Annotated in this window: 57 protein-coding genes (2 of these 57 running past the window's edge); 20 read left to right on the forward strand and 37 right to left on the reverse strand. The window is 54.8% G+C overall.

Translation table 11 applies throughout. The features are described 5' to 3' along the window. The 5 genes from thiL to nrdR form a co-directional block, all read right to left on the reverse strand. Positions 1-35: the beginning of a thiamine-phosphate kinase gene (gene thiL, locus ACMYSK_RS13660; RefSeq protein ID WP_434636048.1), read on the reverse strand. It extends 940 nt beyond the left edge of the window; the window shows 35 of its 975 coding nt (coding positions 1-35); its start codon is at positions 33-35; its stop codon lies off the left edge, out of view. Positions 36-111: 76 nt separating this feature from the next. Then, positions 112-531, reverse strand: a complete 420-nt coding sequence (gene nusB, locus ACMYSK_RS13665) for a transcription antitermination factor NusB (protein WP_434636049.1) — start codon at positions 529-531, stop codon at positions 112-114. 21 nt (positions 532-552) lie between these two features. Continuing rightward, entirely contained in the window at positions 553-1,023 is a 471-nt protein-coding gene (gene ribH, locus ACMYSK_RS13670) for a 6,7-dimethyl-8-ribityllumazine synthase (protein WP_004858618.1), read from the reverse strand. A 213-nt stretch (positions 1,024-1,236) separates the two neighbouring features. Beyond that, entirely contained in the window at positions 1,237-2,340 is a 1,104-nt protein-coding gene (ribD, locus tag ACMYSK_RS13675) for a bifunctional diaminohydroxyphosphoribosylaminopyrimidine deaminase/5-amino-6-(5-phosphoribosylamino)uracil reductase RibD (protein WP_434636050.1), read from the reverse strand. 3 nt (positions 2,341-2,343) lie between these two features. After that, positions 2,344-2,793 (reverse strand): transcriptional regulator NrdR, encoded by a 450-nt coding sequence (nrdR, locus tag ACMYSK_RS13680; RefSeq protein ID WP_004858609.1) that lies wholly within the window; start codon positions 2,791-2,793, stop codon positions 2,344-2,346. Positions 2,794-2,941: 148 nt separating this feature from the next. Between nrdR and ACMYSK_RS13685 the strand changes: the two genes are divergently transcribed. Both ACMYSK_RS13685 and ACMYSK_RS13690 read left to right on the forward strand, forming a co-directional pair. Beyond that, entirely contained in the window at positions 2,942-3,484 is a 543-nt protein-coding gene (locus ACMYSK_RS13685; RefSeq protein ID WP_434636051.1) for a DUF3251 domain-containing protein, read from the forward strand. A gap of 293 nt (positions 3,485-3,777) precedes the next feature. Next, complete coding sequence (locus tag ACMYSK_RS13690; RefSeq protein WP_434636052.1) at positions 3,778-4,662, forward strand: nucleoside-specific channel-forming protein Tsx; 885 nt, start codon at positions 3,778-3,780, stop codon at positions 4,660-4,662. A 45-nt stretch (positions 4,663-4,707) separates the two neighbouring features. Here the strand turns inward: ACMYSK_RS13690 and ACMYSK_RS13695 are convergent, their stop codons facing one another. The 8 genes from ACMYSK_RS13695 to queA all read right to left on the reverse strand — a co-directional run bounded on the left by ACMYSK_RS13695 (position 4,708) and on the right by queA (position 12,880). Beyond that, positions 4,708-5,397 carry a helix-turn-helix transcriptional regulator gene (locus tag ACMYSK_RS13695; RefSeq protein WP_434636053.1) on the reverse strand — a complete coding sequence of 230 codons (690 nt, stop codon included), beginning with the start codon at positions 5,395-5,397 and terminating at the stop codon, positions 4,708-4,710. Between the two features lie 56 nt (positions 5,398-5,453). Next, positions 5,454-5,831: a VOC family protein gene (locus ACMYSK_RS13700; RefSeq protein ID WP_434636055.1), complete on the reverse strand. Its 378-nt coding sequence runs from the start codon at positions 5,829-5,831 to the stop codon at positions 5,454-5,456. Between the two features lie 84 nt (positions 5,832-5,915). Next, positions 5,916-7,304: a M24 family metallopeptidase gene (locus tag ACMYSK_RS13705; RefSeq protein ID WP_434636057.1), complete on the reverse strand. Its 1,389-nt coding sequence runs from the start codon at positions 7,302-7,304 to the stop codon at positions 5,916-5,918. A 114-nt stretch (positions 7,305-7,418) separates the two neighbouring features. Then, positions 7,419-8,390: a protein translocase subunit SecF gene (secF, locus tag ACMYSK_RS13710; protein ID WP_434636058.1), complete on the reverse strand. Its 972-nt coding sequence runs from the start codon at positions 8,388-8,390 to the stop codon at positions 7,419-7,421. A 10-nt stretch (positions 8,391-8,400) separates the two neighbouring features. Beyond that, the gene (gene secD, locus ACMYSK_RS13715) at positions 8,401-10,248 is read right to left on the reverse strand and encodes a protein translocase subunit SecD (protein WP_434636060.1); all 1,848 of its coding nucleotides are present in this window, start codon (positions 10,246-10,248) and stop codon (positions 8,401-8,403) included. A gap of 25 nt (positions 10,249-10,273) precedes the next feature. After that, a complete protein-coding gene (gene yajC, locus ACMYSK_RS13720; RefSeq protein ID WP_434636061.1) occupies positions 10,274-10,606 on the reverse strand; it encodes a preprotein translocase subunit YajC in 333 nt (110 codons plus the stop codon). Between the two features lie 22 nt (positions 10,607-10,628). Then, on the reverse strand, positions 10,629-11,756 hold the full coding sequence (gene tgt / locus ACMYSK_RS13725; protein WP_434636062.1) for a tRNA guanosine(34) transglycosylase Tgt: 1,128 nt from the start codon (positions 11,754-11,756) through the stop codon (positions 10,629-10,631). Between the two features lie 53 nt (positions 11,757-11,809). Further along, positions 11,810-12,880, reverse strand: coding sequence for a tRNA preQ1(34) S-adenosylmethionine ribosyltransferase-isomerase QueA (gene queA / locus ACMYSK_RS13730; RefSeq protein WP_434636064.1), 1,071 nt, complete (start codon positions 12,878-12,880; stop codon positions 11,810-11,812). 211 nt (positions 12,881-13,091) lie between these two features. Between queA and acpH the strand changes: the two genes are divergently transcribed. The 7 genes from acpH (at position 13,092) to fba (ending at position 19,072) form a co-directional block, all read left to right on the forward strand. After that, a complete protein-coding gene (gene acpH / locus ACMYSK_RS13735; RefSeq protein WP_434636065.1) occupies positions 13,092-13,673 on the forward strand; it encodes an ACP phosphodiesterase in 582 nt (193 codons plus the stop codon). Positions 13,674-13,843: 170 nt separating this feature from the next. Further along, positions 13,844-14,446: a peroxiredoxin gene (locus tag ACMYSK_RS13740; protein WP_004858569.1), complete on the forward strand. Its 603-nt coding sequence runs from the start codon at positions 13,844-13,846 to the stop codon at positions 14,444-14,446. Between the two features lie 426 nt (positions 14,447-14,872). After that, on the forward strand, positions 14,873-15,328 hold the full coding sequence (locus ACMYSK_RS13745) for a PTS sugar transporter subunit IIA (RefSeq protein WP_434636066.1): 456 nt from the start codon (positions 14,873-14,875) through the stop codon (positions 15,326-15,328). Further along, positions 15,322-15,609: a PTS sugar transporter subunit IIB gene (locus tag ACMYSK_RS13750; RefSeq protein WP_434636067.1), complete on the forward strand. Its 288-nt coding sequence runs from the start codon at positions 15,322-15,324 to the stop codon at positions 15,607-15,609. The genes ACMYSK_RS13745 and ACMYSK_RS13750 overlap by 7 nt, the downstream gene beginning before the upstream one ends. 168 nt (positions 15,610-15,777) lie before the next feature. Continuing rightward, complete coding sequence (locus ACMYSK_RS13755; protein WP_434636068.1) at positions 15,778-17,169, forward strand: PTS ascorbate transporter subunit IIC; 1,392 nt, start codon at positions 15,778-15,780, stop codon at positions 17,167-17,169. A gap of 62 nt (positions 17,170-17,231) precedes the next feature. Next, positions 17,232-18,194 (forward strand): carbohydrate kinase family protein, encoded by a 963-nt coding sequence (locus tag ACMYSK_RS13760; RefSeq protein ID WP_434636069.1) that lies wholly within the window; start codon positions 17,232-17,234, stop codon positions 18,192-18,194. A 17-nt stretch (positions 18,195-18,211) separates the two neighbouring features. Continuing rightward, positions 18,212-19,072, forward strand: a complete 861-nt coding sequence (gene fba / locus ACMYSK_RS13765; protein ID WP_434636070.1) for a class II fructose-1,6-bisphosphate aldolase — start codon at positions 18,212-18,214, stop codon at positions 19,070-19,072. Positions 19,073-19,159: 87 nt separating this feature from the next. Here the strand turns inward: fba and ACMYSK_RS13770 are convergent, their stop codons facing one another. The 3 genes from ACMYSK_RS13770 to ACMYSK_RS13780 form a co-directional block, all read right to left on the reverse strand. Beyond that, positions 19,160-21,028 carry an amidohydrolase gene (locus ACMYSK_RS13770; RefSeq protein WP_434636072.1) on the reverse strand — a complete coding sequence of 623 codons (1,869 nt, stop codon included), beginning with the start codon at positions 21,026-21,028 and terminating at the stop codon, positions 19,160-19,162. A gap of 24 nt (positions 21,029-21,052) precedes the next feature. After that, positions 21,053-21,598 carry an antibiotic biosynthesis monooxygenase gene (locus ACMYSK_RS13775; RefSeq protein ID WP_434636073.1) on the reverse strand — a complete coding sequence of 182 codons (546 nt, stop codon included), beginning with the start codon at positions 21,596-21,598 and terminating at the stop codon, positions 21,053-21,055. A gap of 184 nt (positions 21,599-21,782) precedes the next feature. Next, on the reverse strand, positions 21,783-22,424 hold the full coding sequence (locus ACMYSK_RS13780) for a hydrolase (RefSeq protein WP_032689277.1): 642 nt from the start codon (positions 22,422-22,424) through the stop codon (positions 21,783-21,785). A gap of 337 nt (positions 22,425-22,761) precedes the next feature. Between ACMYSK_RS13780 and ACMYSK_RS13785 the strand changes: the two genes are divergently transcribed. Further along, positions 22,762-23,664, forward strand: coding sequence for a LysR substrate-binding domain-containing protein (locus tag ACMYSK_RS13785; protein WP_434636074.1), 903 nt, complete (start codon positions 22,762-22,764; stop codon positions 23,662-23,664). On the opposite strand, the gene malZ is transcribed toward ACMYSK_RS13785, so the two are convergent. The 5 genes from malZ to phoB form a co-directional block, all read right to left on the reverse strand. After that, positions 23,655-25,478, reverse strand: a complete 1,824-nt coding sequence (malZ, locus tag ACMYSK_RS13790) for a maltodextrin glucosidase (RefSeq protein WP_434636075.1) — start codon at positions 25,476-25,478, stop codon at positions 23,655-23,657. The two genes, ACMYSK_RS13785 and malZ, sit on opposite strands and share 10 nt — an antisense overlap. Positions 25,479-25,613: 135 nt before the next feature. Further along, positions 25,614-26,987 (reverse strand): proline-specific permease ProY, encoded by a 1,374-nt coding sequence (gene proY, locus ACMYSK_RS13795; RefSeq protein ID WP_434636076.1) that lies wholly within the window; start codon positions 26,985-26,987, stop codon positions 25,614-25,616. Between the two features lie 124 nt (positions 26,988-27,111). Beyond that, positions 27,112-28,431: a branched-chain amino acid transporter carrier protein BrnQ gene (gene brnQ, locus ACMYSK_RS13800; protein WP_434636077.1), complete on the reverse strand. Its 1,320-nt coding sequence runs from the start codon at positions 28,429-28,431 to the stop codon at positions 27,112-27,114. A gap of 583 nt (positions 28,432-29,014) precedes the next feature. After that, entirely contained in the window at positions 29,015-30,310 is a 1,296-nt protein-coding gene (gene phoR, locus ACMYSK_RS13805) for a phosphate regulon sensor histidine kinase PhoR (RefSeq protein WP_434636078.1), read from the reverse strand. A 21-nt stretch (positions 30,311-30,331) separates the two neighbouring features. Beyond that, on the reverse strand, positions 30,332-31,021 hold the full coding sequence (gene phoB / locus ACMYSK_RS13810; protein ID WP_004204861.1) for a phosphate response regulator transcription factor PhoB: 690 nt from the start codon (positions 31,019-31,021) through the stop codon (positions 30,332-30,334). A 209-nt stretch (positions 31,022-31,230) separates the two neighbouring features. Here phoB and sbcD point away from each other — a divergent pair, with 209 nt between their 5' ends. Next, entirely contained in the window at positions 31,231-32,433 is a 1,203-nt protein-coding gene (gene sbcD, locus ACMYSK_RS13815; protein ID WP_434636079.1) for an exonuclease subunit SbcD, read from the forward strand. Further along, complete coding sequence (sbcC, locus tag ACMYSK_RS13820) at positions 32,430-35,564, forward strand: exonuclease subunit SbcC (protein ID WP_434636080.1); 3,135 nt, start codon at positions 32,430-32,432, stop codon at positions 35,562-35,564. Before sbcD ends, sbcC begins: the two co-directional genes overlap by 4 nt. Positions 35,565-35,654: 90 nt before the next feature. Here the strand turns inward: sbcC and mak are convergent, their stop codons facing one another. Beyond that, a complete protein-coding gene (gene mak, locus ACMYSK_RS13825; RefSeq protein ID WP_434636081.1) occupies positions 35,655-36,560 on the reverse strand; it encodes a fructokinase in 906 nt (301 codons plus the stop codon). A 91-nt stretch (positions 36,561-36,651) separates the two neighbouring features. On the opposite strand from mak, the gene rdgC reads away from it, so the two are divergent. Continuing rightward, positions 36,652-37,563, forward strand: a complete 912-nt coding sequence (rdgC, locus tag ACMYSK_RS13830) for a recombination-associated protein RdgC (protein WP_434636082.1) — start codon at positions 36,652-36,654, stop codon at positions 37,561-37,563. Positions 37,564-37,628: 65 nt separating this feature from the next. Here the strand turns inward: rdgC and ppnP are convergent, their stop codons facing one another. From ppnP to aroL, 3 genes are all read right to left on the reverse strand, one after another. Continuing rightward, positions 37,629-37,913 carry a pyrimidine/purine nucleoside phosphorylase gene (ppnP, locus tag ACMYSK_RS13835; RefSeq protein WP_004099395.1) on the reverse strand — a complete coding sequence of 95 codons (285 nt, stop codon included), beginning with the start codon at positions 37,911-37,913 and terminating at the stop codon, positions 37,629-37,631. Positions 37,914-38,000: 87 nt separating this feature from the next. Continuing rightward, on the reverse strand, positions 38,001-38,678 hold the full coding sequence (locus tag ACMYSK_RS13840) for an AroM family protein (RefSeq protein WP_434636083.1): 678 nt from the start codon (positions 38,676-38,678) through the stop codon (positions 38,001-38,003). A 363-nt stretch (positions 38,679-39,041) separates the two neighbouring features. Further along, positions 39,042-39,599: a shikimate kinase AroL gene (gene aroL / locus ACMYSK_RS13845; RefSeq protein WP_434636084.1), complete on the reverse strand. Its 558-nt coding sequence runs from the start codon at positions 39,597-39,599 to the stop codon at positions 39,042-39,044. Between the two features lie 335 nt (positions 39,600-39,934). Between aroL and ACMYSK_RS13850 the strand changes: the two genes are divergently transcribed. Next, positions 39,935-40,636: a DUF2076 domain-containing protein gene (locus ACMYSK_RS13850; protein WP_434636085.1), complete on the forward strand. Its 702-nt coding sequence runs from the start codon at positions 39,935-39,937 to the stop codon at positions 40,634-40,636. Here the strand turns inward: ACMYSK_RS13850 and ACMYSK_RS13855 are convergent. Further along, positions 40,633-41,091: a YaiI/YqxD family protein gene (locus tag ACMYSK_RS13855; protein WP_434636086.1), complete on the reverse strand. Its 459-nt coding sequence runs from the start codon at positions 41,089-41,091 to the stop codon at positions 40,633-40,635. The two genes, ACMYSK_RS13850 and ACMYSK_RS13855, sit on opposite strands and share 4 nt — an antisense overlap. Positions 41,092-41,207: 116 nt before the next feature. Here ACMYSK_RS13855 and proC point away from each other — a divergent pair, with 116 nt between their 5' ends. Further along, complete coding sequence (proC, locus tag ACMYSK_RS13860; RefSeq protein ID WP_434636087.1) at positions 41,208-42,017, forward strand: pyrroline-5-carboxylate reductase; 810 nt, start codon at positions 41,208-41,210, stop codon at positions 42,015-42,017. Positions 42,018-42,094: 77 nt separating this feature from the next. Here the strand turns inward: proC and psiF are convergent, their stop codons facing one another. The 7 genes from psiF to ACMYSK_RS13895 form a co-directional block, all read right to left on the reverse strand. Beyond that, positions 42,095-42,415: a phosphate starvation-inducible protein PsiF gene (gene psiF, locus ACMYSK_RS13865; protein ID WP_434636088.1), complete on the reverse strand. Its 321-nt coding sequence runs from the start codon at positions 42,413-42,415 to the stop codon at positions 42,095-42,097. A gap of 91 nt (positions 42,416-42,506) precedes the next feature. Continuing rightward, a complete protein-coding gene (gene phoA / locus ACMYSK_RS13870) occupies positions 42,507-43,937 on the reverse strand; it encodes an alkaline phosphatase (RefSeq protein WP_434636089.1) in 1,431 nt (476 codons plus the stop codon). Positions 43,938-44,024: 87 nt separating this feature from the next. After that, positions 44,025-44,285 (reverse strand): anti-adapter protein IraP, encoded by a 261-nt coding sequence (iraP, locus tag ACMYSK_RS13875; RefSeq protein ID WP_434636090.1) that lies wholly within the window; start codon positions 44,283-44,285, stop codon positions 44,025-44,027. Positions 44,286-44,514: 229 nt separating this feature from the next. Beyond that, positions 44,515-45,507, reverse strand: coding sequence for a DNA-binding transcriptional regulator IdnR (idnR, locus tag ACMYSK_RS13880; protein ID WP_434636092.1), 993 nt, complete (start codon positions 45,505-45,507; stop codon positions 44,515-44,517). A gap of 65 nt (positions 45,508-45,572) precedes the next feature. Then, the gene (locus tag ACMYSK_RS13885; protein WP_434636093.1) at positions 45,573-46,862 is read right to left on the reverse strand and encodes an MFS transporter; all 1,290 of its coding nucleotides are present in this window, start codon (positions 46,860-46,862) and stop codon (positions 45,573-45,575) included. 95 nt (positions 46,863-46,957) lie between these two features. Then, positions 46,958-47,722 carry a gluconate 5-dehydrogenase gene (gene idnO, locus ACMYSK_RS13890; RefSeq protein WP_434636094.1) on the reverse strand — a complete coding sequence of 255 codons (765 nt, stop codon included), beginning with the start codon at positions 47,720-47,722 and terminating at the stop codon, positions 46,958-46,960. Positions 47,723-47,892: 170 nt separating this feature from the next. Continuing rightward, positions 47,893-49,092 (reverse strand): multidrug efflux MFS transporter, encoded by a 1,200-nt coding sequence (locus ACMYSK_RS13895; protein WP_434636095.1) that lies wholly within the window; start codon positions 49,090-49,092, stop codon positions 47,893-47,895. 313 nt (positions 49,093-49,405) lie between these two features. Here ACMYSK_RS13895 and ddlA point away from each other — a divergent pair, with 313 nt between their 5' ends. Then, positions 49,406-50,503, forward strand: a complete 1,098-nt coding sequence (ddlA, locus tag ACMYSK_RS13900; RefSeq protein ID WP_434636096.1) for a D-alanine--D-alanine ligase — start codon at positions 49,406-49,408, stop codon at positions 50,501-50,503. Positions 50,504-50,587: 84 nt separating this feature from the next. On the opposite strand, the gene ACMYSK_RS13905 is transcribed toward ddlA, so the two are convergent. Then, positions 50,588-50,797, reverse strand: coding sequence for a DUF2754 family protein (locus ACMYSK_RS13905; RefSeq protein ID WP_434636097.1), 210 nt, complete (start codon positions 50,795-50,797; stop codon positions 50,588-50,590). Positions 50,798-51,050: 253 nt separating this feature from the next. On the opposite strand from ACMYSK_RS13905, the gene ACMYSK_RS13910 reads away from it, so the two are divergent. After that, positions 51,051-51,353 (forward strand): DUF2755 family protein, encoded by a 303-nt coding sequence (locus ACMYSK_RS13910; RefSeq protein WP_434636098.1) that lies wholly within the window; start codon positions 51,051-51,053, stop codon positions 51,351-51,353. Here ACMYSK_RS13910 and ACMYSK_RS13915 read toward each other — a convergent pair. The 3 genes from ACMYSK_RS13915 to ACMYSK_RS13925 form a co-directional block, all read right to left on the reverse strand. Then, positions 51,350-52,477 (reverse strand): DUF1615 domain-containing protein, encoded by a 1,128-nt coding sequence (locus ACMYSK_RS13915; protein WP_434644106.1) that lies wholly within the window; start codon positions 52,475-52,477, stop codon positions 51,350-51,352. The genes ACMYSK_RS13910 and ACMYSK_RS13915 overlap by 4 nt on opposite strands. A 31-nt stretch (positions 52,478-52,508) precedes the next feature. Further along, positions 52,509-53,729, reverse strand: coding sequence for a peptide antibiotic transporter SbmA (gene sbmA, locus ACMYSK_RS13920; RefSeq protein ID WP_434644109.1), 1,221 nt, complete (start codon positions 53,727-53,729; stop codon positions 52,509-52,511). A 119-nt stretch (positions 53,730-53,848) separates the two neighbouring features. Further along, complete coding sequence (locus ACMYSK_RS13925) at positions 53,849-54,361, reverse strand: isochorismatase family protein (RefSeq protein WP_434644112.1); 513 nt, start codon at positions 54,359-54,361, stop codon at positions 53,849-53,851. Positions 54,362-54,581: 220 nt separating this feature from the next. Here ACMYSK_RS13925 and ampH point away from each other — a divergent pair, with 220 nt between their 5' ends. The 3 genes from ampH to ACMYSK_RS13940 all read left to right on the forward strand — a co-directional run. Further along, the gene (gene ampH, locus ACMYSK_RS13930; protein ID WP_434636099.1) at positions 54,582-55,739 is read left to right on the forward strand and encodes a D-alanyl-D-alanine-carboxypeptidase/endopeptidase AmpH; all 1,158 of its coding nucleotides are present in this window, start codon (positions 54,582-54,584) and stop codon (positions 55,737-55,739) included. Positions 55,740-55,855: 116 nt separating this feature from the next. After that, positions 55,856-56,830 (forward strand): porphobilinogen synthase, encoded by a 975-nt coding sequence (hemB, locus tag ACMYSK_RS13935; protein ID WP_434636100.1) that lies wholly within the window; start codon positions 55,856-55,858, stop codon positions 56,828-56,830. 453 nt (positions 56,831-57,283) lie between these two features. Beyond that, positions 57,284-57,531, forward strand: the 5' end (the start) of a protein-coding gene (locus tag ACMYSK_RS13940) for a lysophospholipid acyltransferase family protein (RefSeq protein ID WP_434636101.1). 1,471 nt of this gene lie beyond the right edge of the window; only the first 248 of its 1,719 coding nucleotides appear in the window; the start codon lies at positions 57,284-57,286; its stop codon lies beyond the right edge, outside the window.

Consider the following 57,531-nt stretch of genomic DNA (forward strand, 5'->3'; position numbering starts at 1 on the left):
TAACGGGCAATCAGGGAGAATTCGCCGCATGCCATACGTTATGCCTCAGCAAAAGAAAAGAATAAGGCCAGACCTTGCGGAGATGATATTCCGCGAGACCCGGCCTGGAGTTTACTTTTTGTTGGGACGAATTGCCGGGGCTGCTTTGTCCAGCACGCCGTTAACAAACTTATGGCTATCTTCAGCGCCGAAAGTTTTCGCCAGTTCGATAGCTTCGTTAATCGCAACTTTGTACGGTACATCGTCACGTTTTGACAGCTCGAACAGAGCAATGCGCAGTACCGCTTTTTCCACCTGGCCCAGCTCTTCAAGCAGGCGGGACAGATACGGCTTCATCAGGCCGTCGAGGTATGCGCTGTTAGTCGCCACTCCGGTCAGCAGTTCGCGGAAATACACAACGTCGACATCTTTGACATCCTGTTCCGCCAGGAACTGGTATTCAACATCGGCGATGTCGTTCTTGGACAACTGCCAGGAGTAAAGCGCCTGGACAGCACACTCACGGGCGCGGCGACGAGCAGCAGGTTTCACGGAATTCCCCTTACAAAAAAATCAGGCCTTGATGGCTTTCAATACGTTAATCATTTCCAGCGCGGTCAGCGCAGCTTCTGCGCCTTTGTTACCGGCTTTTGTACCAGCGCGTTCGATGGCTTGTTCAATGCTTTCAGTCGTCAGAACACCAAAGGCTACCGGAATTTCGCTGTCCTGCGCGACATGTGCGAGGCCATTGCTTGCTCCGCCAGCCACGTATTCAAAGTGCGCGGTACCACCACGAATCACCGTACCCAGAGCAATCACTGCGTCATATTTACCGGTTTTAGCCAGTACGCCAGCCGCCAGCGGCAGCTCATACGCGCCTGGAACCCAAACAACGGTGATATTTTCATCTTTTACCTGACCGATGCGCTTGAGTGCGTCAATAGCACCTTCCAGCAGGCTGTCATTGATAAAGTTGTTGAAACGCGCAATGGTGATGGCGACGCGAGCGTCCGGGGTAGCAACGTTAGCTTCAATAATGTTCATACTCTTCCTTCGGGTTCATATGGCCCCGCAAGGGGGGCGGATTCTATCATAATAATTTATATACTTCATCCTTCAAACTGCCTCCGTGTTGGCGACCCTTGTTCCCCCTCGCCACTTGCTAATGTCAGCGTCTGGGGATTCTCTCGTTGGCCGCCTCGACGCATCCTGAAAGATGTCGCGTAGCTATGCTGCTTTCCCTGTCGTTCAGGGAGATCATGCGCCCACTAAATGCAGGCAAATATCAGGGCCGACCTGGCGTATCTCATTGAATTTGAAATGGGGGGCATCGGCCAGTTTCTCAAGCCCCGGCAGCACACATAGCCCACGCGCATCGCTGCCTAACAGTTTAGGCGCAATATAGACGATAAGCTCGTCCACCAGCCCCGCCTGCAATAGCGCGCCGGCGAGCGTCGGGCCCGCTTCTACCCAAATACTGTTAACCTGCTGCTTGCCAAGCTGCATCATCAATAACACCAGATCGAGATGGCCGTTGTGTTCCGGCACCTGTAGCGTGCGCACGTTTTCCGGCCACTCGCGGCTATCGGCCTGCGTCCGGGCAAACAGCGTCTCTCCCGCCTGCTGCACAATGCGGTGCTGAGGAGTGACGCGATTATGGCTGTCGATCACAATTCGCAGCGGCTGACGCAGATTTTCTTGCGGATAACGCGCGCGGATATCGGGGGCGAGCTCATCCCAGCGTACGGTTAATGCCGGATCGTCCGCCAGAACGGTAGCGCTGCTGGTCAGGATTGCATGGCTCTGCGCGCGCAGACGCTGCACATCGCGCCGGGCCTGCGGTGACGTAATCCACTGACTCTCACCGCTGGCCATCGCCGTTCGACCGTCCAGTGAAGCGCCCATTTTTAGCTGTATGTAGGGGAAGCCGGTGCGCATCCGTTTGAGGAAGCCTTTGTTCAGCGCTTCGGCTTCGCTCATCATCAGACCATGGCTGACTTCGATACCGGCCTGCTGTAGCCGATACAGACCGCGCCCCGCCACCTGCGGGTTGGGGTCCTGCATGGCGGCCACCACGCGAGTCACGCCGGCGGTAATCAGTGCTTCGCAGCACGGCGGCGTGCGGCCGTGATGGCTACAGGGTTCCAGCGTCACATAGGCGGTAGCGCCCCGGGCTTTTTCGCCGGCCATACGCAGCGCATGCACTTCCGCATGCGGTTCGCCCGCGCGATAGTGAAAACCTTCGCCGACGATCTCCCCGTCTTTGACGATGACACAGCCGACATTGGGATTGGGATGAGTCGTAAAACGCCCGCGCTGCGCCAGCTTAAGTGCTCGCGCCATGTACATTTCATCATGCATGGCTTAATCCTGTAAGCGGGCGATCTCTTCGCCGAATTCTTTGATATCTTCAAAGCTGCGATAGACAGAGGCAAAGCGGATATAGGCAACTTTATCGAGCTTTTTCAGCTGCTCCATCACCAGGTTGCCAATCATCTTGCTCGGGACTTCACGCTCGCCGGTGCCACGCAAATGCGTTTTGATATGGTTAAGCGCCATTTCCACATCGTCAGCGCTGACCGGGCGTTTTTCCAGCGCTTTCAGCATCCCGCTGCGCAGCTTATCTTCATTGAAGGGTTCACGCACGTCGTTGCTCTTAACCACACGCGGCATCACCAGCTCTGCCACCTCAAACGTCGTAAAACGTTCGTTACAAACCAGGCACTGCCGACGACGACGCACAGAAGAGCCCTCACCCACCAGACGAGAGTCGATCACTTTGGTATCTACGGCGAAACAGAAAGGGCAATGCATAGCGCGTCCTGACATAGAGTTAAACTGACGGGTAGTTTACCGCGAAGTGACCCGACAACAAAGAAAGAGCTTTTGAGACAAAGGATCTATGGCTCATTAACCTGGACGATCTACCATGAGTTATCCCCTGTTAACGGAATCATCAGTCATGACAAGACGTTATTTGCAGCTGGCCGTGCTGACCAGCCTCTTTACACTCAGCGCCTGCGCTCAGCAAAGTGAAGTCCGTCAGATGCATCAAAGCGTGAGTACGCTGAGCAAAGAGATGACTCAGCTTAATCAGCAGACAGTGAAGATTACGCAACAAAATGCCCTGAATGTGAAATCCAGCAGCGGCGTCTACCTCTTGCCTGGCGCCAATACCCCGGCGCGTCTGGAGAGCCAGATCGGTACGTTGCGTATGTCGCTGCGTGATATCGCCGCTGATGCCGACGGCACCCGCCTGACGTTACGCATTCAGGGAGAGTCAAACGATCCGCTGCCGGCATTTAGCGCCACCGTCGCCTACGGGCAAATCACCGGTACCACGCAGAATTATCAGGAGGTCAACGTGCACGATCGGCTGATCAGCGCGCCCGCCAGCATTCTGGCGCCCAGCGACGTGGATATTCCGTTACGTCTGAACGGCATCACGCCGGATAAGCTTGGCTTCCTGCGCATTCACGATATCCAGCCTGCAACCCCGCAATAATTCCCTGCGCCGGGTGTCGCTGACACCCGCGTTCTCTCCCTAAAAATCCATTTACAATTTTTCCAAACAGTTCAGTAAAAATTGACGGTATGGATGAATTTCAGTGGCATTCTGTCAGGAAATGCATAGAATCGTGAACGCAATCGATTACGTATGTTTACGTTATGTGAAACAACACGTATTTTTGTGAGCAATGATTTCTATAATAGACCCCCACAGAAATACGAAATATTTAGAAACGCTTCGGCAACTTTCTTAACGCCTTTTGGCTTAATTTAAACAGTGGCATCATTATGAAAAAAACATTACTGGCAGCAGGCGCCGTACTGGCGCTGTCCACATCGTTCACTGCTGGCGCGGCAGAAAACGACAAACCGCAGTACCTGTCTGATTGGTGGCACCAGAGTGTAAACGTGGTGGGCAGCTACCACACACGTTTTGGACCGCAAATCCGTAACGATACCTACCTGGAATATGAAGCGTTTGCTAAAAAAGACTGGTTTGATTTCTATGGCTACATCGATGCACCGGTATTCTTTGGCGGCAACAGCACGGCAAAAGGTATCTGGAACAACGGCTCCCCGCTATTTATGGAAATCGAACCGCGTTTCTCTATCGATAAGCTGACCAACACCGATCTCAGCTTCGGCCCGTTCAAAGAGTGGTATTTCGCGAACAACTATATCTACGATATGGGTCGTAACGATTCTCAGGAGCAGAGCACCTGGTATATGGGTCTGGGTACCGATATTGATACCGGCCTGCCGATGAGCCTGTCCCTGAACGTCTATGCGAAATATCAGTGGCAGAACTATGGCGCTTCCAACGAAAACGAATGGGATGGCTACCGTTTCAAAGTGAAATACTTTGTCCCGCTGACCGACCTGTGGGGCGGCTCCCTGAGCTACATCGGCTTCACCAACTTTGACTGGGGTTCCGATCTGGGCGATGACAACTTCTACGACATGAACGGTAAGCATGCGCGTACCAGCAACTCCATCGCCTCCAGCCACATCCTGGCGCTGAACTATGCGCACTGGCATTACTCCGTGGTTGCCCGTTACTGGCACAACGGCGGTCAGTGGGCCGATGACGCGAAGCTGAACTTCGGCGACGGCGACTTCAGCGTACGCTCCACCGGCTGGGGTGGTTACTTTGTTGTCGGCTACAATTTCTAATTGCAGCTGATTTTCCCCGGCGGCAACGCCGGGGATTGCATAGCCTTAGCGCTCCTCGCACTTCACCTTACGCAAGAAATCGCTCAATGAACGGTCTGCCCGTTCGCTAAAATGGCGCCCGGTGGCAGCCACCTCCAGACAGCGATCGAGACGAAAACAGCGGTAATCGCCACGGAGCTCGCACCAGCTCACCAGTAGCCAGCGCTCGCCCCAGAAAAAAAGCCCCAGCGGCAGCACTTCACGCTGCGACACATTCCCCGATTCATCGCGATAGTGCAGCGCCAGCACCTGCTGACCAGACACGGCCCGATGCACCAAATCAAATTGCGCTTTGCTGTAACCCTGAACGCCAAAATCCGGTGCAAACAGCCGCGATTGCTCGGCCTTACGCCGGCTCTCTTCAGGTAAAATCGCCAACATCTTTTCCTGCGCCGATTCCAGGGCCTGGGACAACGACTCGCCTCCCCAGGTTTGCAGCAGCCGGATAGCGGCCACCAGCGCTTCCGACTCCTGGGTCGTCAGCATAAGAGGCGGCAAGGTGTAGCCCGCCAGCAGGCGATATCCGCTTCCGGCCTCGCCTTCCACCGGCACGTCGGAAAGCGACAGGTCGCGGATATCCCGGTAGATGGTGCGCTCCGATACGCCGAGCCGCTCCGCCAGCAGCGCGGCTGTCGTCAGCCGCCTGCCGCGCAGGATCTGCACAATTTGAAATAAGCGGTCGGCGCGTCGGCTCATGGTCTTCCTCTGTTATTTAGCACCGGCCCCGGTTCAGAACGGCTGGCAACGAGACATTAACGGGACGGGGTCTTCGGTTGATGCAGACCGATCCGGTTGCCTTCGCTATCGATAAACAGGGCAATAGTCCCGATATCATCTGCCAGCTCAAGCGGACCAAAAACGCAACGTCCCCCCGCGCTACTGACGCGATCGAGTGTGGCTGCCAGATTGTCAGTATGCAGATAGATAATGCATCCCTGATCGGAGGGTTTTACGCCGTCAAACTTTGCCAGCGCACCGCCGGGAGCCGGATCCTGATAAGGGAATACGGCCATTTCGGCACAGTCCATATTTTCCCGTTTCAGCATCACCTGCATCACTGGCTCGTAAAACGCCACGGCACGATCCATATCCGCGACCGGGATCTCAAACCAGTTAATTACGTTGTTCATACATCCTCCTGTCCATTGTTTGGGTTCAGGAGGAGTGTATGGCAGGGCTCCTGACAGCATACTGTCAGGAGTGTTCCTGGTGGGCTACATCGTGCAAACCAGCGCGCGTTGGTTATCAAGCAGCCAGGGGCGTAAATAGCCCACGGTATTTGACAATGGCAGGACCTCCTGCGGCAAAGCAATCCCCAGCTGTTCACGAATGTAGGCCCGCCGGGTGACGATGCGCTGCCAGAGCGCCGGCCAGTTCTCCGCCAGCGCTTGACGCAGGGCTTCGTCCGCCACCGCTACGGTATCTTCGATACTGGCCCCGGCATACCCCGCCCGTGAGGGAATAATATCGATTTGCAGCAGCATGCCGCTGCGGATGCAGGCGCGGGAATCAGGCCCGATAGGCGAACACAGCCACTCTTCGTCGGCAACCAGATGGCCGGGGTTCAGGTGCCAGTGATATTCCGCTTTCGGTAATACTCGCTCGATTAGCGCGTACATCTCACCGCCGCTCATACCGATACGCAGATTTTCCAGCCAGCTGACCACCGCCCGGAAATAGGGCTTCGCGACCACATCAAGATAGTCCGCCACCTCCGGCGCCAGCTCCGTTTCATCGCTGACCACATACGCAGCGCGGCTGCTCAGCCCACCTTTAAACCCGGTAGTCAGCGAAAATTTATCACCGCGGCGAATAGTCTTATCGCCAGGATAGAGGCTGGCATTGGCAAAGCGATCGCCGGTAGCGGCAATCATCACTACGCTGTTGGGCTGGCCTTCTGCGGCCAGCAGCGCGCCAATCTGCTTCTCCGTTTTACCCGGCGCAATCGCGTTGAGCGCAGAGAGGATCGCCGTCGACGCCAGGTTGGCACCGTATTCATAATGGGCCAGCTCATTGGCGGAGTTTACCGTTCGTACTCCGCCGTCCGGGGCGATAAACAGCCCCGTGGCATTAGCCAGTACCGCCTGCTGTCCCGCGGCCTGGCGGATCGCGTCAACGATAAAGGCAGGCAGGTCAAACATCTGCGACCTATCGTCAGCGCTGCCGGTAAACAGCTTCCAGCCCACCAGCCCCAGCGTTTTCCCGCTGGTGATACCCGCGTCATGCAGCAGCTGCGGCAGGCTCTTTTTATTGGTCATTGGCTGATTCGGCAGCGAGAACCACGGCGCATGGATCACCCGATTTTCCAGCCGAGAAAAGGCTGCCAGCTTGAGATTTTCATTCCCCAGCACCAGCACCGCCTCCCCTTCGCGATGCAATACCAGCAGCGCTTCTTCAAAGCGGGGGATAAATCCGGTGAGATACTCGAAGTTTCCGCCGTGCTCTTTATCGGCATAAACGATCAGCGTGTCGTATCCCTGCTGGCGCATTTGCGCAAGCACTGCTGCTTTGCGCTGGCGTAGCGTTTCATCACTGAGCGTAACGGAAGGCACATCGTGCCAGACGGTCGGTTGGGCAACGGTGGAAAGGGCTATGGCGGACATGGGGTATCTCCATCTCATTAAACGCTAAGAGTGGAGAGTAGCGAAATTTGGCAGCGCTGTAATAAAAAAATCCCGGCCTTGCGACCGGGATTGCTTTATCTGAACGCGCCGGACTTACGGCAGAATTGACGGCTGATCCGCCCCTTCTTTTTCTACTTTCTGCTGCAGCATATGCTCGCGCTTCATGCCCAGCTTCAGCGCCAGTGCGGACGCCACGTAGATAGAAGAAGCCGTACCGATGGAGACACCGATCAGCATGGTCAGCGAGAAGCCTTCCAGAACCGGGCCACCAAAGAGATACAGCATCAGGATCACCACCAACGTGGTCCCGGAGGTGATCAAGGTACGATGCAGCGTCTGCGTCAACGACACGTTGAAGATCTCGTACGGCGTACCGCGGCGGATCTTACGGAAGTTTTCACGGATACGGTCAGATACCACGATGCTGTCGTTCAGCGAGTAGCCGATAACCGACATCAGCGAGGCAACGATGGTCAAATCAATCTCGATATGGAACAGCGAGAGGATTCCCATCGTAATGATCACATCGTGCGCCAGTGAGATGACCACCCCGGCGGCAAGACGCCACTCGAAGCGGAAACCAACGTACACCAGGATACAGATCAACGCTGCCAGCAGCGCCATCGCACCGCTTTGAGCAAGGTCTGCCCCGACGCTCGGCCCCACGAACTCGATACGCTTAACCGTCGCATCCTGGCTGGTCGATTCGTTAATCACGCTAACGACCTTGCTGCCCAGCTCCTGGCTGACGTTGGTATCGTGTACCGGCGGCATACGCACCATGATGTCGCGGCTGCTACCGAAGTTCTGCACCTGCGGCTCAGCAAAGCCCGCCTTCTGCAGCGCTTCACGCATCTGGTCCAGTTCGGCTGGTTTTTCGAGGGTAATCTCAATCACCGTACCGCCGGTGAAATCCAGACCCCAGTTAAACCCACGCACGCCCATCACGATAATGGCGGCAATCAGCAGAAAACCGGAAATGCCGAAAGCCCAGTAGTCCCAGCGCATAAAGTCATAGACTTTACGGCCGTGGTTCAATTGTTCAACAGTATATTCCTGTGCCACAACGCACTCCTCAGATAGACAGCTTTTTAACGCGCTTGCCGCCGTACAGCAGGTTCACGATGGCACGGGTGCCGACGATAGCGGTAAACATCGAGGTTGCCACACCGATACCGGTGGTAATAGCAAACCCTTTAATTGCACCGGTACCGACCGCGTACAGGATGATAACTTTGATCAAGGTCGTAATGTTCGCATCGAAGATAGAGCTGAATGCGCCCCTGTAACCTTCGTCAATCGCCTGCTGAACGGAACGCCCGTTGCTCAACTCTTCTTTAATACGTTCGTTGATCAGTACGTTAGCATCGACTGCCACCGCAAGGGTTAACACGATACCCGCAATCCCCGGCATACTCAGCGTGGCCCCAGGAAGCAGAGACATGATACCGACGATCAGGACCAGGTTAGCCACCAGCGCAGAGGTCGCGATCAGGCCGAATTTCTTGTAGAAGAAAATCATGAACAGGATAGAGACCACCAGACCGGCCAGACATGCTTCCAGACCCTGTTTGATGTTCTGCATACCCAGAGTCGGGCCGATAGTACGTTCTTCAACGATTTGAATCGGCGCGATCAGCGCACCCGCACGCAGCAGCAGAGAGAGCTGACGCGCTTCATTCGGGTTACTGATACCAGTAATACGGAAGCTGTTGCCCAGGCGAGACTGGATATTGGCGATGTTAATCACCTCTTCCTGTTTCACCAGAATCGCACGACCGTTGGCATCTTTCTTCCCGCTGTCTTTGTACTCCACAAACAGGGTCGCCATCGGTTTACCGATGTTGTCCTTGGTGAAGTTAGACATGATGTTACCACCCGCGCTGTCCAGCGAGATGTTAACCTGCGGCTGGTTGAACTCGTCCATGCTGGAAGTGGAGTCGGTGATATGGTCACCGGTCAGAATCACGCGCTTGTACAGCACAACCGGCCGACCTTCACGGGTATCTTTCACTTCAGAGTCGCCAGGAACGCGGCCAGAAGCGGCTGCGGCGCTGTCAACGTTGCTGTTAACCAGACGGAATTCCAGAGTCGCCGTGGCGCCAAGAATTTCTTTCGCACGCGCGGTATCCTGAATACCCGGCAGTTCAACCACGATACGGTCAGCGCCCTGACGCTGTACCAGCGGCTCGGCAACACCCAGTTGGTTAACACGGTTACGCAGAATGTTGATGTTCTGCTGCACGGCGTATTCGCGGGCTTCTTTCAGGCGGTCATCGGTCATCACCGCTTTCAGGCCGGTAGCGCCCTGCGTGGAGATAACCAGATCGCGGTGACGCGGGCTCAGCCAGGAGATGGCCTGATCGCGTGCTGCGCTATCGCGAAAAGCAATGCTCAGACCATAATTGTCTTCCTTACGCACGGTAGAGTAAGGGATGCCTTTTTCACGCAGCTCGCTGCGCAGGCTGTCGATATTTTGTTCCTGCAGTTTACCCAGCGCAGTGTCCATATCCACTTCCATCAGGAAGTGTACGCCGCCGCGCAGGTCAAGACCCAGCTTCATCGGCTCGGCATGGATAGCCGCTAACCAACGCGGGGTCGCCGGGGCCAGGTTCAGCGCCACGACGTATTTATCACCCAACACGTCCACCAGCACTTCACGTGCGCGTAGCTGGACATCGGTGGTGTCGAAGCGCGCAAGAATTGCGCCCTCTTCCAGTGCCACAGACTTAGCGGTAATTTTTTCTTCTTGTAACGTTTTCTGGACCTGGATCAGCGTTTGCTCACTGGCGGCGACACCGCGCGCGCCAGTGATTTGAACGGCCGGATCCTCACCATACAGGTTGGGGAGCGCATACATCAGGCCGACGATAATGACGACGACCAGCATGATGTACTTCCACAAAGGATAACGGTTTAACACGGCAGTTCCCTTAGGGAAAAGTGGATTACAGCGCCTTCATGGTGCCTTTCGGCAGAACGGCAGCTACGAAGTCACGTTTGATAACCACTTCAGTGGTATCGTTCAGCGCGATAGCAATGTATCCGCTTTCCGCAACTTTAGTGACACGACCAACCAGGCCACCATTCGTCAGCACTTCATCGCCTTTTGCGATGGAGCCCATCAGGTTTTTATGTTCTTTGGTACGCTTTTGCTGCGGGCGCAGGATCATGAAATAGAAAATCAGACCAAACACTACCAGCATCAGAATCAGAGACATCGGGCTGCCCTGCGCCGCGCCACCCGTTGCTGCTACCGCATCAGAAATAAAAAAGCTCATTCAAATTCCCTCATTATTAAAATTAATCAACGTTCAAAGGAGGAACAGGTCGCTCCTGACGTTGGTAAAAATCGGTCACGAAGCTCTCTAATTTACCCTCTTCGATAGCCTTACGTAAACCAGCCATTAAACGCTGATAGTAGCGAAGGTTATGAATGGTATTGAGGCGCGCGCCCAATATTTCGTTGCAACGATCGAGATGATGCAAGTAAGCGCGTGAATAATTGCGACATGTATAGCAATCACACTCAGCATCCAGCGGCGCAGTGTCGCTTTTATGCTTCGCATTACGAATCTTCACCACGCCATCGGTGACGAACAGGTGGCCGTTACGCGCGTTGCGCGTTGGCATGACGCAGTCGAACATATCGATACCGCGACGCACCCCTTCAACCAGATCTTCTGGCTTCCCGACGCCCATCAGATATCGTGGTTTGTCGGCCGGAATCTGCGGGCAAACGTGCTCCAGGATACGGTGCATGTCTGCTTTAGGCTCACCGACAGCCAAACCGCCGACAGCGTAGCCATCAAAGCCGATATCTACCAGACCTTTAACGGAGATATCACGTAAATCTTCGTAAACGCTGCCCTGAATAATGCCGAACAGGGCATTTTTGTTGCCCAGGCCGTCGAAACGGTCGCGGCTGCGCTGTGCCCAGCGCAGGGACATTTCCATGGAACGCTTAGCATAATCCCAGTCCGCCGGGTACGGCGTACATTCATCGAAGATCATCACGATATCGGAGCCGAGATCGTACTGAATCTCCATCGACTTTTCCGGATCGAGGAAAATAGGATCGCCGTTAATCGGGTTGCGGAAATGAACGCCCTGCTCGGTAATCTTACGAATATCGCCCAGGCTGAACACCTGGAAGCCGCCGGAATCGGTCAGGATTGGCCCTTTCCATTGCATGAAATCATGCAGGTCGCCGTGCAGCTTCATGATTTCCTGGCCAGGGCGCAGCCACAGGTGGAACGTGTTGCCGAGAATAATTTGCGCGCCGGTGGCTTCAACTTCTTCCGGCGTCATCCCTTTTACGGTGCCGTAGGTGCCAACGGGCATAAAGGCTGGCGTTTCAACAACGCCGCGATCAAATACCAGGCGGCCGCGGCGAGCGCGACCGTCGGTCGTATCCAGTTCAAATTTCATGTTAACTCCTGCGTCAGAAAAACAGTCTGACGTTAAACACTCATGTCGCGGAGTTATTCCCCGACACGCTCAAAAATAGCCTGCGGATTGTACGTGATAAACATCGCGTCCCCGTAGCTAAAAAAGCGATATTTTTGTTCTACCGCAGCCTTGTAGGCATTCATTGTGTGCTGATAGCCGGCAAAGGCCGAAACCAGCATAATCAGAGTCGATTCAGGGAGATGGAAGTTGGTCACCAGCGCATCAACCGCTTTGTACTGATACCCCTGATAGATAAAAATCTGCGTATCGCCGAAGAACGGCTCAATCAGGTCGTTTTTCGCCGCCTGTGCCGCGCTCTCCAGCGAACGCACGGAGGTGGTACCGACCGCAATGACGCGATTGCCGCGTGCTTTTGCCGCCAGCACGGCATCAACGACGTCCTGCGGCACTTCGGCATACTCCGAGTGCATGATGTGGTCTTCGATGGTGTCCACCCGCACCGGCTGGAATGTCCCCGCGCCAACGTGCAGCGTCACAAACGCCATCTCGATACCTTTCTCGCGCAGCTTCTCCAGCATCAGATCGTCAAAATGCAGGCCTGCGGTCGGCGCCGCCACCGCCCCCGGCCTGGTGCTGTAGACGGTCTGATAGAGCTCGCGGTCGGCCTCTTCGTCCGGACGATCGATATACGGCGGCAGCGGCATATGGCCGATGCTGTTGAGGATATCCAGTACCGGGCGCCCGTCGTTAAATTCGACTTCAAACAGCGCATCGTGACGTGCCACCATCGTGGCATTAATGCTTTCATCATCGCCCAGCAGCAGCTCTGCCCCCGGCTTCGGCGCTTTAGAAGCGCGGATATGTGCCAGAATGCGTTTGTCATCAAGCATGCGCTCGACCAGAACTTCAATCTTGCCGCCGCTGGCTTTACGGCCAAACAGGCGGGCCGGGATCACCCGGGTATTGTTAAAAACCAGCAGATCGCCCGGGTTAAGCTTGTCGAGTAAATCAGTGAAAGTCCCATGCGTCAGCGCACCTGTCGGACCGTCTAACGACAGCAGGCGACAGCTACTGCGCTCTGGCTGCGGGTAGTGGGCGATCAGGGATTCAGGTAGTTCAAAGGAAAAATCGGTAACGCGCATGACGGTGACTCAGACTGAATAAAGAGGCGGGTAGTCTAGTGCCGGGGCGTTCTCCCTGCAACCTTTACCCCGCAGCACGGTTATAATACTCTAAATAATCCGAGTCGCAGGAAGGCGGCAGCTGAGAGAATGTCCGGGAACTTAGTCAACTCAGTGACCGGGAAGAACGCAGGAAGCCAACGCACATGCAATTTAAAGCATAACGAGTATTATGAATTTTCTCGCACACCTGCATTTAGCTCATCTCGCAGACAGCTCCCTGCCCGGTAATCTTCTGGCAGATTTCGTTCGCGGTAACCCTCAGGCAGACTACCCGGCCGACATCGTCGACGGCATTTTTATGCATCGCCGTATCGACGTCATGACCGATAATCTGCCGGAGGTCAAAGCAGCGCGCGAATGGTTTCGTCCGCAGACCCGCCGCGTAGCGCCCATTACGCTGGATGTCATGTGGGATCACTTTCTCTCACACCACTGGGCACGTATTTCACCCGATATGCCGCTCAGTGAATTTGTCCGCTATGCCCAGGCGCAGGTGACACCGGTGCTACCCGATTCACCGCCGCGCTTCGTTAATCTCAATGCCTATTTGTGGTCGGAGCGCTGGCTTGAGCGCTATCAAGACATGGACTTTATTCAGCGCGTCCTCAACGGCATGGCCAGCCGTCGTCCGCGTCTTGATGCCCTGCGTGACTCCTGGCAGGATCTGGATACCCACTACGAAAAACTTGAGCAACAGTTTTGGCATTTTTATCCGCGCATGATGGCGCAGGCCACCCGGCGTGAGTTATAAAAGATTGCGCTTTCACACAGAAAGGCTATTCTGAACTTCGTTTTCTGATAGACATTGATAGACAAAACCTATCTCATTGATTGTCAACGTCACGTTGAGTTCGCATGAACCAGTCCCTATACTTGCCCGCGTTGCGTTCCAATTAACCTTATTATTAACAGGAGAATCATATGGTTCTGGTCACTCGTCAGGCTCCGGATTTTACCGCAGCAGCTGTTTTAGGTAACGGCGAAATCGTTGAGAAATTCAACTTCAAACAACACACCAACGGTAAAGCAACCGTCCTGTTCTTCTGGCCGATGGACTTCACCTTCGTTTGCCCGTCTGAGCTGATCGCTTTTGACAAACGTTACGAAGAATTCCAGAAGCGCGGCGTAGAAGTTGTTGGCGTCTCCTTCGACTCCGAATTCGTTCACAACGCATGGCGTAACACCCCGGTAGACCAGGGCGGTATTGGCCCGGTTAAATACGCGATGGTTGCTGACATCAAACGTGAAATCCAGAAAGCTTACGGTATCGAACATCCGGACGAAGGCGTTGCACTGCGCGGCTCCTTCCTGATCGACGCTAACGGCGTTGTTCGCCACCAGGTTGTTAACGATCTGCCGCTGGGTCGTAACATCGATGAAATGCTGCGTATGGTTGACGCGCTGCAGTTCCACGAAGAGCACGGTGAAGTTTGCCCGGCACAGTGGGAAAAAGGAAAAGAAGGTATGGCCGCGTCTCCGGAAGGCGTAGCAAAATACCTGACCGAGAACGTATCCAGCCTGTAATCGGCATACGTTCAGAAAAAGGCTCGCGCATGCGGGCCTTTTTTGTTTTAGCTGCCGCGCATTTTATTCTCTGCCGCGTTATTGCACCCTCTTGTTCTTCCCAGACGGCTTTTTTTGTTATCAAACTCAAGCTTTGAGAAAAAATCACCCTGATATTTGTGATGAGCAATGCATTTCTCAATAATAAAATCATCTGATTTTTAATCTTTCTCGTCTTATATTTTCCACCGATTTCACCATCAAGACACAACCAATTGATAACAAACAACATAATAAATGTTATTTTCCCTTAAAAAATAACTCAAATATCATTTCGCTGTGATCAACTTCAATGTTTAAAAATTCAAATGTGATCTAACCCATGATTTTACGCCGTCTATTTGGTCATGATTTAACTCAGAAAAGAAATTCGTTAAGGATTAGATTATGGATATCATCTTTGATCGTCGGTTAATCGCACTTAACCAGAACATTTCTACCGCTAGCCAGGCGATCGAATTATCTGGGACGTTACTTAACCGCCAGCAAATTTGTCGCCCCGAATACGTTAAGGCGATGCTGGAGGTCTATGAGGATTTTGGTCCCGCTATTGTTATTGATGACGGGCTCGCAATGCCTCACGCTCGCCCCGAAAAAGGAGCCTCCCGTACCGGATTTTCTTTAATCACTACCCAGCATCCGATTCATTTTGGCCACGAGGAGTTTGACCCGGTGAGCGTGATTATCGGCATCGCCGGTGCCGATGCCGATAGTCATATCAAGATGATCCAGATAATTGCCTCATTAATTGAGTCAGATATTGTCGCATTCCTCCGCAACGAGCATGACATCGATACAGTATTCAATTTCATCCACAATAAAATGGAGTCGTCATTATGTTAGTTATCAGAACAGTTTGCGGTAACGGTATTGGCAGTTCATTAATGGCCGCGAGCAATGTAAAAAAAATATGTGATGAATTAGGCATCAAAGCTGACGTCGCCTCCGTTGATTTTGCCAATGCCGTAGGCGAAAAAGCCGATCTCTATATCACCATTAAAGAATTAGCGAATCAGTTCCCTGCGCATTGTCATGTGGCTATTATTCGCAGCTATGTCCATAAAGCTAAAATTGCTGAAGACATTACCGACGCCCTGACAAAAATTGCTGCAACTCATTCTTAATCATTATTAAGAGCCTATCCCAGTAGGCGTAAATTGTTGCAGCCAGTTTCGACACGGACAGCGCGGTAAAACCGGAGCGTACACGCAGTACGTGAGGGTTTTGAGCGCTGCCCAGGGCCAAAATGGCAAATAAAATAGCCTAATGGGATAGGCTCTAAGGACACGATCATGCAGGCTATACTTACATTCTTATCAGAGATATTCAGTCAACCCGCATTTCTGATGGGGATTATCGCATTTGTCGGTTTAGTGGCACTGCGCTCCCCTGGAAATAAACTTCTCACTGGCACCTTAAAGCCCATCCTTGGTTATTTAATGCTCAGCGCCGGTGCCGGAGTCATCGTTGCGAATCTTAATCCGCTCGGCGGAATTATCGAAGCCGGATTTAATATTCGCGGCGTTATTCCCAATAACGAGGCTATCGTTTCCGTTGCGCAAAAAGTGCTCGGCGTAGAAACCATGAGCATCCTGCTGCTGGGCTTTATCTTTAACCTGCTTATTGCCCGCTTTACCAAGTACAAATACATATTCCTCACCGGCCACCACTCTTTCTTCCTGGCATGTCTGTTTTCCGCGGTACTGCAAGCGGCGGAATTCCGCGGCTGGATGCTGATTCTGATTGGCGGATTCTTACTCGGCTCATGGTCTGCGATCTCTCCGGCCATTGGCCAACGCTATACCAAGCAGGTCACCGAAGATGGCGGCATTGCGATGGGTCACTTCGGCTCGCTGGGCTATTACATCTCCGCATGGATCGCCAGCAAAACCGGGAACCCGGCCAACTCATTTGCCGATACCGAAATTTCTGAACGCTGGGGCTTTCTGCGCGACACCACGGTCACCACCGGGATCGTCATGTTCATTATCTACTTTGTCTGTAGCGCCGTTGCCGGCACCGAATACCTGCGGACGATAACCGACCAGAATATGCTGATCTTCTCTATTCTGACCGGCCTGCAGTTTGCCGTCGGTGTTGCCATCGTCTACAACGGCGTGCGTCTTATCCTTGGCGATCTGGTACCCGCTTTTCAGGGGATTAGCCAGAAGCTGATTCCCGATTCGATTCCAGCCGTAGACTGCGCGGTGTTCTTTACCTTTAGCCCAACGGCGGTGGTCGTCGGTTTTATCAGCTCCTTTATCGGCGGTCTGGTGGGAATGCTGATGCTGGGCGCATTCGGGATGGCGCTTATCATTCCCGGCATGGTGCCACATTTCTTCTGCGGTGGGACTTCCGGCGTCTTCGCCGACAAGCTGGGCGGCAAACGAGGCTGTGTCATCGCTTCGTTTATTGGCGGCATCTTTCTCGCCTTCCTGCCGGCAATGCTGCTACCGGCTTTAGGCAGCCTGGGCTTTGAAAACAGCACCTTTGCCGATTTCGATTTCGCCGTCTGGGGAATCATTATCGGTAATGCCTTCACCCAGTTTGGTCAGATAACGATCTATTTGATTTGCTTCGCCCTGCTCATCGCTTTGCTGGTGCCTTTCTGCTTCCGTTCAGTTCGCGTGGTCGGAGATACGCTCAGCTACGAAGCGCTCACGGCGAATAAGAAAAATGAATAGGGTTTCATTTTTCCCTGCGGGAAGAACGCTTCCCGCAGCTGACGACATTATCAGGAGTTGTTATGGCTATATTGTCCATAGGATTTTCATGTTTTGATCAGTTCTTCTTTCTGAATGAGTGGCCGCAGGAAAACACCAAAAACTTCTGCCATGACTTTATTGAAAGCGGCGGTGGCCCGGCGGCAAATGCCGCATGGCTGCTGGGATTATGGGGCGAGGATGTCTATTACATCGGCCATCTGAACTCAGATATTTATGGCCAGCGGATTGTTGATGAATTTGCTCAGGCCGGCGTGGATACCAGCCACATCGTTTTTTCCGATGAGATGATCACCCCCCTGGCATCGGTACTGGTTAACCGCTTAACGGGCTCCCGCACCATTATTACCCGTAAAATGCAGACGCCGCCTTCGTTGACCTACGATCAAAAACTGAAACTTGACGATCTCGCACAACGTCTTATTGCTTCAGAAGAACCGGTAACTTTGTTAATTGATGGGCATGAAGCTGAAATCAGTGAATATTTAATTAAAAAACTGCCTGCGGCTCGCGTAGTGATGGATGGCGGTTCCCTGCGCGCCAGCAATATCAAACTGGCAGCCTGGACTGATTATTTTGTTGTTAGTGAGCATTTTGCCAGAGATTATATGAGTTACCGCACCCTGAGCACCGAGAAAGAATTAAAAGCGGCACTCATCGAGTTAAATAAAATATGCCGGGGAGAGGCATTTATTACTCTTGGCGAGAAGGGCTGTGCATTTTTAAAAAGCGGGATGCTGCATATTGTTCCCGCCTGGCAATGCCATGCCGTCGATACTACCGGTGCCGGAGATGTTTTCCATGGTGCCTTCACCTACGGCGTTCATTACTCCTGGCATATCGATAATATTATTCTTTTTGCCAGCCTGACCGCCGCAATTTCAATTGAGAAAAAAGGCGTCCGTGAGTCTATGCCAGATCTCGCTGTCGTCCATCACTCATTAAATAACTACGAAAGAAATTTAACGCAATATTTTGATGAATAATTAACCCCGAGGTGATTATGTTAGTTTCTATGAAGGACATGCTTCAGCATGCCCTACGGGACGGTTATGCCGTAGGGCAGTTCAATATTAATAATCTGGAATGGGTTGGCGCCGTATTAAGTACCGGGCAACAGCTGCGCTCGCCGGTTATTTTGGGCGTTTCCGGCGGTACGGTGAAACATATGCTGGGCCTGAAATGCATTCATGACATCGTGGTTAATGCGATGGACTATCTACAGATTGATATTCCGGTCGCACTGCATCTCGATCACGGGACAACGCGTGAGGCTTGCGAAGCGGCTATCGAAGCCGGGTTCAGCTCAATTATGTTTGATGGTTCCCATCTGCCGTTTGCGGAAAACCTGGCTATCACCCGCCATCTGGTTGAACTGGCGCACAGCAGAGGCATATCGGTTGAAGCCGAGCTGGGGACCATTGCCGGAAGTGAAGACGGTATCGTGAATTCCGAGGTTATCTATGCCGACCCGCAGGAGTGTTACACTCTGGTCAGCGAAACGCAGGTGGACTGCCTTGCCGCGGCACTCGGTTCAACACACGGGCTTTATAAAGGGAAAGCGAAACTTGGATTTACTGAAATGAAAGCGATATCCGAACTGGTGAAAGTGCCATTGGTGCTGCACGGCGGAACCGGTATTGCCGATGAGGATATGCGAAAAGCGATTGCCTGCGGTACGGCTAAAATTAACGTCAACACCGAAAATATGTACGCCTGGTGTGAGGCCGTGAAGGCGTTATTTGCCGCCGATAATAGCCACGACATAAACGATCCACGCAAAGTTATCCGGCAAGGCCTGCTGCCCGTACGCGAGATGATCGCCCGCCGTATTCAGCTATTTGGCTCTCAGAACCGGGGCTAAGCCCGGAGCGCGAATACCACGCCCGGTAGATAACCGTACGACGCAACCCCCGGCAAACTCGCCGGGGGTGCGCATCATGTACCAGGATTAAAACGCGAAGCAGGAGCAGCCCAGCGCCCCCCAGAATGCCCGGTCGTCAGAAACCGGCACCGACGATTTACGCGCAATATCATGCTGATGGCCGTGAACGTCGCAGCTGCCGCAGCACTGATGCATCTGCACTATCGCACCAATTTTCGCCGCCGCAGGCGGAGCGGAACGATAGTGACCGGGCACCTTCACAACCGGAGACCAATCCGGCAAGACGGGAATTGACGGCGGTGCCAGCGGTGAGAAATGCCCCGCGGCATAGACCACTTTGCCGTCCACGACTGTCAGTACCGACTCGATACCTTTGATTTCCTCTTCCGGCACGCTGAAATAGTCCTTGGACAGCACCACCAGGTCGGCCAGTTGATCTTTCTCAATACGTCCTTTTTTACCTTGTTCACTGGAGAACCAGGCGCTGCCCGCCGTCCATAGCTCCAGTGCCACATCGCGCGGCAGACGATTACTCTCGTCATACATGGCCATACCGCCCACGGTACGCCCGGACACCAGCCAGTAGAGCGCGGTCCACGGGTTGTAGCTCGCGACGCGCGTTGCATCGGTCCCCAGTCCCACCGGTACCTCCAGCTCCAGCATTTTCGCCACCGGCGGCGTATGCTTGACGGCATCTTTGCCATAGCGATCGACAAAGTATTCGCCCTGGAAAGCCATCCGGTGCTGTACCGCGATCCCGCCGCCGAGCGCCTTCACGCGCTCAATATTACGTTCGGTAATCGTCTCTGCATGGTCAAAGAACCAGTGCAGGCCGTTAAACGGAATATCGCGGTTCACCTTCTCAAAAACGTCCAGCATCCGGCTGATAGACTCATCGTAGGTAGCATGCAGGCGGAACGGCCAGCGGTGCTCGACAAGATGGCGCACCACCCGTTCCAGCTCATCTTCCATCCCTTCAGGGAGGTCAGGGCGCGGCTGCAGGAAATCTTCAAAATCCGCCGCCGAGAAGACCAGCATTTCACCGGCGCCGTTGGCGCGGAAGAAGTCGGTTCCCTGCCCTGGCTTCAGCATATCGGTCCAGCGCTCGAAATCATCCAGCTCCTGTTTTGGCCGCTGGGTAAACAGGTTATAGGCAATGCGCACCGTCATCTGATCTTGCGCATGCAGCTGTTCAATAATTTCATAATCTTCCGGGTAGTTCTGGAAACCGCCCCCGGCGTCAATTGCGCTGGTCAGACCGAGCCGGTTCAGCTCACGCATGAACTGGCGCGTCGAATTAACCTGTAGCTCCAGCGGCAGCTTCGGCCCTTTCGCCAGGGTTGCGTAGAGGATCATCGCATTCGGTTTAGCGATCAGCATCCCGGTCGGGTTGCCGTGGCTATCGCGAACGATTTCGCCGCCGGCAGGATCCGGCGTCTCTTTGGTGTAGCCTACGGCCTTCAGCGCCGCACGGTTCAGCAGCGCGCGATCGTAGAGATGCAGGACAAATACCGGCGTATCCGGCGCCGCCTCGTTTAACTCCTCAAGGGTTGGCATGCGCCGCTCAGCGAACTGAAACTCGCTCCAGCCGCCAACGACACGCACCCATTGCGGAGACGGCGTACGATCGGCCTGATCTTTCAGCATTCGCAGCGCGTCCACCAGTGACGGCACGCCTTCCCAGCGCAGTTCAAGATTATAATTCAGCCCACCGCGGATCAGATGCAGGTGGGAATCGTTCAGGCCAGGGATCACCGTATGGCCTTGCAGATCGACGATCTGCGTCCCTTCCGCAGCAAAACTCATGATCCGATCGCCGCTGCCGGTGGCGAGGATCTTACCGTTGGCGATAGCGATCGCCTCAGTCAACGGGTTTGTACGGTCGAGAGTATGAATTCGGCCATTGGTGAGGATCAGTGTGGCAGTTTGCGACATAACGCTCTCCTTCAGGAGGCTGACTCAGTTTTTCTTTAACCAGCCAGCAAACAGACGGGTCACGATGGGCATCCAGAACCAGACCACCAGCGCGACCACACAGGCATCATTAATCAAATGCAGCAGCAAGCTTCCCTTTAACGAGGGAAGGAACATCCCGGTCAGCCAGGGCACCAGGTTGGTGCTGGGAAAGATCACCAGCAGCGTAATCAGAAACTGCTTCCAGCGCAGCGGCTGGCGCACGTTCGCTGCCGGCGGAGTAAACCAGAATGCCGGTTCAGTCCGGACTTCCGTGCGGTCGCCCTCATTAAGCAGCGGCGCAATTTCCGCCACCAGTTCGCGGCGCGTTTGCGACTGCGTCCAGGCATAGAGGTGTTCAATGGTGTCAAAACGAATAATGACGCTCCATAAATTCTGCCCGGCGGGGGGGCGAATCACGTTAGCGCCAAGATGGCCGGGAAACTCCGCCGCAATTGGCATAATTTTACCCAACCATTGCTCATAGCGTTCCCCGTGCTCGGGGTCGAGCATATGGCTTATGACCAGGGTCACCGATTTCTGTTGCGTCATGACCGGGCTCCTTGCTGCAGGCAAATGGCGGGATTTGCCGCCATTTGCCATAAAAGACAATACACAAAATCATTCATGCTACGTCGAGGCGACAAGATTGTACGTCCCTGGCCACTTGCGTAAATCAGTCACCGGGGCGGGCAAACGAAGCCAACAAAGAGGCAGCCTGAAGGATGAAGTGTATTTAGGCTTTACGTTCCGGCGCGCCGTGCACCATGGTATAGGCATAATCGACGCCCATGCCGTAAGCACCGCTGTGTTCGCGAACCAGATCCATGACCGCGTCATAAGTCTCTTTGCGTGACCAGTCGCGCTGGTATTCCAGCAGTACCTGCTGCCAGGTCACCGGCACGGCACCGGCCTGTACCATCCGGTCAATTGAGCGTTCATGAGCGTCAACGGAAGTGCCGCCGGAGGTGTCGGTCACCACGTAAACTTCAAATCCTTCCTCCAGCGCCATCAGCGCCGGGAAGGTCAGGCACACTTCGGTCCACAGCGCAGAAATAATCAATTTCTTACGTCCGGTGGCTTTTACCGCCTTAACAAAAGCGGCATCTTCCCAGGAGTTCATCGACGTACGTTCAATCGGTTTTACCTGCGGATGGACCGCCAGTAATTCTGGCCAGATATAACCACTAAAGCTTTTCGTTTCAACGGAAGTATAAATAACCGGAACATTAAAAATTTTGCCGGCTTTTGCCAGGGCAACGGTGTTGTTTTTCAGCGTCTGGCGGTCAATATTGGCAACGCCAAACGACATTTGAGGCTGATGGTCAATAAAAATCAGAGCAGAATTGGTTGGGTCGATCAGTTCCCGAATAGACATGACATACCTTCTTAATCAATGAGTTAAAGAGATATAAAACAAGCTTCTGTGGGTCTGGATCGTGACGGATAAAGCATGCTGAGTATAGTCAGTTATTTCTAATGAGTTATTAAAGAAATTCTCTGTGCTATTTCAATATTAATAAGCTACAGGCGATGAATTTCGGGCTGTATAAAGGCAGCAACACAGGTATATGGCGGACACCGGCATAAAAAATCAGCTATCTGGTTAACGTTGCTTATCAAAAATTTGCGCGAAAGGGTTCTAAATTATTCACTGGCATTGACCATCCAGCTTCGGTAAAACTGAGTCACCTTTTTTTACCGGTAAGTAATTGATGCGTTTAAACCTTGATGTGCTGTTAATTCTGGATGCGTTAGAGACCCATGGTTCTTTCGCCACCGCCGCAGAGTCGTTGTATAAGACCCCTGCCGCCCTGAGCTATATGATCCAAAAGCTGGAAAACGATCTGGATATTACCCTGCTGGATCGCAGCGGCCATCGGGCGAAATTTACCGATACCGGTAGAATGGTGCTGGAAAAGGGGCGTTTGTTGATCAACGCCGCAAAAGATCTGGAAAAGCAGGCCGTGCAGCTGGATGCCGGCTGGGAACGGGATCTGGATATCGCACTCGATGCGTCTTTCCCTTTTGAACGCTTACTGCCGCTGATCGACGCTTTTTACGCGCAAAACCCACAAACCCGGCTCAATTTTACCCATCACACCCTGGCCGGCTCCTGGGAGGAACTGACCCGCAACGGCGCAGATATTATTCTTGGCGCCATCAACGAACCGCCCACCTCCGCCGAATGGTCGTGGAAAATGGCCGGTACGCTGGATAACGTCTTCGTTGTCGCCCCCGGTCACCCATTGGCGGAGACGACGCAGCCGCTCGGCAACAAGCAGCTGAGCCTGCATCGCGCGGTGGTGATCAGCGATAGCGCCCGCTATTGCCATCCGCTCAACAGCAACCTCCTCACTGAACAACCGCAAATTCGCGTCGACGATTTTGCCAGTAAGGTGGCGCTGCTGCGCGCCGGACTGGGCTGCGGTTTTTTACCTCGCCATATCGCTCAGCCGTGGCTGGAGAACGGAGAGCTGATAGAAAAGCCCGTCCTCTCCTGCCGCGAGAAAGATCTCACCTATATCGCCTGGCGTAGCGATAACGACGGCCTTGCCCAGCGCTGGTGGCGGGAAGCGATTCTCCAGGACTCGTTCCTCAGCCCGCTCTATTCCTGACGGCTAAACCAGACGCTGGCGGAAATAGCCGGCAGCGTTAGCACGCCATCGTGCAGCGTGCCGGCTCCCTCTTTCACCTGCCATTCACTAACGTCCAGCAGCGGCGAATCTTCCACTACCACTTCACAGGCTTCGCCGCGGTTGATGGCGACCAGCACGCGCAGCTGCTTATACACGCGAGCAAACACCACCACGTTCTCTTCGGCATAAATCACCTGGCAGCCACCGTAGCGTAATGCCTTATTGGCTTTGCGCAGCTTCGCCATCCGCTTGTACAGCCCCAGCAGCGCAGTGTCCTGCAGAGCGGGATCCCACGGGAAGGGTTTGCGGCAGAAAGGATCGTTGTTGCCATCGACGCCGACTTCATCACCGTAGTAGATACACGGTACGCCCGGCCAGCAGAACAGCCATACTACCGCCAGCGGCAGGCGCGCAACATCTTTGCCCAGCAGCGACTTAAATCGCGCGGTATCGTGGCTGTCGAGCTGGTTAAACATCCGCAGCTGCTGCTGATGCGACAGCCCGGCACGGTAGTTATCCATCCAGGCGACGCAGGTCTGCGCGTCAATTTTCTGCGGGTCATAGGAGATATCGGTATTGGCGAGAAAACCCCACAGCGGGAAAGTAAAACCGCGGTAGTTCATGGCGGCATCTTCGGCATCCGCCTGTAACCACTGACGGGCATCGCCAAAATGTTCGCCAAAAACAAATGCTTCAGGCTGCGTTTGCTTCGCGGCCTCGGTAATACCGGCAATATGGCGCAGGTTGTTACGCGCCCCGCCGCCTTCCCCGAGCATATGCACCACGTCCAGCCGCCAGCCGTCCATACTCCACGGCGCTTTCAACCAGTGGCGAACGATGCTGTCTTCCCCGGCATAGATTTCATTCACCAGACTCTCCGAACGGTAATCCAGCTTAGGCAGGCTGGAGTAGCCCAGCCAGCTATGCGCTTCACCTTCGGCAGAGATGGTGAACCAGTCGCGCCATGGCGAATCGGCATGATGGCACGCCCCGCTGCTGCCGCGCTGATGGCGATCGAACCAGGCGTGAGAATCGCCGGTATGGTTAAACACGCCGTCGAGAATCAGACGCATCCCTTCTCGCTGGGTATTGTGACGCAGACGAATCAGCGCTCCGTCACCGCCAAATTGCGGATCGACGCGACGATAATCTTCGGTATCGTATTTATGCACGCTGGGTGCGACAAAGACCGGGTTCAGGTAGAGAGCGGTCACGCCAAGTTGCTTCAGATACGGCAGTTTTTCGCTGATACCATCCAGATCGCCGCCATAAAATGTCGAACCGCCCGCCTCGCCGGTTAACGGCTCATCCCACGATTTCTGGACAATATCATGCCCGGCGGCGTGGTGGTGATAAACCCGATCTTGCTCTGCTTCCCGCGATTCGCTGCGTGCAAAACGGTCGGGGAAGATTTGATAAAAGACCTGATCGGCCACCCACTGCGGGCCGCTATCCGGCAGATCGACGGCGAACTGTTCCAGTCGCGCCGGTGGAAAACGGTTAAAGCCCTGCGGGGTGAACCAGCGCTGGCGATCCGCCCACAGCAGCTTAAAACTGTAGCGTCGACGCGGCTGGCCGCTGGCAAGATTGATCTCGCCCCGCCATGCGACGACGCCCGGATGCGGCTCCTGCCGCAGTCGGTGCATCGGCAGCGAGAGCTCTTCATTATCTTCTTCCGCCCGCAGCGTTACCCGCTGCGGCAAGTCATCACCGCTTAGCCATAATGTGATAAAGAGTCGTTCCTGCTGCTCCTTAATAAACGGAGCCACAGGCAGGTGCCATGCCTTCAACATCGTCATTCCTCTCTCTTTAGAATGGGCACACCTTGCCACAGCGCACAGGCGTATGACTCATCATCATGGGAATAATTAGGGGAGGATAATGGGGGTGGAGAACGCGCCTGCCAATTCCGACAGGCGCGGGAGAAGTTACTGCGCCTGGGCCAACTGGCGGTCGCGGCGGGTTTTCAGCTTCCAACCGGCCAGCAGCAGAACTATCCACGCAAAACCGACGTACAGCGAGATGCGGGTATCCGGATGGTAGCCAATCAGCGCAATGATAAAGACGAGGAACACCAGCCCCACGGCCGTCGTGGTCACGCCGCCCGGCACTTTAAACTTCAGCGCTTTCGCCTCTTCCGGCGACAGACGACGACGGAAGGCAATCTGCGACAGGAGGATCATAATCCACACCCAGACGGTGGCGAAGGTGGCCAGTGACGCAATCACCAGGAAGACGTTTTCCGGCATGATATAGTTCAGATAGACCGCAAACAGCAGCGCAACGGTCATCACCAGCACCGTCACCCACGGGATCCCACGACGCGAGGTTTTGGCAAAAATCTTCGGTGCGCTGCCCTGCTCGGCCATCCCGTGCAGCATACGCCCCACGCCGAATACGTCGCTGTTAATCGCCGACAGCGAGGCGGTCAGCACCACAAAGTTCAGGATGCTGGCAGCAAACGCAATCCCCATATGCTGGAAAGTCAGAACGAACGGACTGCCGTCAGTCCCCACCTGATTCCACGGATAAATGGACATAATCACGAACAGGGTGCCGACATAGAACACCAGAATACGCATCGGGACCGAGTTAATCGCGCGCGGAATAGATTTCTCCGGGTCTTTCGCCTCGCCGGCGGTAATGCCGATTATCTCTATCCCGCCGTAGGCGAACATCACCATCTGGAGCGACATCACCATGCCCAGCCAGCCGTTGCTGAAGAAGCCGCCGTTGCTCCAGAGATTATGGATGCCGGTAGGCTGACCACCGTTACCGATCCCCCAGATAATAATGCCGAAGCCAGCAATAATCATGATGATGATGGTGGCGACTTTAAAGAACGAGAACCAGAACTCCAGCTCGCCGAAGACTTTAACGCTCATCAGGTTAACGGCGCAGATTATCAGCACCACGCTCAGCACCCAAATCCAGTGCGGCACCGTCGGGAACCAGACGCCCATATAGATGCCGAACGCCGTCACGTCGGCAATCGCGACAATCAGAATTTCAAAACAATAGGTCCAGCCGGTGATATAGCCCGCCAGCGGGCCGAGATAATCCTGCGCGTAGCGTGAAAATGAGCTGGCGGCGGGGTTATGTACCGACATTTCCCCCAGCGCGCGCATGATGATGTACGCCGCAACACCGCCGATAATATAGGCCAACAGAACGCTCGGGCCGGCCATTTTAATGGCGTCAGCCGAACCATAGAACAGGCCGGTACCAATTGCGGATCCCAGCGCCATAAAGCGGATATGCCGGGTACTTAGCCCGCGCTTAAGTGTGTTACTACTTTCCATCGTATTCCATGCCGTTTTTCTCTTTGGGCCTTCGCAGGGGCAAAGTCCCAAAGAGGATTACCTAAAAAACAAAAAACCACGGGACCCGAAGCCCCCGTGGCTTAACACTGATTAAAACCGTTGGTTAATGCGCGCTGGAAGTCACCTGACGCCCTGCCGCACGGTCCCAGATAACCGCCAGAACCGCCATCACCGCGGTCGGCATCAACCAGGCCAGACCCTGTTCTGCCAGAGGCAAACGCGAGGTCCAGGCCGGCAGGATATCCGCAAACGCCGACGATTTAATGCCGTCAATGATACCAAACATCAGACTGATAAACATGGCCGGCGCAATCACGCGGGACGAATTATGCCACCAGTTACGGGTAAAGCTTAATACCACCAGTGCGATACAAGGCGGATAGATAGCCGTCAGCACTGGAATAGAAATCTGAATCAGATGGCTCAGGCCCAGGTTGGAAACCGCCATCGAGAAAATACCGAGAATAAATACCAGCGAACGATAGGACAGCGGCAGATACTGCGCGAAGAACTCAGCACAGGCGCAGGTCAGGCCAACGGCGGTAACCAGACAAGCGATGAAAATCAGCGCCGCCAGCATAAAGCTACCTGCACCACCGAAGGTGTGCTGGACGTATGCATGCAAAATTGCCGCGCCGTTAGCGGATTGATCGACCAGCGTTGCGCTATCAGAACCCAGGCGGAACAGTGCCAGGTACAGCAGCGTTAAACCGACGCCGGCCATCAAGCCAGCCCAGACGGTGTAGCGGGTCAGCAGGCGCGCTTCGGTCACCCCACGGGAACGCGCGGCGTTAACAATCACGATCCCGAAGACCATCGCGCCAAGGGTATCCATTGTCAGATAGCCGTTGACGAAACCGTTAGAGAACGGGGCGGTACGGTAAGCCTCCAGCGCATTACTGATCGGGCCAGCCGGCCAGACGATTGCCGCAACGGAAAGAATAATCAGGGCAACAATTTTCAGCGGGGCGAGGAAATTCCCCACGGTATCCAGCAGCTTACCCGGATACAAAGAGACCAGAATCACCAGTGCGAAGTAAATCACGCTGTAAATCATCAGCGGCAACGCGCCATCACCGGTCAGCGGGGCAATCCCGACTTCAAAAGAGACCGTCGCGGTACGCGGCGTCGCAAACAGTGGACCGACGGCCAGATAGCAGACCACCGCCAGCAGGATACCGGCAACTTTACCGATAGGCGTACTCAGACTTTCAACGCCACCGCCGACTTTCGCCAGCGCCACGACCGTTAGCACCGGTAAACCCACGGCGGTAATCAGAAAGCCAATAGCGGCGGTCCAGACGTGTTCACCAGCCTGTAAACCTACCATCGGAGGGAAGATAATGTTGCCTGCGCCAACGAACAACGCGAAGGTCATAAAGCCCAACGCGATAATGTCGCGAGATTTTAACTGATGGGTCATAAATTCATTACTGCCTGTGGGTGTGGTGTTGTTAACAAACGGAAAATACCGTGCCTTCCCTTAGGGGATGATACAGCGGCGGTTGCCGGCAAACTCAGCGAGATATGCTCCCGAAGCGGCGTGGGAAAGAATTGTTTTTTGAATTACCACGCAAAAACAGTCTGTCTGCGACTGTATGGGGGGCAATTTAAACGCTTATAACGTTTTAATGCAAGGCGGGATCGCAAAAGCAGATGATTATGCTAAGTCTATTTCACAGACCGGAATTATTGACCATATTGAAGGAAAACCTCCGGCTAATCATGCGAACAAAAAAGCAGCAGACGTTCATTAATTACGCGGGGAAAAAGTGACTGCAAACGAAAATGACCAGCCGAAGCTGGTCATTGGAGATGAATGAAAAACGTCAAAACGATGCCGTTCTGCCATATTCCACCCAATTATAAAAACAAGGAAAATCAATTCATTGATTTTCGGCTGCTCACCACAAAGAAGGAAAAACCACGCTTTTTCCTTCTTTGTCAGCAATCTGAAATGACCAGCCGAAGCTGGTCATTGGCAAGAAATGCTGACAATGGCGCGATCAGGCGCTTTTTTTGGCAATTAAACGTTCCGGGAGTAAGAAACTAAAACGCGTCCCTTTCCCCACCGTACTCTCAATTTCCAGCCGGCTGTCGTGATGATTTACCGCATGCTTCACAATAGCCAGCCCAAGACCGCTGCCGCCGGTTTGCCGCGAACGGGCTTTATCCACGCGATAAAACCGCTCGGTCAGGCGCGGGATATGCTCCGGCGCAATTCCTGGCCCATTATCCTCAACGCTAAACAGCGCGCCATGGGGCGCACGCTGCCAGCTGACGGTAATCTCCGTCCCTGCCGGCGTATGGTTGATCGCGTTATACACCAGATTGGACATCGCGCTGCGCAGCTGCTCTTCATTACCTAGCACCTGCAGGCTCTCATCGACGTGGAAGTGGATCGTCTGCTTCTGCTGGCTGAGCGTCTGCGCTTCGCGCTCCACCACCCGTAGCATCATCGGCACATCGATTTTGTCATTCATCGCCAGCGTCGGCGCCGCTTCAATCCGCGACAGCGTCAGCAGCTGCTTGACTAACCCCTCCATGCGCTGGGTCTGCTCGCGCATCGTATGCAGCGCTTTTTCGCGCGTCATCCCTTCCAGCACCTGCTCCTGCATCATCTCAAGATAGCCCTGCAGCACCGTCAACGGCGTGCGAAGCTCATGGCTGACGTTGGCAAAAAAGTTTCGCCGTGCGCCCTCCAGCTGGTGCATCTGCGTGACATCACGCGCCACCATCAGCCACTGTTTGTCGCTGTAGGGCATCACGCGGATTTCCAGATGACGAGACGTATTGAGGACGAGATTAAGCGGTTTTGTGAAATCCCTGTTTTTGAGGTAGTTCGCGAATTCAGGGTAGCGCAGAAGATTGAGAATGTTTTGTCCGCTGTCGTCCGGCCAGCGCAGATTGAGGATCTGCTGAGCCAGACCATTACACCAGAAGATGGCGCCCTCCTCCGTCGTCAACACCACCGCATCGGGCAAAGACTCCGCCCCGCTACGAAAGCGTTTGATCAGACTGCCCAGTTCGCGTCGGCGCTTTTTATTGCGCATCTGCATCTGGTGGAGGCCGTACAGCAGCGGTTCCCAGCTGCCGCTTCCCGGCGGAGGTGTCATGCTGCGGTCAACCCACAGCCACCATGAAAGACGTAATAAATTCCAGAAATGCCAGATGAGAAGTCCGGTTACTGCCGCCAGCAAAAACCACGGCAGATAACCCACCACCGCCCCGAGAATCAGGGCCGGGATACAACATAAGAAAAGCTCAAGCGCCAGCCTTTTCCATGACAGCCGTTCCAGCACGGTTCACACTCCTGTCGAGATTCAGAAACGGGCGGAGAAACGATATCCTGTGCCACGGACCGTTTGCACCATCCGGTCATGGCCGCTATGTTCCAGCGCTTTACGCAGACGACGAATATGCACATCCACCGTTCTGTCTTCTACATACACATTCGTTCCCCAGACGTGATTCAGCAGCTGTTCGCGGCTGTAGACACGTTCCGGGTGGGTCATAAAGAAGTGTAATAATTTAAACTCCGTCGGCCCCATATCCAGCGGACTTTCACCGGTCATCACGCGATGCGAGGAAGGATCAAGGCTAAGCCCTTGCATTTCAATCACTTCTTCAACCGCCATCGGCGAAATTCGGCGCATTACGGCTTTGATGCGCGCCACCAGCTCTTTCGGCGAGAAAGGCTTGGTGATGTAATCATCGGCGCCGGTTTCCAGACCACGTACGCGGTCTTCTTCTTCACCCCGCGCGGTCAGCATGACGACCGGAATATCGCGGGTCATCGCTTCACGCTTGAGCAGCTTGATAAACTGCAGACCCGATCCGCCCGGCAGCATCCAGTCGAGGAGAATCAAATCAGGCCAGGGTTCATTGAGTTGATTCACCGCACTGTCATAATCTTCCGCCTCGACGGGCTGAAAGCCGTTTTGCTCCAGAACAAAGCAGACCATTTCGCGGATCGGAGCTTCATCTTCAACGACCAGAATTCTTCTCGCCATTATTTACCCTGTATTTTTTAGCCATCAGTATAGAGTGCGGCGTCATTATGCGTCAGTTTTGTGACAGATTTATGAAAAAAATGACCGTCATATGATAGCGGATTTTGAATAATGACAAGGAGTAACACTCAATCCTGAAAGTGTTAAAGGGGCAACGCGACGGATGACATGTATATAATGCGCTAATGCTTTTTCGCCAGGGAATACTTATGCGCATCATCCATACCTCTGACTGGCACCTTGGCCAGAACTTTTACAGCAAAAGCCGCGCCGCCGAACATTCGGCCTTTCTCGACTGGCTGCTGACCAGTGCGCAGGCGCACGAGGTCGATGCCATTATTGTCGCCGGCGACATCTTTGATACCGGCTCGCCGCCAAGCTACGCCCGCGAGCTGTACAACCGCTTTGTCGTTCAGCTTCAGCAAACCGGCTGTCAGCTGGTGGTGCTGGCGGGCAACCACGATTCGGTGGCCACGCTGAACGAATCCCGCGATATTCTGGCCTTTCTGAAAACCACGGTGGTGGCCAGCGCCGGCCATGCCCCCTTTATTCTGCCACGGCGCGACGGCACACCCGGCGCCGTATTTTGCCCGGTGCCTTTCCTGCGCCCGCGCGAGCTGATCACCAGCCAGGCCGGCCACTCCAGCGGCGAAAAGCAGCAGCAATTGTTGAGCGCCATCAGCGACTATTATCAACAGCAGTATGAAGAAGCTTGTGCCCTGCGCGGCGATCGTCCACTGCCAATCGTCGCCAGCGGCCACCTGACCACCGTCGGCGCCAGTAAAAGCGACGCGGTTCGCGATATCTACATCGGCACGCTGGAGGCCTTTCCCGCCAGCCATTTCCCGCCCGCAGATTATATTGCCCTCGGCCATATTCACCGGGCGCAGAAGATCGGTGGCTGCGAGCATATTCGCTACAGCGGCTCGCCCATCGCCCTCAGCTTTGACGAGACGGGGAAAAGCAAAAGCGTCAATCTGGTGACCTTCACCGACGGGCATCTGACGGAGGTTTGCCCTCTGACAGTGCCGGTGACGCAGCCTCTGGCAGTGCTGAAAGGCGATTTTGCCAGCATCAGTGAACAGCTCACGCAGTGGCAGGATAGCCCACAGCAGCCCGTCGTCTGGCTGGACATCGAAATTACCAGCGACGAATATCTGCATGATATTCAGCGAAAAATTCAGGCCCAGACCGAAGATCTGCCGGTGGAAGTACTGCTGGTACGCCGCAGCCGTGCCCAGCGTGAACGTATCCTGGCGGGTGAGCGGCGGGAAACGCTGAGCGAACTGCAGGTTGAGGAGGTGTTTGAACGCCGCCTGGCGCTGGAAACGCTGGAAGAGACGCAGCAGGAGCGCCTGAAGCAGCTGTTCAACGAAACGCTGCATAGTCTGAACGGTGAGGAGCATCTGTGAAAATTCTGAGTTTGCGCCTGAAAAATATCAACTCGCTCAAAGGCGAATGGAAAATCGACTTCACCGCGGAGCCTTTCGCCAGCAACGGGCTGTTCGCCATTACCGGCCCTACCGGCGCCGGGAAAACCACTCTGCTGGATGCCATCTGCCTCGCGCTGTATCACGAAACGCCCCGCCTGAGCAGCGTGTCGCAATCGCAAAACGATCTGATGACCCGTGATACCGCCGAGTGTCTGGCGGAGGTGGAATTTGAGGTCAAAGGGACGGCCTATCGCGCCTTCTGGAGCCAGAACCGCGCCCGCAATCAGCCGGAGGGTAACCTACAGGCCCCGCGCGTTGAGCTGGCCCGCTGCGATGACGGGCAGATCATCGCCGACAAAGTCAAAGATAAGCTCGAACTTACCGCCTCGCTCACCGGGCTGGATTACGGCCGTTTTACCCGTTCAATGCTGCTTTCGCAGGGCCAGTTTGCCGCCTTCCTCAATGCCAAACCCAAAGAGCGCGCCGAGCTGCTGGAAGAGCTAACCGGTACCGAAATCTACGGCCAGATATCAGCCCAGGTGTTTGAAAAACATAAGATCGCCCGCAACGAACTGGAGAAGCTCCAGGCCCAGGCCTCCGGTGTCCTGCTCCTGAGCGATGAGCAGCAGCAGGCGCTTCAGCAAAGTTTGCAAGCACTTACTGATGAGGAGCGCCAGCAGCTCAGCGAGCAAGCGCGCCTGCAAACGGCGCAGCAGTGGCTGCTGCGCCAGCAGGAATTAAGCGCAGAAGCTGCTCAGGCCCAGGCCAAATTGCAGGACGCACAGCAGGCGCTGGAGCAGGCCCAGCCGCAGCTCACCACACTGCTCAACGCGCAGCCCGCAGAGCAGCTTCGTCCGCTGTGGACCCGGCAACAGGAGCAGACGGCCGCCCTGGCGCAAACCCACCGCCAGGTGGAAGAAGTAAATACTCGCTTACATGACCGACTGCGGCTACGTGCGGGGATTCGCCTCGCCGCATGTCAGCAGATGACGCGCCTACAGGACGCCCATCATGCGCTCAGCATCTGGCTTAAAGAGCATGACAGCTATCGACTGTGGGGAACCTCGCTGGCGGGATGGCGGGCGGCCTTCCAGCAACAGGCTCGCGATGAACAGCTGCGCTGCGCAGTACAACAGCGGCTAACGGAAACCGCCCGTAAGCTGGATGAACTGCCACCTGCGGCGCTGACGCTGAATGCAGAACAGGTCACCGCCAGCCTGGCACAGCACACCGCTGCCCGCCCGCTGCGCCAGCAGCTTTCCACGCTGCATGGCCGACTGCTGCCTCTCCGTCAGCGTCAGCAGCAACTGCAAACAACCGAGCAGGCTCGCCGTCAGGAGCAGGAGAAGCTGGAAACAACCCTGGCCCAGCGCCGCCTGGCGTACAAAGAGAAAAATCAGCAGTTCAGCGATGTGAAGGCCATTTGTGAGCTGGAAGCACGTATTGCCGGACTGGAGGAAGAGCGCGCTCGCCTGCAGCCCGGCGCGCCTTGTCCGCTCTGCGGCTCCAGCGAACACCCGGCGGTCGCGCAATACCAGGCGCTGGTACCCGGCGTTAATCAAGCCCGCCGGGATAGCCTGGAGCGTGAGGTCAAACAGCTGGCGGAAGAAGGCGCTCAGCTACGTGGCCAGCTTGAGGCGTTGCTAAAACAACAGGTTAAAGAGAAAGAAGAGCTAGACTCACTTCTCCAGCAGGAGCAAGTGCTCACCTCGCAGTGGCAAACCACCGCCAGTGAACTCCATTGTGAACTGCGGCCACAGGATGATATTCCCGGCTGGCTGGCGGCTCAGCAAGATCGTGAACAGCAGCTGTATCAGCACCAGCAGCGACTGGCCTGGCAGAGCCAGCAGCAAGAGTGCCAACAGCAGCTCAGCCAGCTCAAGCAAGAACAGGCCCAGCGTCGCGCGCAGCTGGAAACGGAGCTTTCCGCCTTCGCCCTTAGCGCCCCGCAGGCCGATCAGGTGGCGAGCTGGCTGGAGCAGCGGGAAGCGCAAACTCGCCTGTGGCAGGAAAAACAGAATGAATGGGTCGCTCTGCAGGAGCAGCTTCAACAGCTGACGCCGCTGCTGGAGACGCTTCCGGAGACAACTGAAACTGCCGACCCGGCGCCGCTAACAGGCTGGCGTCAGGTACATGACGACTGCCTGGCGCTGCATAGCCAGTGGCAGACGCTGTGCCAGCAGCAAAGTCAGCAGCAGGAAGCACTGCTGGCGACACAAACCCAGTTTGCCGCCGCGCTGTCCGGCAGCCCATTTGTCAGCCAGCAGGCCTTCCTCGATGCCCTGCTCGATGGGGAGACACGCCAGCGTCTGGAGCAGCTCAAACAGACGCTGGAAAACACCCTCCAGCAGAATAGCGCCCTGGCGCTACGCGCACGCGATGCACTTAACCAGCATCAACAACAGCCCCCGGCAGACGTCGACCTCACCCAGCCACTGGAACAGGTTCAGGCCCGCCTTCAGCAGCTGGCGCCACAGCTGCGAGAAAACAGCGCCCGGCAGGGTGAAATCCACCAGCAGTTGAAACAAAACGCCGGGAACCAGCAGCGCCAGCAGGCGCTACGCCAGGAGATAGCACTCGCCGAGCAGCAGCTTGAGGACTGGGCGTGGCTTAATTCGCTGATCGGCTCTAAAGAAGGCGATAAGTTCCGCAAATTCGCCCAGGGGCTAACCCTGGATAACCTGGTCTGGCTGGCGAACCATCAGCTGAATCGCTTGCACGGGCGCTATCAGCTCCAGCGCAAGGCCAGCGAAGCGCTGGAGCTGGAAGTGGTTGATACCTGGCAGGCAGATGCGGTGCGCGATACCCGAACCCTCTCCGGCGGCGAAAGCTTCCTTGTCAGCCTCGCGCTGGCGCTGGCGCTGTCCGATCTGGTCAGCCACAAAACACGCATTGATTCGCTGTTCCTTGATGAAGGGTTTGGCACACTCGATAGTGAAACGCTGGATACCGCACTGGATGCCTTAGATGCCCTTAACGCCAGCGGCAAAGTGATCGGCGTGATAAGTCACGTCGAAGCCATGAAGGAGCGCATTCCGGTACAAATTAAGGTGAAAAAAATCAATGGATTGGGATACAGCCGCCTGGATAAATCCTTTGCGGTAGAGTAACTATCCGCACACCTCCCCGACGCCGGTCGGGGAAGCGAATGGCGGCCCGGGTGCAGACATTATGCCGCAGCCCGGGACGCGGTTAGCGGCTTACAGCGGCCATAGCCAGGCCGCGCCGCGCACGCCGCTGGAATCGCCGTGGACGGCTTTGCGGATCGGCGTTTCGCACTCCCCGCCAAACACCCACTGTTTCACCAGCCCAGGCACCGTCTGGTACAGGCGCTCGACGTTGCTCATTCCTCCGCCCAGCACAATCACGTCCGGATCGAGGATATTGACCACGTGGGCCAGAGATTTCGCCAGACGCATCTCATAACGTTTCAGCGCCAGCTCGGCCAGCGGATCTTGTTCACCCACCCGCTGCATAATCGCATTCCCCGTTAGCGGCTGGCCGCTCAAACGCTGGTAATCCGTGGCAAAACCGGTACCGGAGATAAAGGTTTCAATACACCCCTGTTTACCGCAATAGCACGGCACTTCTCCACGATAGCGCAGCTCATCTTCATCCATCCACGGCAGCGGGTTATGCCCCCACTCACCCGCGGTCCCGTTGCCGCCAATATGGGAACGCCCCTGTATCGCGACTCCCGCCCCGCAGCCGGTGCCGATAATCACCGCAAACACGGTCTGTGCCCCGGCGGCGGCGCCGTCTACCGCTTCTGAAACCGCCAGACAGTTGGCATCATTCGCCAGGCGGACTTCGCGGTTCAAACGCTGGCTGAGGTCCTTATCAAACGGCTGGCCGTTGAGCCAGGTGGAGTTAGCATTCTTCACCACCCCGGTATAGGGCGAAATCGACCCAGGGATCCCGACGCCGACGCTGCCGCGTTGCCCGGTCGCCTGTTCCGCCATCCCGACCAGCGCGGCGATGTTCTCTATCGTTTGCCGGTAATCCTCTCGCGGAGTCGGCAAACGGTGACGAAATAACTGCTCTCCCCGGTCGCTCAGAGCAATGACTTCTGTTTTTGTGCCGCCCAGATCAATACCAATACGCACTGTAAGCTCCTCTCCCCGATTAACAATGCAAGCATAGCGACAATTCGCTATCATGCCCGCTGGATTTAACGACAACGCCGTGGAAATTATCATGCTGTGGTTCAAAAATTTAATGGTTTACCGTCTCAGCCGCGACATTTCATTACATGCCGAGGAGATGGAAAAACAGCTGGCCGAGCTGACATTTACCCCTTGTGGTAGCCAGGATATGGCGAAGACCGGCTGGGTATCGCCGATGGGCTCGCACAGCGATGCGCTAACACATACGGCAAACGGCCAGATCGTTATCTGCGCACGTAAAGAAGAGAAGATCCTACCGTCACCGGTTATCAAACAGGCGCTGGAAGCCAAGATCTTCAAGCTGGAAGCCGAGCAGGGCCGTAAGCTGAAAAAAACCGAGAAAGATTCGCTGAAGGACGAAGTGCTGCACTCTCTGCTGCCGCGCGCCTTCAGCCGCTTCAGCCAGACAATGATGTGGATCGACACCGTTAACGGGCTGATCATGGTCGACTGCGCCAGCGCCAAGAAAGCGGAAGATACGCTGGCGCTGCTGCGTAAGACCTTAGGTTCGCTGCCGGTCGTACCGCTGGCGCTGGAAAATCCAATCGAGCTGACGTTGACCGAATGGGTCCGATCCGGGACCGTCGCCCAGGGCTTCCAGCTGCTGGATGAAGCCGAACTGAAAGCGATGCTGGAAGATGGCGGCGTCATTCGGGCGAAGAAACAGGATCTGGTCAGCGACGAAATTGCCGTGCACATTGAAGCCGGTAAAGTCGTGACCAAGCTGGCTCTCGACTGGCAGCAGCGCATTCAGTTCCTGATGTGTGACGATGGTTCAATCAAACGTCTGAAGTTCTGTGACGAACTGCGGGATCAGAATGAAGATATTGACCGGGAAGATTTCGCTCAGCGTTTTGACGCCGACTTTATTCTGATGACCGGCGAGCTGGCGGCATTGATTCAGAATCTGGTGGAAGGCCTGGGCGGAGAAGCGCAGCGCTAAGTTGCACCGGCAACGCTCGACAAATCGAGCAAAATGCCTTCCTGCCACGGCAGGAAGGCATTGAATCACAGATAGCGGCACAGATAAGACGTTGGCTCAGCCACCTGCAGATTAAACTCGCTGTTGCCTGGCACATTGAATACTTCACCGGCGGCATACACTTTCCACTCGGTTTCCCCCGGCAGCAGCACATTCAGCGCACCGCTCACTACCGTCATCTCTTCTGGCTGCGCGGTACCAAAGGTATATTCCCCTTCCGCCATCACCCCGACGCTCGCGCGGCCGGTGCTGCTGCTGGTGAAGCCAATAGATTTCACTTTTCCATCGAAGTATTCATTGCTTTGAAGCATAAACAAGCCCTTATGATCTTTTGTTGAAGCCTCAATATAGGGGGCGCTCCTTGCCCCTGTCACGCAAAATTAATCCCGTGGACAATGTTAAACTAATAGTTCTGCCGCCAGTCGTGAAACCAGCACATTTGACAGCAGAACCGGCACATCCAGCGCTTTTTGCAATACGTCCCGGTGATGCTGATGGTAACCCAGGCAGTCCAGAACCAGCACGTCGGCGCCCTGTTCCAGCAACGCCCGCCCGGCGGTCAATAAATCGCTATCGCTGCCGCTGGTCGGGTTGGCTAGCGCATAGTAAGGCGCATTTTCTAACGAAAGCCATTTTTGCTGCTGCATGGGCAGCACGTCCTCAACGGGAACAATGACCCCGACCTGATGTCCGTCAACAATCGACGCCACCAGCGGCGGAATAATCCGCTGCGGCTCCAGTAAAATGGCATTGCGCGCCGTGAGGCCGCTGAGCATTTCGGAACTTAAAAACAGAATGACATCATATTCTTGCCTGTCGAGCATCGCGATAATATGCTTTAAATCACGCTCGACCTTCTGGCGCGACACTTCGGCTGTCTGGTTATCATTCAATAACGTCAGCAGGCGCTCGTCGCCGGACTCAACGGCATAATCTTCCATAACGTCTTCACGCGTCATTTTGCCTAACAGGCTAATATGAGTGATCTGCTCTTCCCTGATATGTTCGGTTAAAAGTGGCAATACCTCAGCCACCGGTACCACGCCAACGGTTAAAATGGCCATCGTTGTACTCATATCACGTACCTTTTCACTACCACTGCTTCAGCACAGGCTTACTACACACCACATTCGCCCCCCAGTTGGCTAAAAAACAACCGACCAGAAGCGTAGCAGCTTAGCGCCGCCGTTGAATGTAAAGATTGCTGAGGGGTCAGGTACGTTGCTGAAAAATCCGTACCTTAGGGATTCATCAGAAGTACTGATGAATTGGAAATGTGATGAATGCCCGGTATTGCGCCCGGGCACGGAGAAGGATAACGTGGCGCCGGTTCAACATCACACCGTCGGGCGTTCCGGCAGGTAAAGTGGGTAGCGCCCGGTAAATCGGGACAAGGACAGGCGCTCCGCTACGGCTTAAGTCGGGTATCGCAAAGCGCGCTACTCTTTTGCCCCTTCGGCACATTTAACCTGAGGAGAGGCAGAATCCGCATGCAGCGTCGCCAATATTTGCCTGACGACCTCATCCGGCGTCGCGGTTGCATCAACAATATGATGTGCGGTGGCGCGATACAGCGCTTCTCGTTGCGCCAGTACCTCACCGACTTCATCACGGACCGGTTTGCCCGTCAGCGTTGGGCGCTGCTCTGTTTTCGGATAAGCTTCAAGGCGATCGATCAGCGCCGCAACCGAGGCCTGGAGATAAATCACCACGCCGTTTTCACGCATAAACTGACGATTACCTTCGGTCAGAATAATACCGCCACCCGTCGCGACAATCGTCTCCGGCTGCGTGGCTGCTTTCAGCGCTTCAGACTCCAGCTCACGAAAACGTGCCCATCCCTCCTGCTCAACGATAGCCGCCACCGTACGCTGTTCACGCTCCTGCAGAGCATGATCGGTATCGGTAAACTGGTAATGACGCGCCCGCGCCAGCGCATGGCCGATGGTCGTTTTACCGCAGCCGCGTGGCCCGATGAGAAAGATTGGCAGTGTCATTACTGAAGACCCCCTGGTTCCGCATATCGCGGGAAAATGAATACGAATAGTAAGCAATGATACCGGCAAAATCGCGCAGCAATAACCGTAAAATAAACGTTACATTAAACTAACAAACCTTTCCCGATACAGACAGCAAAAGGATTTGTCGCGTAAACCTATCATTGCATTAAGTGTTATTCCAGATTTACTTATTAACAACGGTTATTTTCCAGCCGCTGGCTGGCGTAAACGGTAACACATTTATGCATAGCTTTACGCATCAACATATTTACAACATGGTCCGTTCAGACGCACTCTGACGCTAAACGACCAGTATGACAGAGGAAAGTACCATGCAATCTGAAGAACAACGCCTTATTGATGGACTGTTTTCCCGCCTGAAAGAGGCCGGGACGCAGAGCGCTTCGCGCGATGCCAGCGCCGAGGAGCGGATTGCGCAACACATGAAAGAGCAGCCGGCGGCCCCTTATTACATGGCGCAAACAATCCTGATTCAGGAAGCGGCCATTAAGCAGCTCAACGATCGTATCCAGGCGCTGGAAAGCCAGGTGACGCAGCTGCAGGCGGCTAAACCGAGCAGCGGTGGGTTCCTCTCCGGCCTGTTTGGCGGCGGCCAGTCTCGTGGCTCAGACCCTATTCCAGGGGCCGAACAATACGGACGCCCGCAGACCAACGCGCAGCCGCAGTATGCTCAGCAAATGCCGCAGCAGAACTATGCTCCGCAGGCGGCGCGCAGCGGCGGCGGTTTTATGGCCGGAGCGCTACAAACGGCAGCTGGCGTGGCTGGCGGCGTGGTGCTGGGCAATATGTTGACCAATATGTTCAGCGGTTCGCATCCGCAGGAGATCGTCAATATTATTGAAGAGAAACCGCAGCCCGACCTCAGCCAGACGCAGGACGCAGCCGGCGCGGACGATCCGTTCCGCCAGGACGATAATCAGTTCCTCGCGGATAACAACACCTGGAACTCTGACTTCGACGCTGGCATGGGTAACGACGACGATTACAGCGGCGATGACGACAGCTGGGTTTAACCCTGCGGGCGTTTCGTCTCTGACAACCACTTCTCCAGCGCGGCGGCAAATTGTTGCCGGTCGCGCTGCGATAAACTATCCGGGCCGCCGGTTTGAACGCCGCTGGCCCGCATGGTTTCCATAAAATCACGCATCGTCAAACGTTCGCGAATAGTCGCATCGCTGTAGCGCTCACCGCGCGGGTTCAAGGCTGCTCCGCCCTTCGCCAGCACTTCTGCCGCCAGCGGGATATCGGCGGTAATCACCAGGTCACCCGGCGCGCACAGGCGGACGATTTCGTTATCGGCCACATCAAACCCCTGCGGCACGCGCATAGTGCGGATAACCCGCGACGGCGGCACCCGCAGCGGCTGGTTGGCAACCAGCGTCAGCGAAGTCTGCGTGCGCTCGGCGGCGCGGAATAAAATGTCTTTAATGACGTTCGGACACGCGTCCGCATCAACCCAAATAGCCATTCCGGCTCCTGTCGACGAAAAAGGGAGATATCATTGTCACCTGCTTTTGTCCCCCGGGAAAGCGCCAGAGTGATAAGCTAGATAACTCACGACAAAATAAGCAAAGGGGAACGGTGATGGAGAAGAAAATTGGCTTTATCGGCTGCGGGAATATGGGTAAGGCCATTCTGGGTGGTCTGATCGCCAGCGGCCAGGTGCAGCCCGGGCAAATTTGGGTCTATACCCCGTCGCCGGACAAAGTGGCGGCCCTGCACGACCAGTACGGCATTAATGCCGCGCAGAGCGCGCAGGAAGTCGCCCAGGTCGCAGATATTGTCTTCGGTGCGGTCAAACCGGGGATCATGATTAAAGTGCTGAGCGAAGTCGCCTCAAGCCTGAATAAAGATTCTCTGGTTATCTCAATTGCCGCTGGCGTCACGCTCGATCAGCTGGCGCGCGCACTGGGCCACGATCGCAAGATCGTTCGCGCAATGCCGAACACACCGTCGCTGGTTAACGCCGGCATGACCTCCGTGACGCCTAACGCCCTGGTGACCAGTGAAGAAGTTGCCGAAACACTGACCATTTTCCGCTGTTTCGGCCAGGCTGAAATTATCGCCGAACCGATGATCCACCCGGTGGTAGGCGTCAGCGGCTCTGCTCCGGCCTACGTCTTTATGTTTATTGAGGCGATGGCGGATGCTGCCGTCCTCGGCGGGATGCCGCGCGCTCAGGCGTATAAATTTGCCGCTCAGGCAGTGATGGGATCGGCCAAAATGGTGCTTGAAAGCGGAGAACATCCGGGAACGCTGAAAGATATGGTCTGCTCGCCAGGTGGGACCACCATCGAAGCCGTGCGGGTACTGGAAGAAAAAGGCTTCCGTTCAGCGGTGATCGAAGCCATGGTCAAATGCATGGAAAAATCAGAAAAGCTCAGCCGCTCCTGATCTCCCTGCCATCATATTGATATCGGGTGAGGCATTGCCTCACCCGTTTTTACACCGTCCGCTCAGACCCCTGTGCGCTACCCCTGTTTTTTCAGGCAGGCGCTCATAAATTTATTACGATCGTCCCCCTTCAGAGACTGCTGAGTTGCCTGACCGTTGCACTCGCCCATTTTTTGCTGCTGAGGCGTTAGCCCCTTACTTTTCGGCGCCGGTGCATCTTTCTTAAGACACTGACTCATAAACGCTTTACGCTCGTCCCCTTTCAGCGTCTTTGACGAAGCCTCTTTGTTACAGGTCGTCATTTTTTGCTGCTGGGGCGTGGGCGTTTTTTCCGCGGCATTCACCGCCGTCACAAAGATAAAACCAAAAAGTAGGGTTACCAGTAATGTTATTTTCATCGCACCATCCTTTTGTCAGTCAATCTCTGTAAGTCTGGTCGCAGATGGGAAAAAAACCAGCCGATGGCAGTAATTCGCCATCGGCTGCGGTTTATTTCAGGCCCAGCGCGGCTTTCATGGTGTAGAACAGATCGGTCTGATCGGTTAAGCCCACCACGTTTGCGGCATGCGGACCATAGGCGGCAATACGCAGCTGCGTGCCGGTATGTTCCATCGACTCTTCTTCCGAGTTGCCGTAGCTGATGACCATCACGGAACCGTCTTTGGTCGTCAGCGCCTGGGTCAGACCGGGCGCTTTCGAATCAGCGGGAATAATCTGACTGGCGTGCGCGTGATCCGCGGTGACAACAACCAGCGTGTTGCCCTCTTTTTTAGCAAACTCCAGCGCTTTTTGTACCGCTTCATCAAGGTCAACGGTTTCGCCAATCTGGCCACACGGGTTCGCCGCATGATCCTGCTTGTCGATGGACGCTCCCTCAACCTGCAGGAAGAACCCTTTCTCGTTGCTGCTCAGCAGACCGATCGCTTTCTCGGTCATCTGTGCCAGCGTCGGAACAGAGGCGTCACGTTTACCGTTCGGGGTACAGGTTACCGCTGGCTTATCAATATTTCCGTGGTAAGACGCTTTCGGCCCTTCCCAGCGCACCGGCATGTTGCCGTCGGAGAACAGACCCAGCAGCGGTTTGCCCTGATTCGCTTCGCTGACGGCGGCCAGGGAGGTGGCATCGGTGACAATCTGGTAGCCGCGCGCAATGGCCTGCTCATGCAGGGTTTTGCCCTGCCATTCACCGGCTGTCGCGGTTTCCGCAAACGTTTTTGCCCCGCCACCTAAAGTCACATCCGCGCGGGCATTCAGCAGTTGCTCGGTAATCGAACCTTTACCGCCCTTTTCCAGCGCATTGCCGGGACATTTTTCGCTGGTGACGCTGGGGCCGTAGCATTTACGTGAAGTGACATGTGCCACCAGGGCTGCCGGGGTGGCGTCCTGTAGCTCCGCCGTAGAGACGTTACCGGTCGCAAACCCTGCCGCTTTCGCCAGCTCAAGAATGGTCTGGTGATCTTTTTCATGAATATCGACGCCCAGCGCGCCGTTATAGCTTTTCACGCCGGTCGTCCAGGCTGTCGCGGACGCGGCAGAATCGGTCACGTAATCTGGTTTACCGGTTTTCTTGTCCAGAGAATAATGGGTGTATTGTCCGGTCAGCGGCAGCGCATCAATGCCTTTAAAGAAACCGCCCGCACCTTCAGCATAATTGCGTGCAGCCGTAATTTCTGAATCGCCCATCCCGTCACCAATCAGCAAAATAATATTTTTCGCGGGTTTGTTGATTAACGAGGCCTGCAGTGCGGCAGTCTGATCGCCGCTTAAACGACGTGCGCCACCTGGCGTTGTGATATCGCCCTGAGCGGCACGATTTTCCAGAACCGGGGCGGACGTGGTTTCTGCATGAATAACCGGGGAGCCCAGCAGAGGTAACAGGGCAATAAAGAGGGCGTTTAATTTCACTTTTGTCGTCTCCATGTAAAAATACTTAAAAAACAAAACGAGGGAGACTTTATAAAAGCGAGATGACAGTAAAATGACAGCATCCATGTCCTGTCAAATGAACTAACTACGTGGATGCCGTAACAGCTTTTTTATATATTGCTGCAACAGCTGGGCGTCGCGATCGTCCACCAGCGGGCCCGGGCTTGCCTGCTCGATGGCGTGCTCAATATCGTGAATTAACGCCTGCTGTGCGTCTTGTGCCATATGGCGAAGCAGTGCCGTTACGACAACTTCCAGTGCCTCAACCTGCACCGTCAGTTCCTTTGCTTCCTCCTCCTTTTGCGCCAGGTTTACCAGTAGTTCGGCAATGAGATTCTTCACAGCACTGTATCCTTATGCGAGTTCCATTATTTGCTAGTTATGTCATACATTCGTCGTCGGATACCAGTATTATTTTTTAAAAATGATTGTTTATCTCGCAATATAATAAGCGAAACGTTTTGCTCATTCAGCGCCTTCCCTTAGGAATTAACTCAAGGAAAGAACATTGCGTATCATAACCAAATCCAATAGATAATAATTAAAAAGAATATTGCTATTCCGGTAATAATTATAACGTATCGCCATAATATATCTGATAGGCCAAATTCACGCTATCCGCTGCATCTTTGCCCGTCAGACGAGCAATGAGTATTTCACTCGCCGTTTTACCGATGTCATAACGTGGGGTAATGACGCTGGCAATTTTTTGCAGGCGCGCACGGCCAATTTCCAACCCGTGGAAGCCAGCAATCGCCATCTCCTCAGGTACCGCAATCCCCTGCGCCTGGCATTCCAGCAGCACGCCAACTGCCAGATCGTCATTGGTACAAAATATGGCGTCAATATCCGGGTGCGACTGCTGCATTTGCAGGAACATCTGACGACCCAACGCCACCGAAGAGATCGTGCGCGGCGTGATGTGGTACGCCTTCAGACCATAGGCCGCCACCGCCCGCTCGGTGCCGCGAAAACGGCTCAGATCGCGAGGGTCGTCCATGGAACCAAAAAAGGCGATTTTGCGTTTGCCACTTTCAAGAAACGCCTGGGTCATATCCCATCCGGCCTTCTCGTTATCGAACCCGACCTGAATATCGAGCGGCTGCCCGCCAAAATCCATCAGCTCCGCCACCGGGATCCCGCTGGCGCGAACATACTGGATCATGCGGTCGCTGTGCTGTTTGCCGGTGAGGATCAGTCCGTCGATGTTGTAGGAGAGCAAATTGAGCACTTCGCGCTCTTCACGCTGCGGATCGTAGCCGTAGTTGGCGATCAGGGTCTGATACTGGTGTGCGGAAGTGACGGATTCAATGCCGGCAAGCACGTCGGCAAAAATCTGATTACGAAAGGAAGGGATCAGCACGCCTATCGTTTTACTGCGGGCATTGAGCAGAATTTCCGGCGCCCGGTTAGGGATATAGTTGTTTTCTTCCATGACCTTAGCAATCAGCTCACGGCTGCGCTGCGATACCTGGCTCGGGTCTCGTAAATAACGGCTGACCGTCATTTTGTTAAGCCCGGCCAGGTTCGCGATATCCTGTAATGTCATCCGGTTGTTTTTCATCGGGTTCTCTGCGACAAACGACTTATATGCTCGCAGAGAACCTTACCACAGCAGCTTCGTTTCTGTTAACCCGCAAGCTTTTTTGTCGTCATCAGCGCAGAAGCGCGATCGTCATTGGCCCGCACGTTATACATCAGCACGACCGATGCCAGCAGCGCAATAGCCATAAAAGTATACGACACGCCAGGTCCACCCATAACGCCATTCAGATAGCCCACCAGCCAGGCGCCAAGGAAAGCACCGAGTGCGCCGAAGCTGTTGATCAACCCCATCGATACGCCCGATACGTTGCGCGGCAGCAGCTCCGGAATTAACGCGAAAAAAGGACCATAAGGCGCATACATGCAGGCAGCGGCGATAACCAACAACGCGTAGGAGAACCAGAAAGACTGGTTGCCTATCATCCATGAACCGAAGAACGCAATCGCGGCAATCAGCAACAGCGGCCAGATAAACAGTTTTCGATTCTGGAACTTATCCGACAGCCAGGAGACCGTCAGCATCAGGCAAATGGCCGCCAGATACGGCCCCGCCGCCAGCCAGCCCACCGCCACGATATCCATCTGCGCGGCATTTTTCAGTATCGACGGCATCCACATCATGAAACCATACACGCCGATGCTCCACAGCGCATGGGCGGCGCATAGCATAATCACATTTCGCGAGCGCAGCGCCTCACCATAGTTACGCACCGGTTTAATGTTGCTCTGCTCACTGTCCATCGCCTGCTGCAGAACCTGTTTCTCCTGCGCGTTAAGCCACGAAACCTCAGAAGGTTTATCCCGGACCAGAATCCACCAGCAGACGGCCCACAGCACCGCCGGAATACCTTCAATAATAAACATTTCCCGCCAGCCCCAGGACTGAATCAGGTAACCAGAGACAATCGACATCCACAATACCGTGACCGGATTACCCAGAATCAGGAAAGTATTGGCGCGTGAACGCTCGGTTTTAGTAAACCAGTTGCTGATATAAATCAGCATCGCCGGCATGACTGCCGCTTCTACGACTCCGAGAGTAAACCGAATGGCCATTAACATCGGGATATTACTGACAAACCCGGTAGCTGCCGCGCAGAGTCCCCATAATACCAGGCTGAAGAAAATCATTTTACGCACGCTGCGTTTTACAGCATATAGCGCACCGGGAACCTGGAAAAAGAAATATCCCAGGAAAAATAAAGCACCAATAAGCGATGCGGTCCCTTTAGTAATACCTAAATCACTTTCGATCCCCGCGGCGGCAGCAAAGCCATAATTCGCGCGATCGAGATACGCCAGACTATAAGTAATAAAAATAACGGGCATTAAATACCACCAGCGACGCGCCGGTAATTTCGCGAGCATTTGCATATGCCACCCTCAGATGATGTGTAGAATTAAACTGGTTTAATTATTTTATATATTCGTCATCTTTCAGGCACCGGGCCTGAAAGGTGACGCGCGGATCACACGGCGGCAAGCATCCCGCCATCAACAAACAAAAGATGACCATTAACAAAATTTGCCGCCGGGGAAGCCAGATACACTGCGGCACCGATTAGCTCTTCCGGTTGGCCCCAGCGGGCTGCCGGGGTTCTTTGATATAGCCAGGCGGAAAATTCCTCATCGTTAACTAACGCCGCAGTCATTTCTGTCGCAAAATAACCCGGAGCAATACCGTTAACCTGAATATTATATTCTGCCAGCTCCACGCACATTCCGCGGGTTAGCATTTTCACTGCCCCTTTCGATGCAGCATACGGCGTAATCGTCTTTCGCCCTAACTCACTCTGCATTGAGCAAATATTAATTATTTTCCCCGCGCGGCGCGCCATCATATATTTAGCCACCTGCTGCGAAACCAGGAAAACACCTTTCTGGTTAACCTCAATAACCTGATCCCACTCATCCTCAGGAAATTCGGTAAAGGGATAGCGGCGCTGGATCCCGGCGTTATTAATCAAAATATCAATTGGGCCGATCTCCGCTTCAATTCGGCCAATGGCCTCCACCACCTCGTCGCTGCGGGTGACATCAAAGGCCACACCGGTCGCCCGATAGCCCTGCGCAAGCAGCGCCTGTGCCGCGGCGTCTGCTTTCTGCTGCGTGCGGTCATTAATAACAATCTCCGCCCCGTACTGCGCCAGGCCTTCCGCCAGCAGATAGCCAATGCCTCTCGCGGACCCGGTGATCAGTGCCCGCTTGCCGGACAAATCGAATAGATTTTTCATAAAAACTCTTTTTAATGTGCTGTTATGCGTAACTGTATACGCGTAACAGTTGTGATTTAAAGAGGGATAAGACAGGAAATGATTAATTTGTGATCAGTTCGACATTTAAAGGAATGTGAAGATCTGCTACGCGGCATTTACGCTCGGGCGCAAATGCCGGGAGAAAGGAACTAAGCCGCGCTACGGCGACTGCGACGTAACATCACGGCCAGCTGCCAAAGGTTAATCAGCACAATGACCGCCGTTGCAATAAAGACCCAGCGGAAGCCAGCCATTGCCGAGACCGAAGCGCCGATCAGCGGCCCGACGACGTTCCCCAGGTACATAAACGACTGGTTATAGCCAAAGATGCGCCCGGTAACATGATCGCTACTGTATTTGAGCAACAGAGTCTGCACCGCCGGTAACATCGCACCGTCGGCAAAGCCCAGCAGGAAACGCAGAACGCCCAGCTGAAACGGCGTGGTCACAAACGACATGGCGAAGAACATCACGACCGCACAGCACAGCGTCGCCAGTAAGATGCGCGAAGTTCCGATGCGATCGCCAAGTTTACCTAAACGCGGCGCGGAGATCAGCGCGGAGACCCCGGGTACGGCGGCAATCATCCCGGCAAGAAAGGCAATATTGTTGCTCTCCGGCGCCATCGATTTGATAAACAACGCCAGAATGGGACCAATTGAGCCGTTACACAGTTGAATCACCAGGGTGGTAAAGAACAGACTGATCACCAGCCCCGGATAAGGTAGCGACGCCAGAACTTCCCTGCCGCTTAAGCGATCGGCTTTACTGAGCTGTGGTCGGACGCCCTCTTTAATCAGAAATAGCGTCACCAGAAAACTGACCGTCAGCAGAATCGCGGTGATAAAAAAGACCGCCCGCAGCCCCACGTGGTCCGCCAGAAAACCGCCCAACAGCGGCCCGCCGATAACCCCGCTGATTTGCGCCGTCGAGAGCGTACTGAGCGCCCAACCGCTGCGCTCCCGCGGTACCTGGGAGGCCACCAGCGCCATGGCGTTTGGAATATAGCCTGAAGTCAGCCCCATTACCGCACGCAGAATAAACAGCTGCCAGACGTTGGTCGCAAAAGCCTGCAGCAGAATCGCAATCGCCATACCAAGGGAGGCGCGCAGCAGCATCAACTTGCGACCTTTACGATCCGCAAGACTGCCCCACATAGGTGAGACAATAGCCGAGACGAGGAAGGTGACGCTGAACGTCAGCCCCGACCACATTGATAAAGCCTCGTGAGACGTTACGCCGAGCTGGGAAACATAAAGCGGCAAAAAAGGCAGAATTTGACTGATCGCCAGGCCGGTGAAAAAGCAGCCAAACCAGACAGAGATGAGATTGACCTTCCAGGATTCCATAACTACACGTATTCATTAATTTTTTGTGAATTATTATCTAGCTTAGCAATTTCCTTTCATCGACGTATTACCAGAGATGCGCTGCCGTTGAGTTTAGTGTTTTATCGCTCGATAAATGTTTTTGTCGAACAATATCAGGATGAACCGGCGGCCCCTCAGCGCGTTGTGCTGAGGCATTTTCCGCGTGCAGCGTCCGGATTCGCTAATCGAACAGCTTTTAACCCGCTGCTTTCCAGGAACAACATTCTGGCAGCCACACCTGTATTTCACATGCTATGTTATGTGCTTTGTTGTCATCAGGATGGAAGTTGAAATGGCTAAGATGAGGGTTGGGATCGTTTTTGGCGGTAAGTCGGCAGAACATGAAGTGTCGCTGCAGTCGGCGAAAAATATCGTTGAAGCAATTGATAAAACACGCTTTGATGTCGTTCTGCTCGGCATTGATAAACAGGGGCTCTGGCATATCAACGACGCCGGTAACTATCTGTTAAACCCTCAGGATCCTGCCCGTATTGCACTGCGCCCTTCCGACGTCACGCTGGCGCAAATTCCTGGCCGTGACGCACAGCAGTTGATCGATGCCGACAGCGGCCAACCGCTGGCCGCTATCGACGTGATTTTCCCAATTGTCCACGGCACCCTTGGAGAAGACGGCTCGCTGCAGGGCATGCTGCGCATGGCCAACCTGCCATTCGTCGGTTCCGACGTCCTTGGCTCCGCCGCCTGCATGGATAAAGACGTCACCAAGCGCCTGCTGCGTGACGCCGGGCTGTCGATTGCCCCGTTTATCACCTTGACCCGCGCCAACCGCCAGCCGTTCAGCTTTGCACAGGTAAAGGACAAGCTGGGTCTACCGCTGTTTGTCAAACCCGCAAACCAGGGTTCATCGGTGGGCGTCAGCAAGGTCAATAGCGAAGAACAGTACCAGCAGGCGGTCGCCCTGGCCTTCGAATTCGATCATAAAGTGGTGGTTGAACAAGGGATTAAAGGCCGGGAGATTGAATGTGCGGTACTGGGGAACGATCATCCCGAGGCCAGTACCTGCGGTGAAATCGTCCTTAACAGCGAGTTCTACGCCTACGACACCAAGTACATCGACGATCAGGGTGCGAAAGTGGTGGTTCCTGCCGCTATTGCCAGCGATATTAACGATAAAATTCGTGATATTGCCGTCCGTGCATACCAGACTTTGGGTTGCAGCGGCATGGCGCGCGTTGATGTTTTCCTGACGGATGACAATGAAGTTATCATCAACGAAATCAATACGCTGCCAGGCTTTACCAATATCAGTATGTATCCGAAGCTGTGGCAGGCCAGCGGCCTGGACTACACCAGCCTGATCAGCCGCCTGATCGAACTGGCGCTGGAGCGCCATGCGGCAGACCGCGCGCTGAAAACAACCATGAACTGATAGTCTTTCCCCGGGTGACGGCGCGTGGCGCCTTACCCGGGCGACGCGAAAGGTATCCGCCTTAACCCCGATAACGAACCAGGCCTACGCTTCTTCAGCCTCGGCCTGACGACGGCGGATAATTTTCCCCGCAATCCAGAAGCTAATCACCCAGGTCACCAGCCCAACGGCATAGGATTGCCAGCCCTGAGTTTCAAAGCCCAACAAACCTACTACGCCGTTCAGAATAAAAATCAACCCCAGCGCAAACGCGTAGTAATGCCAGTCACGGCGGATTTTTTCAGTGAGTTTCATAACCCCTCCGACAACAAAAAAAGCATCTTCGCACAGCCGGAATCCGCGGTCTGTAGCCCCGCTGAGAATTATCCAACATTGGGATACTGCTCTAAGTTCCGCAAAATTATCCTCACCGGGAGCGGGATAGAAAACCGGAATAATCCTGGTCGAAAATTACCAGCAATCTGATACTGAGAACCCTTTATCGCTGCCAGAATGATCGCTACGCCGCAGTGCAAAAGCGGCAGGTCAGTCAAGTTCGGAGGGTAAGATGGCTGAGTTCACCTTTTCAAAATCACTTATTGCCGGTAAAAAAAAGGGGGCCATCACCCGCAGCAATATTGCCTACGCCCTGTTTGTCCTGTTCTGTTTCTGGGCCGGCGCGCAAATGTTAAGCATGCTGGTACATGCCCCCGGGGTGTTCGAGCACCTGATGCAAATCCAGGATACCAACGCCCCCAGGATTAAAATGGGGCTGGCGGTGGGGACCCTGTTTGGTCTAATCCCCTTCCTGTTCGGTGGCATATTCATTGGCGTACTGGGGCTTATTCTGCGCTGGAGCGATAACCGCTAGCGGCGCGCCATACAGCTGGCTCGCCGTTCATCAACCCGTTTCGCAAACCAGGCCGTTGTCAGATTGCGCGTAATTTTAGGACTCTCAAGCTGGATCCCCGGCAGCATCTCTCGCGGTAGCGCTTTGCCCGTTTTCTTATCCGCCAGGCGGAAAACCTGCTGATACAGATCGGTTTTTTCAAACGCCAGGCTGTCACCTTTTTTCAACTGACGGTGGATGTCATCATCACTCATCGCCAACTGCCCGGCTAGTCGGCGTACCGCCAGCTCCGTCGTCCCTGGCTCATCGCTATCATAACGAATTAAATCACCGTCCAGCGCCAGCTTCACGCCGGTCGCTTTACTGACCGCATTCTGGAACGCCGCATTGCGACTGGCATACCAGCCGGCGTTAAAGTCAGCAAAACGGTACAGCGGCGCGCTGTAGTTTGCCGGGTAGTTAAGCAGGTGCGAGGTACCAAACCACAGACCGCCGCGCAGGCTGAATACTTCCTGGCGTACGGTGCCGGTGATTTTCCACGGATAGCCATCGGTATGCTGCTGGGCAAAGGCAATACTCACCTGCATCGGCCCACCGGTATGCACGGGGTTAAGTGAACCAAACAGTTTCTGCCCCATCGGCACCATGCCGATAAAATCGTCAAACACGGCGCTAAGCTGCTTTTCCGTTTTCACGCTATCCAGACGCTCGCTGTAGCTTTTACCGTTGGGTGAGGGAATTTTCAGCGCGGTATGCACAAGGAAAACCGGGATGTGCATCTTTTCGGCCCGGCGGTCTATCTCTTGCCAGGCGATTTTACTCAGCCCTGGCACCACCGGGTCGGATTGATAGTTGGACTCCTGCTGCGCAACGGCCAGCACTGAACAGACGTTCTCTTCCGTCGGCGCCAGCTTCTGGCTTTCGAAGGCTTTGGCAATCGCCTGCGCCCACTCGTCCCTGTCCTTCACGCTGGCGGGCATTTTTTGCCGCACCACGGCGGCAACGTCAACGGGCTTTTCGCCCTCTTTCAGCACCGGCGCTGTATGGCTGGTACAGGCGCTCAGGACGACTCCGGCCAACAGCGTCAGGGCGCAAGAAATACGTCGCGGAACCCCGGCTACCCTGCACTTTCCTTGTCTCTGCATCATCCTTCTGTCTGCCTCTGCAATGGGTGGATCAGTTTAATGTCTGGGTGACGGGCTGTAGCTCTTTACCGTCGAGCTCGCGTTCAAAGCTACGCAGACGTTTGTAGATAGACATCAGTTCCACCAGCGTCGTCCACGAGCTAATCAGATACTGGAACGAGCCACGTACCTGACCGAATACGTTAGTAATCTGCGTCATCAGGCCCAGCGTTATCGTACCGGCAACAATCGACGGAAACAGCAGGAACAAACCGAAAACGTTATCCACCTGCAGATACAGAATGCGCGCGATGTTGAAATACATGTAGTGGAAATAGAGGCGGAAATAGTTGCGACGCACGGCGCTGAACAGCTCACGCACCGTCGGCGGCGTGGCGCGGGACTCGTCATCTTCGCCGTATACCAGCTCTTTACGATACGCAGCTTCCACGCGCTGGTTTTTAAATTCCAGCCCCGGCAGCTTAATCCCCACGACCGCCAGCATGCCGGTTCCCATCAGCGACCACACCACCGCCGCAATCACCAGGCCATACGGCAGATGGCCGACGACTGGCAGGTCCGGCACATGCTCAGACAGGGTGACCAGCACCGGCAGGAAGGCAATCAGCGTCATCACAGCGTTGATAAAGCTCACGCCCATATCTTCAAGGGTTGAGGCAAAGCGCATGGTATCTTCCTGCACACGCTGAGCGGCACCTTCGATATGGCGCAGATGGTGCCAGTGGGACATATAGTGTTCGTTCATCGCCGTCCGCCAGCGAAAGACGTAGTGGCTGACGAAGAAGTTATTCATCACGCCAATAATCACCGCAATTACCGCGATGCCAAGGAATACGCCAATTTCCTGATAGAACTGGTTAATGCTGACCTTGTGCGGCGTGGCCAGTGCGGTCTGAATCAGATCGTAGAACGGCGCATACCAGGCGTTGATCGCCACCCCGACTTCCACCAGAAACCAGGTGACGAAAATAATCAACGAGGTCCCGAGAATTGACCAGTACTGCCAGCGGTGCGGGCTATAGATAAACCAACACAGCGCAAAAACGCCTACGCAGAAAACGTAGTAGGCGTAAAACACCAGATAGTTTAGCGACCAGAATCGCGCAGCGCTGATGGCAACATTTTGTGATGCCCCGGTTAAACGCAGTAGCCAGTCGCCACCGCCCGCCTGCCAAAAGATCACTGCAAGCAGCGACCAGATAAAGGCAGAGAGAAAAAACGGCCCCGGTTTGGGGAAAAAAGATTTAAACATCATGTACTCCTGCTAACTTCTTTATTGTTCTGGCTATGCTGTGTACCACGAAAACGCCCGCCGCATAACGGTTGCAGCAGATGAAAGGCGGTCGGATGATAAGACCGAATATCAGCAGCTTAGTTCGTCTGCCATTCGGCCAGAATTGTTTCTACGGATTTCACGCGTACAGGATTGCCGGGTACGGTAAGCGTACGCCAGACATCGTTGTAGTGGGCGATCAGCGTTTTGGCCTGCGCCGCCGGACGATTCGCCGTCGTATGTGCATCTTCAGCAACGGTGATGGCATAGCCTCGGCTGGCGCCGTTTTTGATGGTGGTATCAACGCAATAGTCGGTTGCACAGCCGCAAATCACGAACCCGTCGATACTCTGCTCGCTCAGCACCTGCTCAAGCCGCGTTTTATAGAACGCATCGCAGGCGGTTTTGGTGACATAAAGGGCTTCTGCGGGCTGCTCCAGATCCGCCAGCAGCGCGAAACCGTCACTCCCCTCTTCCAGGCCACCGTCTTCAGCATGCTGAATGAAAATGACGCGATCCGCTGCGCGAATCAGACGGTTAATATGTGCGACGCAGCGCTCACGTTCAATACGCGGCGTAGCAAAGACACCATTTTGCATATCTACAACCATTACCACCCGTTGAGCCGCCATATTTCTCTCTCACCCCTGATGAATCAAACACTAATCATACGCGCCCGCCGGGTAAAGCGGATATCTGATAGCATAAAAAAGTCCTTTTTACGCGCGGTTACGTTTTTCCCCCAAATATTGTCGTTATTCCACTTCGTTCAGCCGCGCTTCGTAGTATAAATATGCCCTATATATCTTCTTATCATTATGGATACCCCAGTTGAAACGTAGTCTGCTTCTTTTTGCTGCGCTGTGTGCGGCGTCGTGGACATCGGTCCAGGCAGCTCAACCGACCGTTGACCCGGAATTCGCCGCCAACGTTGTCGACCGTTACGCGAACCATATTTACTTCGGCAGCGGTGCTACCGGTATGGCGCTGGTCGTTATCGACGGCAATCAGCGTGTTTTTCGCAGCTTTGGCGAAACGCGCCCGGGCAACAATGAGCATCCGCAGCTGGATTCGGTCATCCGCATTGCTTCGCTGAGTAAACTCATGACCAGCGAAATGCTGGTAAAAATGCTCGATCAGGGCGTCGTCAAACTTAACGACCCGCTCAGCAAATACGCGCCGCCGGGAGCCCGGGTGCCCACATACCAGGGGACGCCGATTGCGCTGGTTAACCTGGCGACTCATACCAGCGCACTGCCGCGCGAACAGCCCGGTGGCGCAGCCCATCGCCCGGTTTTCGTCTGGCCAACGCACCAGCAGCGCTGGTCGTGGCTGTCAACGGCGTCGCTGAAGGCGGCTCCAGGATCGCAGGCAGCCTACTCCAACCTCGCGTTTGATCTGCTGGCGGACGCCCTTTCTACGGCCGCAGGTAAACCCTACCCGCAGCTATTTGAAGAGCAAATCACCCGCCCGCTGGGTATGAAAGACACCACCTTTACGCCATCGCCGGATCAGTGTGGCCGCCTGATGGTCGCCGAGAAAGGCGCCAGCCCGTGTAACAATACGCTGGCAGCGATTGGCAGCGGCGGCGTCTACTCGACGCCAGGGGATATGATGCGCTGGATGCAGCAGTTCCTCTCCTCTGATTTCTATACCCGTGGGCAGCAGGCTGACCGGATGCAAACGCTGATTTATCAACGGAGCCAGCTGACCCGCGTTATCGGTATGGACGTACCGGGTAAAGCCGACGCTCTGGGTCTCGGCTGGGTTTATATGAAGCCGAAAGATGGCCACCCGGGGATTATTCAGAAGACCGGCGGCGGCGGCGGGTTCATTACCTATATGGCCATGAATCCACAGGCGAATGTTGGCGCATTTGTGGTGGTCACTCGTTCATCGCTGACCCGCTTTAGCAACATGAGCAACGGTATCAACGATCTGGTCAGCGAACTCAGCGGCGGGCAGCCGGCGCCGATCCCGGAATCCTGATCGCCATCACAGACCAGAGAGCCAAAGGAACGCAGGCATAATGCTTCCTTTGGCGAAACATCCCGCCGGGATTTCAGTTAGACTAGTTGTTTTCATTTCACAAAATCAGGCAAACCATGACAGATTTAATCACTCGCCCCCGCCGCTTGCGTCAATCCGCTTCGCTGCGCGCCATGTTTGAAGAGACAACACTGAGTTTGAATGACCTGGTGTTGCCGATCTTTGTTGAAGAAGAAATCGACGATTACAAAGCCATCGAAGCCATGCCTGGCGTGATGCGTATTCCGGAAAAATATCTGGCTCGTGAAATCGAGCGCATCGCTAACGCCGGTATTCGCTCGGTGATGACTTTCGGTATTTCCCACCACACCGATGCGACCGGCAGCGATGCCTGGAATGAAAACGGCCTGGTGGCTCGAATGTCACGTATCAGTAAGGATGCGGTACCGGAGATGATTGTGATGTCCGATACTTGCTTCTGTGAGTACACCTCGCACGGCCACTGCGGCGTATTGTGTGATCACGGCGTCGACAATGATGCGACCCTGGTGAATCTCGGCAAGCAGGCGGTCGTGGCGGCAGCAGCAGGCGCCGACTTTATTGCGCCTTCCGCCGCAATGGACGGCCAGGTACAGGCTATTCGCCAGGCGCTGGACGCCGCCGGTTTTACCCATACGGCTATCATGTCCTACTCCACTAAATTTGCCTCTTCGTTCTACGGCCCGTTCCGTGAAGCAGCCGGTACCGCGCTGAAAGGCGATCGTAAAACCTATCAGATGAGCCCGATGAACCGCCGGGAAGCGATTCGCGAATCTCTGCTGGATGAAGCCCAGGGCGCAGATTGCCTGATGGTCAAACCGGCCGGCGCCTATCTTGATATCCTGCGCGACATCCGCGAGCGCAGCGATTTGCCCATCGGGGCCTACCAGGTCAGCGGCGAATACGCGATGATCAAGTTTGCCGCTCAGGCCGGCGCTATCGACGAAGAAAAAGTGGTTCTGGAAAGTCTGGGTGCCATCAAGCGTGCCGGTGCGGATCTGATCTTCAGCTATTTCGCTCTCGATCTGGCGGAAAAGAAAATCCTGCGCTAATCCCCTGACCACTCTCCCGGTGGCGCTGCGCTGACCGGGCTTCGGGTTCTCTGCAATGCCGTAGCCCGGACAGGCGCCAATAACAAAAGGTTGTCGCTTGCGCACCATCGCTATCGCCTGGCTCGACGCGCTGAACCAAAATCCGGCACTTTCAGTCTCGTAAATTGACGGTAAAAAAACCAGGTTCCACCGTTCCTGTAATGATGACGATAAGCAACCAGCGGATGCCCGCGTAAACGTTGTGAGATCCATTCCCCCAGGTTAGAAGGCGATTGGCCAGGACCGGTATCATGGTGGAAAATCACGCGCATTTTTTCGCATGTCACCATCGGGCGGCAGTTACCTGGCGAGCAGAAGCCGCGCAATCAGGTCCAATCCCAAATCTTCACTCAACTGTAATCTGAGCGACATTTGCACCTTCTACTGTCTGGGCAGGACGGAGGAGGAAGCGCTATGTTTAGTCTCGACAATGTACTCGACGACCTGTGGCCTCAGGCGAGGCCTGCCCCCTGGCAAAAAAAACTACTCAAAAAATTACTCCATGAGGAAGAGTTTCAACAATTTGCCGCTCGCCATCGCCACCTGAAAGGGCTTGATACGGTCGAACAGGTGCTCGAACATCTTAATATCCGCTGCGCCATTCCGGCACACGATCTGGAACAAATCCCCGAACACGGCCCGCTGGTGATTATCGCGAACCA

The sequence above is a fragment of the Klebsiella sp. I138 genome, assembly GCF_051131765.1.
In the GTDB taxonomy this organism is placed as follows: domain Bacteria; phylum Pseudomonadota; class Gammaproteobacteria; order Enterobacterales; family Enterobacteriaceae; genus Klebsiella.

Coding starts and splice junctions, on each gene's coding strand:
- ACMYSK_RS13885 (WP_434636093.1), bottom strand. CDS start 46,862: ATGCAAATGCTCGCGAAATTACCGGCGCGTCGCTGGTGGTATTTAATG.
- ACMYSK_RS13690 (WP_434636052.1), top strand. CDS start 3,778: ATGAAAAAAACATTACTGGCAGCAGGCGCCGTACTGGCGCTGTCCACA.
- ACMYSK_RS13780 (WP_032689277.1), bottom strand. CDS start 22,424: ATGTCTATTCGGGAACTGATCGACCCAACCAATTCTGCTCTGATTTTT.
- ACMYSK_RS13700 (WP_434636055.1), bottom strand. CDS start 5,831: ATGAACAACGTAATTAACTGGTTTGAGATCCCGGTCGCGGATATGGAT.
- ppnP (WP_004099395.1), bottom strand. CDS start 37,913: ATGCTTCAAAGCAATGAATACTTCGATGGAAAAGTGAAATCTATTGGC.
- ddlA (WP_434636096.1), top strand. CDS start 49,406: ATGGCTAAGATGAGGGTTGGGATCGTTTTTGGCGGTAAGTCGGCAGAA.
- ribD (WP_434636050.1), bottom strand. CDS start 2,340: ATGCATGATGAAATGTACATGGCGCGAGCACTTAAGCTGGCGCAGCGC.
- ACMYSK_RS13685 (WP_434636051.1), top strand. CDS start 2,942: ATGACAAGACGTTATTTGCAGCTGGCCGTGCTGACCAGCCTCTTTACA.
- ACMYSK_RS13905 (WP_434636097.1), bottom strand. CDS start 50,797: ATGAAACTCACTGAAAAAATCCGCCGTGACTGGCATTACTACGCGTTT.
- brnQ (WP_434636077.1), bottom strand. CDS start 28,431: ATGACCCATCAGTTAAAATCTCGCGACATTATCGCGTTGGGCTTTATG.
- ACMYSK_RS13770 (WP_434636072.1), bottom strand. CDS start 21,028: ATGTCGCAAACTGCCACACTGATCCTCACCAATGGCCGAATTCATACT.
- ACMYSK_RS13785 (WP_434636074.1), top strand. CDS start 22,762: ATGCGTTTAAACCTTGATGTGCTGTTAATTCTGGATGCGTTAGAGACC.
- ACMYSK_RS13750 (WP_434636067.1), top strand. CDS start 15,322: ATGTTAGTTATCAGAACAGTTTGCGGTAACGGTATTGGCAGTTCATTA.
- ACMYSK_RS13755 (WP_434636068.1), top strand. CDS start 15,778: ATGCAGGCTATACTTACATTCTTATCAGAGATATTCAGTCAACCCGCA.
- phoB (WP_004204861.1), bottom strand. CDS start 31,021: ATGGCGAGAAGAATTCTGGTCGTTGAAGATGAAGCTCCGATCCGCGAA.
- ribH (WP_004858618.1), bottom strand. CDS start 1,023: ATGAACATTATTGAAGCTAACGTTGCTACCCCGGACGCTCGCGTCGCC.
- sbcD (WP_434636079.1), top strand. CDS start 31,231: ATGCGCATCATCCATACCTCTGACTGGCACCTTGGCCAGAACTTTTAC.
- ACMYSK_RS13775 (WP_434636073.1), bottom strand. CDS start 21,598: ATGACGCAACAGAAATCGGTGACCCTGGTCATAAGCCATATGCTCGAC.
- proY (WP_434636076.1), bottom strand. CDS start 26,987: ATGGAAAGTAGTAACACACTTAAGCGCGGGCTAAGTACCCGGCATATC.
- proC (WP_434636087.1), top strand. CDS start 41,208: ATGGAGAAGAAAATTGGCTTTATCGGCTGCGGGAATATGGGTAAGGCC.
- ACMYSK_RS13915 (WP_434644106.1), bottom strand. CDS start 52,477: ATGCAGAGACAAGGAAAGTGCAGGGTAGCCGGGGTTCCGCGACGTATT.
- ACMYSK_RS13855 (WP_434636086.1), bottom strand. CDS start 41,091: ATGGCTATTTGGGTTGATGCGGACGCGTGTCCGAACGTCATTAAAGAC.
- fba (WP_434636070.1), top strand. CDS start 18,212: ATGTTAGTTTCTATGAAGGACATGCTTCAGCATGCCCTACGGGACGGT.
- idnR (WP_434636092.1), bottom strand. CDS start 45,507: ATGAAAAACAACCGGATGACATTACAGGATATCGCGAACCTGGCCGGG.
- aroL (WP_434636084.1), bottom strand. CDS start 39,599: ATGACACTGCCAATCTTTCTCATCGGGCCACGCGGCTGCGGTAAAACG.
- rdgC (WP_434636082.1), top strand. CDS start 36,652: ATGCTGTGGTTCAAAAATTTAATGGTTTACCGTCTCAGCCGCGACATT.
- ACMYSK_RS13695 (WP_434636053.1), bottom strand. CDS start 5,397: ATGAGCCGACGCGCCGACCGCTTATTTCAAATTGTGCAGATCCTGCGC.
- sbmA (WP_434644109.1), bottom strand. CDS start 53,729: ATGTTTAAATCTTTTTTCCCCAAACCGGGGCCGTTTTTTCTCTCTGCC.
- ACMYSK_RS13840 (WP_434636083.1), bottom strand. CDS start 38,678: ATGAGTACAACGATGGCCATTTTAACCGTTGGCGTGGTACCGGTGGCT.
- hemB (WP_434636100.1), top strand. CDS start 55,856: ATGACAGATTTAATCACTCGCCCCCGCCGCTTGCGTCAATCCGCTTCG.
- malZ (WP_434636075.1), bottom strand. CDS start 25,478: ATGTTGAAGGCATGGCACCTGCCTGTGGCTCCGTTTATTAAGGAGCAG.
- yajC (WP_434636061.1), bottom strand. CDS start 10,606: ATGAGCTTTTTTATTTCTGATGCGGTAGCAGCAACGGGTGGCGCGGCG.
- ACMYSK_RS13745 (WP_434636066.1), top strand. CDS start 14,873: ATGGATATCATCTTTGATCGTCGGTTAATCGCACTTAACCAGAACATT.
- nrdR (WP_004858609.1), bottom strand. CDS start 2,793: ATGCATTGCCCTTTCTGTTTCGCCGTAGATACCAAAGTGATCGACTCT.
- psiF (WP_434636088.1), bottom strand. CDS start 42,415: ATGAAAATAACATTACTGGTAACCCTACTTTTTGGTTTTATCTTTGTG.
- idnO (WP_434636094.1), bottom strand. CDS start 47,722: ATGAAAAATCTATTCGATTTGTCCGGCAAGCGGGCACTGATCACCGGG.
- queA (WP_434636064.1), bottom strand. CDS start 12,880: ATGCGCGTTACCGATTTTTCCTTTGAACTACCTGAATCCCTGATCGCC.
- ACMYSK_RS13740 (WP_004858569.1), top strand. CDS start 13,844: ATGGTTCTGGTCACTCGTCAGGCTCCGGATTTTACCGCAGCAGCTGTT.
- ACMYSK_RS13895 (WP_434636095.1), bottom strand. CDS start 49,092: ATGGAATCCTGGAAGGTCAATCTCATCTCTGTCTGGTTTGGCTGCTTT.
- tgt (WP_434636062.1), bottom strand. CDS start 11,756: ATGAAATTTGAACTGGATACGACCGACGGTCGCGCTCGCCGCGGCCGC.
- ACMYSK_RS13925 (WP_434644112.1), bottom strand. CDS start 54,361: ATGGTTGTAGATATGCAAAATGGTGTCTTTGCTACGCCGCGTATTGAA.
- phoA (WP_434636089.1), bottom strand. CDS start 43,937: ATGGAGACGACAAAAGTGAAATTAAACGCCCTCTTTATTGCCCTGTTA.
- acpH (WP_434636065.1), top strand. CDS start 13,092: ATGAATTTTCTCGCACACCTGCATTTAGCTCATCTCGCAGACAGCTCC.
- ACMYSK_RS13705 (WP_434636057.1), bottom strand. CDS start 7,304: ATGTCCGCCATAGCCCTTTCCACCGTTGCCCAACCGACCGTCTGGCAC.
- ACMYSK_RS13910 (WP_434636098.1), top strand. CDS start 51,051: ATGGCTGAGTTCACCTTTTCAAAATCACTTATTGCCGGTAAAAAAAAG.
- ACMYSK_RS13760 (WP_434636069.1), top strand. CDS start 17,232: ATGGCTATATTGTCCATAGGATTTTCATGTTTTGATCAGTTCTTCTTT.
- ACMYSK_RS13850 (WP_434636085.1), top strand. CDS start 39,935: ATGCAATCTGAAGAACAACGCCTTATTGATGGACTGTTTTCCCGCCTG.